This window comes from Paractinoplanes abujensis (genome assembly GCF_014204895.1).
Lineage (GTDB): Bacteria > Actinomycetota > Actinomycetes > Mycobacteriales > Micromonosporaceae > Actinoplanes > Actinoplanes abujensis.
This window is the reverse complement of sequence record NZ_JACHMF010000001.1, coordinates 1-56,937: the sequence shown is the minus strand read 5'-3', so window position 1 is coordinate 56,937 and position 56,937 is coordinate 1. Positions and strand designations below refer to the sequence as shown.

At 70.6% G+C, this 56,937-nt stretch carries 52 protein-coding genes, 1 tRNA gene and 1 pseudogene (1 of these 54 only partly in view); 17 read left to right on the top strand and 37 right to left on the bottom strand.

The features are described 5' to 3' along the window. Positions 1-1,392 carry the 5' portion of an N-6 DNA methylase gene (locus tag BKA14_RS00270; RefSeq protein ID WP_184948946.1) on the bottom strand. Its footprint begins 510 nt before the window's first position, so 1,392 of the gene's 1,902 nt are visible here — the first part of the coding sequence; it begins with the start codon at positions 1,390-1,392; its stop codon lies off the left edge, out of view. A gap of 388 nt (positions 1,393-1,780) precedes the next feature. Between BKA14_RS00270 and BKA14_RS43405 the strand changes: the two genes are divergently transcribed. The 7 genes from BKA14_RS43405 to BKA14_RS00235 all read left to right on the top strand — a co-directional run bounded on the left by BKA14_RS43405 (position 1,781) and on the right by BKA14_RS00235 (position 11,899). Continuing rightward, positions 1,781-2,131: a DUF4352 domain-containing protein gene (locus tag BKA14_RS43405; protein WP_239093686.1), complete on the top strand. Its 351-nt coding sequence runs from the start codon at positions 1,781-1,783 to the stop codon at positions 2,129-2,131. Next, positions 2,128-2,562, top strand: a complete 435-nt coding sequence (locus tag BKA14_RS00260) for a hypothetical protein (protein ID WP_184948944.1) — start codon at positions 2,128-2,130, stop codon at positions 2,560-2,562. The genes BKA14_RS43405 and BKA14_RS00260 overlap by 4 nt, the downstream gene beginning before the upstream one ends. 65 nt (positions 2,563-2,627) lie before the next feature. After that, positions 2,628-3,059, top strand: coding sequence for a hypothetical protein (locus BKA14_RS00255; RefSeq protein WP_184948943.1), 432 nt, complete (start codon positions 2,628-2,630; stop codon positions 3,057-3,059). A gap of 49 nt (positions 3,060-3,108) precedes the next feature. After that, complete coding sequence (locus BKA14_RS00250) at positions 3,109-4,185, top strand: EcsC family protein (protein WP_184948942.1); 1,077 nt, start codon at positions 3,109-3,111, stop codon at positions 4,183-4,185. 842 nt (positions 4,186-5,027) lie between these two features. Then, positions 5,028-9,515 carry a PDDEXK-like endonuclease domain-containing protein gene (locus BKA14_RS00245; RefSeq protein WP_184948941.1) on the top strand — a complete coding sequence of 1,496 codons (4,488 nt, stop codon included), beginning with the start codon at positions 5,028-5,030 and terminating at the stop codon, positions 9,513-9,515. Next, the gene (locus BKA14_RS00240) at positions 9,512-10,399 is read left to right on the top strand and encodes a hypothetical protein (RefSeq protein ID WP_184948940.1); all 888 of its coding nucleotides are present in this window, start codon (positions 9,512-9,514) and stop codon (positions 10,397-10,399) included. The genes BKA14_RS00245 and BKA14_RS00240 overlap by 4 nt, the downstream gene beginning before the upstream one ends. Before the next feature lie 276 nt (positions 10,400-10,675). Continuing rightward, positions 10,676-11,899, top strand: a complete 1,224-nt coding sequence (locus BKA14_RS00235; protein ID WP_438861865.1) for a competence protein CoiA family protein — start codon at positions 10,676-10,678, stop codon at positions 11,897-11,899. A gap of 352 nt (positions 11,900-12,251) precedes the next feature. On the opposite strand, the gene BKA14_RS00230 is transcribed toward BKA14_RS00235, so the two are convergent. From BKA14_RS00230 to cmk, 3 genes are all read right to left on the bottom strand, one after another. Continuing rightward, positions 12,252-12,328: transfer RNA gene (locus BKA14_RS00230), tRNA-Pro, on the bottom strand. Positions 12,329-12,378: 50 nt separating this feature from the next. Further along, positions 12,379-13,764: a ribosome biogenesis GTPase Der gene (der, locus tag BKA14_RS00225; protein ID WP_239093688.1), complete on the bottom strand. Its 1,386-nt coding sequence runs from the start codon at positions 13,762-13,764 to the stop codon at positions 12,379-12,381. Next, complete coding sequence (gene cmk / locus BKA14_RS00220; RefSeq protein WP_239093690.1) at positions 13,761-14,441, bottom strand: (d)CMP kinase; 681 nt, start codon at positions 14,439-14,441, stop codon at positions 13,761-13,763. Before cmk ends, der begins: the two co-directional genes overlap by 4 nt. 107 nt (positions 14,442-14,548) lie before the next feature. On the opposite strand from cmk, the gene BKA14_RS00215 reads away from it, so the two are divergent. Next, on the top strand, positions 14,549-15,208 hold the full coding sequence (locus BKA14_RS00215) for an enoyl-CoA hydratase/isomerase family protein (protein ID WP_184948937.1): 660 nt from the start codon (positions 14,549-14,551) through the stop codon (positions 15,206-15,208). Positions 15,209-15,346: 138 nt separating this feature from the next. Here BKA14_RS00215 and BKA14_RS00210 read toward each other — a convergent pair whose 3' ends face one another. Beyond that, positions 15,347-15,949 carry a TetR/AcrR family transcriptional regulator gene (locus BKA14_RS00210; RefSeq protein WP_184948936.1) on the bottom strand — a complete coding sequence of 201 codons (603 nt, stop codon included), beginning with the start codon at positions 15,947-15,949 and terminating at the stop codon, positions 15,347-15,349. Between the two features lie 176 nt (positions 15,950-16,125). On the opposite strand from BKA14_RS00210, the gene BKA14_RS00205 reads away from it, so the two are divergent. Continuing rightward, positions 16,126-17,064: an NADP-dependent oxidoreductase gene (locus tag BKA14_RS00205; protein WP_184948935.1), complete on the top strand. Its 939-nt coding sequence runs from the start codon at positions 16,126-16,128 to the stop codon at positions 17,062-17,064. Here the strand turns inward: BKA14_RS00205 and BKA14_RS00200 are convergent. Further along, positions 17,054-17,335, bottom strand: a complete 282-nt coding sequence (locus BKA14_RS00200; protein WP_184948934.1) for a hypothetical protein — start codon at positions 17,333-17,335, stop codon at positions 17,054-17,056. The genes BKA14_RS00205 and BKA14_RS00200 overlap by 11 nt on opposite strands. Before the next feature lie 71 nt (positions 17,336-17,406). Here BKA14_RS00200 and BKA14_RS00195 point away from each other — a divergent pair, with 71 nt between their 5' ends. After that, complete coding sequence (locus BKA14_RS00195; protein WP_184948933.1) at positions 17,407-17,610, top strand: hypothetical protein; 204 nt, start codon at positions 17,407-17,409, stop codon at positions 17,608-17,610. 43 nt (positions 17,611-17,653) lie between these two features. Here BKA14_RS00195 and BKA14_RS00190 read toward each other — a convergent pair whose 3' ends face one another. The 5 genes from BKA14_RS00190 to BKA14_RS00170 all read right to left on the bottom strand — a co-directional run bounded on the left by BKA14_RS00190 (position 17,654) and on the right by BKA14_RS00170 (position 22,184). After that, positions 17,654-18,115, bottom strand: a complete 462-nt coding sequence (locus tag BKA14_RS00190; RefSeq protein WP_184948932.1) for a DUF4383 domain-containing protein — start codon at positions 18,113-18,115, stop codon at positions 17,654-17,656. Positions 18,116-18,173: 58 nt separating this feature from the next. Continuing rightward, positions 18,174-18,911: a pseudouridine synthase gene (locus BKA14_RS00185; protein WP_184948931.1), complete on the bottom strand. Its 738-nt coding sequence runs from the start codon at positions 18,909-18,911 to the stop codon at positions 18,174-18,176. Further along, the gene (scpB, locus tag BKA14_RS43040) at positions 18,898-19,866 is read right to left on the bottom strand and encodes an SMC-Scp complex subunit ScpB (RefSeq protein WP_239093725.1); all 969 of its coding nucleotides are present in this window, start codon (positions 19,864-19,866) and stop codon (positions 18,898-18,900) included. Before scpB ends, BKA14_RS00185 begins: the two co-directional genes overlap by 14 nt. Positions 19,867-20,438: 572 nt before the next feature. After that, positions 20,439-21,566, bottom strand: coding sequence for a segregation and condensation protein A (locus BKA14_RS00175; protein ID WP_184956460.1), 1,128 nt, complete (start codon positions 21,564-21,566; stop codon positions 20,439-20,441). 210 nt (positions 21,567-21,776) lie between these two features. Further along, positions 21,777-22,184: a hypothetical protein gene (locus BKA14_RS00170; protein WP_184948929.1), complete on the bottom strand. Its 408-nt coding sequence runs from the start codon at positions 22,182-22,184 to the stop codon at positions 21,777-21,779. Positions 22,185-22,334: 150 nt separating this feature from the next. Here BKA14_RS00170 and BKA14_RS00165 point away from each other — a divergent pair, with 150 nt between their 5' ends. Next, on the top strand, positions 22,335-22,790 hold the full coding sequence (locus tag BKA14_RS00165; RefSeq protein ID WP_239093693.1) for a MarR family winged helix-turn-helix transcriptional regulator: 456 nt from the start codon (positions 22,335-22,337) through the stop codon (positions 22,788-22,790). Beyond that, positions 22,787-23,317 (top strand): GNAT family N-acetyltransferase, encoded by a 531-nt coding sequence (locus tag BKA14_RS00160; protein ID WP_184948928.1) that lies wholly within the window; start codon positions 22,787-22,789, stop codon positions 23,315-23,317. Before BKA14_RS00165 ends, BKA14_RS00160 begins: the two co-directional genes overlap by 4 nt. Positions 23,318-23,428: 111 nt before the next feature. Here BKA14_RS00160 and BKA14_RS00155 read toward each other — a convergent pair whose 3' ends face one another. The 7 genes from BKA14_RS00155 to BKA14_RS00125 form a co-directional block, all read right to left on the bottom strand. After that, complete coding sequence (locus BKA14_RS00155; protein WP_184948927.1) at positions 23,429-23,689, bottom strand: hypothetical protein; 261 nt, start codon at positions 23,687-23,689, stop codon at positions 23,429-23,431. 110 nt (positions 23,690-23,799) lie between these two features. Continuing rightward, a complete protein-coding gene (locus BKA14_RS00150; protein ID WP_184948926.1) occupies positions 23,800-24,468 on the bottom strand; it encodes a zinc metalloprotease in 669 nt (222 codons plus the stop codon). 3 nt (positions 24,469-24,471) lie between these two features. Then, positions 24,472-25,404: a ParA family protein gene (locus BKA14_RS00145; RefSeq protein ID WP_184948925.1), complete on the bottom strand. Its 933-nt coding sequence runs from the start codon at positions 25,402-25,404 to the stop codon at positions 24,472-24,474. Between the two features lie 114 nt (positions 25,405-25,518). Beyond that, complete coding sequence (locus BKA14_RS00140; protein ID WP_184956458.1) at positions 25,519-26,430, bottom strand: site-specific tyrosine recombinase XerD; 912 nt, start codon at positions 26,428-26,430, stop codon at positions 25,519-25,521. Next, positions 26,427-27,542 carry an alanine dehydrogenase gene (gene ald / locus BKA14_RS00135; RefSeq protein WP_184948924.1) on the bottom strand — a complete coding sequence of 372 codons (1,116 nt, stop codon included), beginning with the start codon at positions 27,540-27,542 and terminating at the stop codon, positions 26,427-26,429. Before ald ends, BKA14_RS00140 begins: the two co-directional genes overlap by 4 nt. Positions 27,543-27,800: 258 nt before the next feature. After that, positions 27,801-28,214 carry an EVE domain-containing protein gene (locus tag BKA14_RS00130; protein WP_184948923.1) on the bottom strand — a complete coding sequence of 138 codons (414 nt, stop codon included), beginning with the start codon at positions 28,212-28,214 and terminating at the stop codon, positions 27,801-27,803. Beyond that, positions 28,201-28,554, bottom strand: a complete 354-nt coding sequence (locus BKA14_RS00125; protein ID WP_184948922.1) for a VOC family protein — start codon at positions 28,552-28,554, stop codon at positions 28,201-28,203. The genes BKA14_RS00130 and BKA14_RS00125 overlap by 14 nt, the downstream gene beginning before the upstream one ends. 64 nt (positions 28,555-28,618) lie before the next feature. Between BKA14_RS00125 and BKA14_RS00120 the strand changes: the two genes are divergently transcribed. Both BKA14_RS00120 and BKA14_RS00115 read left to right on the top strand, forming a co-directional pair. Further along, entirely contained in the window at positions 28,619-29,065 is a 447-nt protein-coding gene (locus tag BKA14_RS00120) for a MarR family winged helix-turn-helix transcriptional regulator (RefSeq protein ID WP_184948921.1), read from the top strand. Between the two features lie 164 nt (positions 29,066-29,229). Next, positions 29,230-29,541 (top strand): ribosomal protein L7/L12, encoded by a 312-nt coding sequence (locus tag BKA14_RS00115; RefSeq protein WP_184948920.1) that lies wholly within the window; start codon positions 29,230-29,232, stop codon positions 29,539-29,541. 254 nt (positions 29,542-29,795) lie between these two features. Here BKA14_RS00115 and BKA14_RS00110 read toward each other — a convergent pair whose 3' ends face one another. Then, positions 29,796-30,533, bottom strand: coding sequence for a DeoR/GlpR family DNA-binding transcription regulator (locus BKA14_RS00110; RefSeq protein ID WP_184948919.1), 738 nt, complete (start codon positions 30,531-30,533; stop codon positions 29,796-29,798). 59 nt (positions 30,534-30,592) lie between these two features. Here BKA14_RS00110 and BKA14_RS00105 point away from each other — a divergent pair, with 59 nt between their 5' ends. Continuing rightward, the gene (locus BKA14_RS00105) at positions 30,593-31,267 is read left to right on the top strand and encodes an NUDIX domain-containing protein (protein ID WP_184948918.1); all 675 of its coding nucleotides are present in this window, start codon (positions 30,593-30,595) and stop codon (positions 31,265-31,267) included. 83 nt (positions 31,268-31,350) lie between these two features. Next, the gene (locus tag BKA14_RS00100; RefSeq protein WP_184948917.1) at positions 31,351-32,862 is read left to right on the top strand and encodes a M28 family metallopeptidase; all 1,512 of its coding nucleotides are present in this window, start codon (positions 31,351-31,353) and stop codon (positions 32,860-32,862) included. A gap of 231 nt (positions 32,863-33,093) precedes the next feature. On the opposite strand, the gene BKA14_RS00095 is transcribed toward BKA14_RS00100, so the two are convergent. From BKA14_RS00095 to BKA14_RS00025, 15 genes and pseudogenes are all read right to left on the bottom strand, one after another. Beyond that, the gene (locus BKA14_RS00095; protein ID WP_239093697.1) at positions 33,094-33,894 is read right to left on the bottom strand and encodes a cutinase family protein; all 801 of its coding nucleotides are present in this window, start codon (positions 33,892-33,894) and stop codon (positions 33,094-33,096) included. A gap of 1,031 nt (positions 33,895-34,925) precedes the next feature. Beyond that, entirely contained in the window at positions 34,926-35,834 is a 909-nt protein-coding gene (locus BKA14_RS00090; protein WP_184948916.1) for a hypothetical protein, read from the bottom strand. Between the two features lie 844 nt (positions 35,835-36,678). After that, entirely contained in the window at positions 36,679-37,254 is a 576-nt protein-coding gene (locus BKA14_RS00085) for an NUDIX domain-containing protein (RefSeq protein WP_239093699.1), read from the bottom strand. Beyond that, positions 37,251-38,930 carry a CTP synthase gene (pyrG, locus tag BKA14_RS00080; protein WP_184948915.1) on the bottom strand — a complete coding sequence of 560 codons (1,680 nt, stop codon included), beginning with the start codon at positions 38,928-38,930 and terminating at the stop codon, positions 37,251-37,253. Before pyrG ends, BKA14_RS00085 begins: the two co-directional genes overlap by 4 nt. A 140-nt stretch (positions 38,931-39,070) precedes the next feature. Further along, complete coding sequence (locus BKA14_RS00075) at positions 39,071-41,251, bottom strand: hypothetical protein (RefSeq protein WP_239093719.1); 2,181 nt, start codon at positions 41,249-41,251, stop codon at positions 39,071-39,073. Then, the gene (locus tag BKA14_RS00070; protein ID WP_184948914.1) at positions 41,248-42,351 is read right to left on the bottom strand and encodes a glycosyltransferase family 4 protein; all 1,104 of its coding nucleotides are present in this window, start codon (positions 42,349-42,351) and stop codon (positions 41,248-41,250) included. The genes BKA14_RS00075 and BKA14_RS00070 overlap by 4 nt, the downstream gene beginning before the upstream one ends. An 11-nt stretch (positions 42,352-42,362) precedes the next feature. Next, positions 42,363-43,937 (bottom strand): murein biosynthesis integral membrane protein MurJ, encoded by a 1,575-nt coding sequence (gene murJ / locus BKA14_RS00065; RefSeq protein WP_184948913.1) that lies wholly within the window; start codon positions 43,935-43,937, stop codon positions 42,363-42,365. Positions 43,938-43,983: 46 nt separating this feature from the next. Then, positions 43,984-44,814 carry a hypothetical protein gene (locus BKA14_RS00060; protein ID WP_184948912.1) on the bottom strand — a complete coding sequence of 277 codons (831 nt, stop codon included), beginning with the start codon at positions 44,812-44,814 and terminating at the stop codon, positions 43,984-43,986. Positions 44,815-44,839: 25 nt separating this feature from the next. Continuing rightward, positions 44,840-45,793: a copper transporter gene (locus tag BKA14_RS00055; protein ID WP_184948911.1), complete on the bottom strand. Its 954-nt coding sequence runs from the start codon at positions 45,791-45,793 to the stop codon at positions 44,840-44,842. 16 nt (positions 45,794-45,809) lie between these two features. After that, complete coding sequence (gene steA / locus BKA14_RS00050; RefSeq protein ID WP_184948910.1) at positions 45,810-46,988, bottom strand: putative cytokinetic ring protein SteA; 1,179 nt, start codon at positions 46,986-46,988, stop codon at positions 45,810-45,812. Between the two features lie 121 nt (positions 46,989-47,109). Further along, complete coding sequence (recN, locus tag BKA14_RS00045) at positions 47,110-48,840, bottom strand: DNA repair protein RecN (RefSeq protein WP_184948909.1); 1,731 nt, start codon at positions 48,838-48,840, stop codon at positions 47,110-47,112. 53 nt (positions 48,841-48,893) lie between these two features. Continuing rightward, positions 48,894-49,787 (bottom strand): NAD kinase, encoded by an 894-nt coding sequence (locus BKA14_RS00040; RefSeq protein ID WP_184948908.1) that lies wholly within the window; start codon positions 49,785-49,787, stop codon positions 48,894-48,896. Further along, positions 49,784-50,644 carry a TlyA family RNA methyltransferase gene (locus BKA14_RS00035; protein ID WP_184948907.1) on the bottom strand — a complete coding sequence of 287 codons (861 nt, stop codon included), beginning with the start codon at positions 50,642-50,644 and terminating at the stop codon, positions 49,784-49,786. The genes BKA14_RS00040 and BKA14_RS00035 overlap by 4 nt, the downstream gene beginning before the upstream one ends. Before the next feature lie 7 nt (positions 50,645-50,651). Then, the gene (locus tag BKA14_RS00030; protein ID WP_184948906.1) at positions 50,652-50,954 is read right to left on the bottom strand and encodes a hypothetical protein; all 303 of its coding nucleotides are present in this window, start codon (positions 50,952-50,954) and stop codon (positions 50,652-50,654) included. A 139-nt stretch (positions 50,955-51,093) separates the two neighbouring features. After that, a pseudogene (locus BKA14_RS00025) lies at positions 51,094-51,876 on the bottom strand (phasin family protein); the annotation flags it as partial. 107 nt (positions 51,877-51,983) lie between these two features. Between BKA14_RS00025 and BKA14_RS00020 the strand changes: the two are divergent. Beyond that, positions 51,984-52,319 carry an alkyl sulfatase C-terminal domain-containing protein gene (locus BKA14_RS00020; RefSeq protein WP_184948905.1) on the top strand — a complete coding sequence of 112 codons (336 nt, stop codon included), beginning with the start codon at positions 51,984-51,986 and terminating at the stop codon, positions 52,317-52,319. On the opposite strand, the gene BKA14_RS00015 is transcribed toward BKA14_RS00020, so the two are convergent. From BKA14_RS00015 to BKA14_RS00005, 3 genes are all read right to left on the bottom strand, one after another. Beyond that, positions 52,273-52,929 (bottom strand): flavin reductase family protein, encoded by a 657-nt coding sequence (locus tag BKA14_RS00015; RefSeq protein WP_184948904.1) that lies wholly within the window; start codon positions 52,927-52,929, stop codon positions 52,273-52,275. The genes BKA14_RS00020 and BKA14_RS00015 overlap by 47 nt on opposite strands. A gap of 184 nt (positions 52,930-53,113) precedes the next feature. Further along, entirely contained in the window at positions 53,114-54,121 is a 1,008-nt protein-coding gene (locus BKA14_RS00010; protein ID WP_184948903.1) for an HAD-IIA family hydrolase, read from the bottom strand. Continuing rightward, positions 54,118-55,110: a Replicase polyprotein 1ab gene (locus BKA14_RS00005; protein WP_221477446.1), complete on the bottom strand. Its 993-nt coding sequence runs from the start codon at positions 55,108-55,110 to the stop codon at positions 54,118-54,120. The genes BKA14_RS00010 and BKA14_RS00005 overlap by 4 nt, the downstream gene beginning before the upstream one ends. Positions 55,111-56,937 lie beyond the last annotated feature (1,827 nt).

The following is a 56,937-nucleotide window of genomic DNA, read 5'->3' as shown; positions in this document are numbered from 1 at the left end:
GCCGAGGATCTCGAGGGCTCCGCTGCGTGCCAGGTCGGCGATGGCGATTGTGGGCAGTGGGAACGAGTCTTCTTCCGTAGCTTTCAAAGCGGCCGGCACACGCCGGCCCAGCTCCTGCGCCAGGCCCTTGAGGAGGTGCTGGTTGGCTTCCAGTTCCCGTACGAGATGGGCGTGTTCCAGGCCTGCCGGGGCGTGCCGGGCCGGGGTGAGGTCGACCTCGGCGTCCAGCAGGTCGATGACCGGGATCTCGTGGGCGAATGTTGCCTGCGTGAGGTCGCCACCACCGAGGAAGGTCTCCACCGCTTCCGCGATCCCGTCGAAGGTCTCGGGCAGGTCCATCGGGTCGGGCGTGGCGAGGGCGCGGCCGTCGGCGAGCAGCACTGTGGGGGCGGGAGCGCCGGCGGCGCGCTGGAGAATCCATACGTGCAGGGCGCCCGCGATCGCGGTGGTGGCGCCCGGAGGAAGGGCGATGACGGCCCGCAACGCGCCCTTGCGGAGCAGCTCGGCCCGGATCCGCCGGCCGGCCCGGCGCGCCGCGGCCGACGGCGGCATGAGCAGCACGGCCGTACCGCCCGGTTTGAGATGCGCGTGCGCATGCTGCACCCAAGCCAGTTCGGGCTCGGTGCGTGGCGGCACGCCGAATTCCCACCGGAGGTCGTAGCCGAGGTCCTCCTGCCCCCAGTTGGTCTGGCCGAACGGCAGGTGGCCGAGCACGGCGTCGACGGCGAGCCCCGGGAAGGCGTCGGCGCGTAGGGAGTCGCCGATCCTGATTTCGCCGGTCACCTCGTCGACGGCGAGCCAGGCCGCGGCGAGCCGTGCGGTCGGCTCGTCGATGTCCTGGCCGAAGACCTCGGCCGCCCCGGCCTCGGCCGCCGTCCGCAGCAGCTGGCCGTTTCCGCAGGCCGGGTCGAGCACGGTGCCGGCGCTGATCCCGGCCAGGCGGACCATCAGGGCAGCCAGGTGGTCGGGCGTGCTGGCGGCTCGCCGGGCGGGTGTGTCGGCGAACTGCGCCCACAACTGGTGCAGCGTCTCCCTGGCCCCTCCTCCTTTCGGCCGGGCGACCAGCGCATCGAGCTCGGCCCGCAGTGAGGCGTCGGTCAAGGGCCGGGTACCGCTGAGCTGCTCGGCGGCTCGGGCTATCGCCTCAGCCGGATCCGTCTGGGCTTCGACCATGTCGCGCCAGAACCGGTGTTCGTCCGGGATGGCGAGCGCCTTGCCGTTGTCGGTGAGCCAGCGATCGACCTCCGCGAGGTCGAACTGAGGGCTCGCCACCGTGCCGCCGACCGGTGCCGGAAAGGTCTCGTAGCGCTTCCGCCAGTTGCTGACCGCCGCTCGGCCAACCCCTGCGAAGCGCGCGATGTCGGCTGCGGTGACTCTCGCTCGTCGTTCCACGCCACTAGTGTACACAGCCGCTTCGCCTAGTATCTGTTGACTCCATTAACGGATTATGCTTCCATAGATATCGTCGCCGCAATGAGTTGCTGTGTACGCCACATCCCTCGAATACCGGGAGCTCCCATGTCCTCTTCCCAGCTGCAACAGCTCGTCTCCGCCAAGCCGACCCAGCGCCGCACCTGGGCCTGGATCGCCGGCGGAGCCGCGGCCTTCATGCTTCTGGCCTGCGGTGTCAGCTCCGGAGACGACACCAGCGAAGACGCCGGCGCCGAGACCGCGGCCGCCGCGCCGGCCAAGCAGTCCACAAAGAAGCCGGAAGCCACCAAGCAGGAGAAGAGGGCGCCCGGCCTGCGACCCGGTCCGCGACGGCAAGTTCGAGTTCACGGTGACCGGCGTGAAGTGCGGCGTCGCCAAGGTCGGCAACCAGTACCTCAACGAGAAGGCGCAGGGCCAATTCTGCCTTGTCAGCATTCAGATCAAGAACATCGGCAAGGAGGCGCAGACGATGTCTGACTCCGTGCAGAAGGCATACGACGCCAAGGGCACCGAGTTCTCCGTGGACTCCGGGGCGGCGATCCACGCCAACGAGGACCAGCAAGTCTTCTTCGAGGAGATCAACCCAGGCAACACGGTGAAGGGCAAGCTCGTCTTCGACATCCCGAAGGACACCAAGCTGACCAGCCTTGAGCTGCACGACTCGCTGTTCTCTGGCGGCGTCAAGGTGGCCCTTAAGTGACCCGGCCTCTCAAGGCGCTGCTCTTCGGGCTGCTCGGGGCGACGCTCCTGTCCGCGGCGACGATTACCGGAGCAGTGGCGTTCGCGTCCAAGGGAGTGGCGACCACGCCGGCGGCCGCACCGTCGTTCGATCCGATCACGCCGGCTGCCACGACGACTGCGCCCACCGTCAGCCCGACGCTGTCGCTCGCCGATCTAGACCTCACTCCCAAGGTCGTGAAGAACCAATGCTTCGGCTCGGCCGGTTGCAGCGTGTTGGTCAAGGTCGAGATGGGGTACGGCGGCACCCCGCTCATTCTTGACGAGACGTGGGAGGTCACGTACGAGCTCACCGGCGACGAGACCGGTCCGATCATCGGCACTTTCGAGCTGGCCGGTAGCAGGTACGACCAGGACGAGATTCACCTAAGCACTCGCAGCAGCAAACCATAAGCGCCGTGAAGGCGACCGACGTCATCCTCGTCGGCTGAGGACCACGACAGACCTGGGAACTGGTGATGAGACTCGAACGCCGAGACCTCGACCTCTACATCGTCGCCGAATGGGAGCGTGACGAGGGGCAGGCCGATCAGACGGGCCCACGGCGGCTCGCCGTTGAAGTGGCCGCTGACAGCCCACACGGCATCACCGCGGGCGTGATGCGGCGCGCCGCTCGCCACCTCGGCGAGATGACCGACGAATTCAACGCCGCTCCGGTGGTCGGCGCCTACGAGACCATGGTGCGCCGCTATGTCGAAGACCGCGTCGCCGCGCTGCCCGACGACGGCGACGACTACCACCGCGGTCTGCTCGGCATCCACGCCGACCTCGTCGAGCGCGGTTACGAGGCGCCGGAGAAGGCACTCGCGCGTGCCATGCGCGTACCGCAGAAGACCGTGCATGCCTGCCTCCTGGTCGCGCGGCAGCGGCTCGGGCGCGAAAGTGCCTGAGCGGACGGTTCGAGGCCATTCAGCCGCCCGTTCAGCGACTCTGATTAGCTTGGCGATCTTCGACGACTCGATAGGAACTCAGATGCAGGAAAAGATGCAGGAAAACATGTCCGAGTACGAACGCCGGGCGTGGTCCAGCGTGCTCGACAATGAGCGCCGGCGCCGCAACGGCCTGGGCTCACGCGTGGCCAACCAGGTCGCCCGGGTCACCAAGCTGGCCGGCGCGCAGGTCAGGAAGATCCCCGGAGCCGGCAAGGCCCTGGAGATCGGTGACGAGACGATCCTCAAAGGGCTGGAGGGCGGCTTCAAGGCCATCTTCCTGCCCGCCGTGCGTTCGGCGTCGTTGGAGCAGCGCGTCGAGAAGCTCCGCCGCAAGCATCCGGACCTGGATGAGAAGTCGCCGTTCGCGTCGCTGGATCTCAAAGACCTCGACAAGGGCCGGCCCACCTTGACGATCCCGTTCCTCGGCGTCCTGGAGTCCGGCCTCGCTTCCGTCGCGGTCACCGGAGCGACGGTCAGTACGACGGTCAGCGGTGGCACGACGGCGGGTGTCGCCGTCCTGGCGGTGGCGTCCGACACGGTGGCCTCGTTGGCGCTGCTCGGCCGTGCGGTGGCCGAGGTGGCCGTCCATTACGGCTACGACCCGCGTGAGCCCGAGGAGGAGCTGTTCCTCATGGGTGTCCTGAACTACAGCATGGCGTCGTCGTCGACGAGCAAGACGGCTGCCCTGGCGAGCCTGTCGCGCCTCACCCAGCAGATGATGCGCCGCACGACCTGGGAAAAGCTGGGCAAAGAGCCGCTCGTCAAGGTCCTCCTGCAGATCTTCAAGCTGCTCGGAGTGAGGCTCACCAAGGCGCGGCTCGCCCAGGTGGTGCCGATCGCCGGCGGCATTGTCGCGGCCGGCCTCAGCTTCACCATGCTCCATTCGGCCATCGACGACGCGACGCGCCTCTACCGCGCCCGCTACCTGGCCGAGAAGCACGGTCTCTCGTGGGAAGAATGGATCAACGAGTCGGCGGCGACGGTCGACGTGGAGGCGGACTCGGTCGTCGATGCGACCGCCGTCGAAATCGATGGCCTGCTCGATGGTGTGAGCGCCGGCAAGGACGGATCTGACGTCGCGTGACCAGGTCAACCGTATAGGACTTGCGCACCGAACGCGGGCAGTACCGTTTGGCGCAGGCATCTATAGCGGTCGACGGTCTGCGTGACGATGCGCCCTTCGAGGCTAATCTCCTCGAGCCACAAGTCCGCCAGGCTGCTCACCCGCGTGGCGGCGGTCAGTTCATGCCGGGCGCGGTCCCCCCAGCTTCGCGATCAGCCTGATTTTCGCCCGCTGCCGGCTGCTCTCGTATGCCCGGACGACACGGGCGACATCGTCGGTGTCTCGGAACGTTGCCCATGCCTGCCACTTACCTGGTCTCCGCTCGGCATAGCGGATGGGGCCCTGCTGCCGAGGGGAATGCGTAATCTCGACATCTTCAGCTCTGCGGTCTCGCGCCCGCCGATGACGCTGCACCGCGCTTCAGCCGGAATGTCCTGCCCCTCGTGGGGGGGTCGGCATTTGCGGTCGTTCGTCGACGGTCTGTAGGCCGAGCCCGCCAGTCGTCGGGTTGGCACGGGCATCAAGGGGCAACGCTCCGCCGCACTGGTCGCGCTTGATCAGCATTGCGTCAGTGTGCAGCGCCGCCAGGTCGGCGACGAATTCCCAGGCGCCCGACCCGCTGTGACGCTTCAAGGTCCTGACGTTCCATGTCAGTGCCGCCAGCTGGCTTGATCCCATGGTCCGGCACCCGATCGCCAGACGACATGAGACCTTCTCAATATTCACTCATCCCGCATGATGCGAACACTTCTTGCAACTGTCCATGGCGGATCGGCATTCTGGTCTGCTGCCTTCCGGACGACATGGAGGTGGGTGCAGCAGTGGGAGTAGACCAAGAGGCGTTGCGCAGGAGTACTTCGCTGATGGAGTTCCTTGCCGACGTCACCGCCGCATCGGAGCGAGATCCGATTCGCGACATTCTGGCCGGGGGCGCCAAGTCTCCGGATCCGATCATCTGGCTGGACCGGCTGCCGGCTGGCATTCGGCTGACGACCAGTGCCGCCGACGGTGTGATCCTGCGGGTCAAACCCCGGCAGCTGGCGCCGGAGCCGCCTGCACCGCCGGTCCTGGCCGACTGGGTTGAGCCCGAAGGAGTTCGTACGCACGAGGGCCCAGCACCACGCTTGGCCGAGATTGGGCCGCTGAGCCTTCCGTCGTGGGAACGCACCAAGCCGCCGCCGACGGTGACGTCCGCGTTCGCCCGTTGGCTGGCGACGTGGACGCAGTGGGCGCAGCAGCAGCGTTTGGCGCAGCAGCACCGGAGTTTGTACGAGATGCTCGAGCATTCCGCGAAGCTGCTCGAGCAGCAGGACGACGAGTTCGAGATGGTGCTGGGAACGGGGCTGCTGCGCTGGCAGAGCCCTGAGGGTGACGCTCTGCGCCGGCATCTGCTCGTCGAGACCGTGGTGCCGCGTCTGAATCGGGCCACAGCGGAGATCACTGTTGCGGTCGTGTCTGGCCGTAGGCGCTTGGAGGACCGCCAGGTACTCGGTGATCAGGACGGCTTCTATCCAGATCGAGGACGCGCCCAGCGTGAGCAGGTCGTTGATCCGGACTTGGCCGTGTTTGATGCGCAGCTGGTGGACCGGTTGACGGGCTGGCTAGGTGTCACGCTGGACACGGTCGTGGGCACCGACGGCCCGGAGGCGGGGCTGGGCGGTCCGTTGCCGGTCAGGCCGGTGCTCACGGCGTCGCCGGCGCTGCTGGTGCGGCCCCGGAGCCGGGCGTTGCTCGCCGAGACGTACAAGAAGATTGCGGTCGCGTTGCGGCAGCCCGGCGCCGACGTGCCGGTAGCGCTGGCGCAGTTGGTGACCGAGACCGAACCGGAGCAGCGCCGGGCGTGGCTGGACCGGCAGGGGGCGGTCGCCGGTGACGTTCTGGGTGATGATCCGCTGTTCCCGTTGCCGACCAATGACGAGCAGCGGCGCGTCATGGATCTGCTGCGCACCGAGACAGGTGTGGTGGTGCAGGGGCCGCCGGGGACCGGCAAGACGCACACCATCGCGAACCTGGTGTCCGCGCTGATGGCCCGCGGGCAGCGGGTGCTGGTGACCAGTCAGAAAGATCAGGCGCTGAAGGTGCTGCGGAAGAAGATTCCGCCGGAGCTGCGCCGGTTGTGTGTACTGCTGGCCGGTGGCAGCAAGGACACCGCGACTGAGCTGCGTCAGGGGTTGGACGCGTTGTCGGCGGCGATTTCGGATCCTGGTTCCGCCCAGCTGCCGGAGCGAATTACAGCGTTGACCGCTCAGCGGCTGGCGCTGCGGGGAAGGCGCGCTGAGCTCAACTCGCAGATTCAGGCGCTGCGGCAGGTGGAGTACACCGACTTCGGCCCGTTAGTGCCGGGTTTCTCGACCAGTTTCTATGTCGGCTCCCCTGGGCAGTTGGTCCGCCAGATCGCTCAAGGACGGCCTCGGTACGGGTGGATGCCGCCGGTACGCGTCGAGGACCCTGACGAGCCGCCGTTGCCGACGGCCGAGGCGCTCGAGTTGTTGAGGCTGCTGGCCGGTGACACTTCCGCCCGTCGGCAGCGGCTGCAACAGCGCATCCCGGCCACGGCGGAACTGCCGTCTCCGGCCGCGCTGCTGGAGGGCGTACGCGCCGAGCAGCAGGCGCAGGCGACCGCGGACACCGCTAGCGACCCTGCTACCCAGCGTCTCGCGGGCATCGGCGCGCAGGCATTGACCGAAATCGAGGCGTTGGCCGGCACCGTTCACGACGCTCTGGGTCGGCTACGGTTCGACAAGCAGGCGCAGCCACCGGGCAACCGGCGATGGCTTGGCCCGGCTGTTGCGGATCATCTGGCCGGCCGGCACACCGGATTGTGGGGTCACCTGGTCGAGGTTCGCGGCACCGCCGGCCGGTTGCAGCAGGCGTTGCAGGCCCGCGGCGTCGGCGCGGTAGTCGAATTACGCCGGCCTCTGTCCGAGCTCGGCGCCGGCACGGTGCGGGGTCTGCTTGCCGACGGAGCAGCTTTGCGCGCCTATTTCGACGGCGGCGGCAAGCTGCGCAAGATGTGGCCGTCAGCTTCGCAGAAACGAGCTCAGACGCTACTTGATCTGGTCACCGTCAACGGCCAGGTCCCGACCACCGTCGACGATCTAGACACCGCCCTGGAGTATCTGCAGGCCGAGGCGGACGTCGCCCAACTGGTCGGCAAGTGGGCTGACGTGCAGGTCGAGATACCGAACGGGTCCCTCACCCGGCGGCTGTCGGAACTGCACGACGCAGACGAACTCCTCGGGGACGTACTCGCTGTTCGTAGCTCCCAGCAGGCGATCGCCGCCTTGCTCGCTCGGCACGGGCTGCGATGGGATCTGTCGACGCTGGCCAACCTGCTGCAGGTGATCCGGGCCGTGCCTGCGGCCCGCTACCACGTCGCCCTGCGCCAGGCCCGGCACCAGGTCAACGAGCTGTACGCACGCGTCCGGCAGTGGGCCACCGCCGAGGAGGCCTGCCCGGAACTGACCGCCCTGCTGGAGGCGATCGGAGCCCGCAACGTCGACGCCTACCGCGACGGGTTGGACGCCCTCGCAAACGCTCGCAGCGAGAAGGCGGACGCTGTCCGCTGCCGCAACCTGTTCGGGGTGCTGCGAGCAGGGCATCCCGGCCTGGCTGACATGCTCGCCCGGAGCTGGCACGAGCCGCAGTGGCCGGACCTGCTCGCCGACCTGCCCGCGGCGTGGGCGTGGGCGAAAGCCCGCCAGTTCCTGACCGAGCTGCGCAACACCGACCAGGAACGCCAACTGGTCGCCGAATACGACCAGATCGACGACACCATCGACCGCGTCACCGCCCAGCTTGCCGGCGCGCAAGCCCTTCACGCGTGCCTGGACCGGATGACCGACACCCACGCCCGCGCACTGCGCAGCTACCGCGAACACCACACCAACGCCGGCGCTGGCGGAGGCAGCAAGGCCCGCGACTTCCAGCGAGCCGGTAGGGCCGCCATGGAGAAGGCCAAAGGCGCCGTGCCCGTATGGGTCGTTCCCTTGCCGAACCTGCTGGACAACATCGCTGCCCAACCGGACGCGTTCGACGTCATCATCGTCGACGAAGCCAGTCAGGTAGGCGTGGAACACCTTTTCCTGCTGTGGATGGCACCGCGGGTCATCGTCGTCGGCGACGACCAGCAATGCACACCCGGCACCGTCCGCATGGGCCGCAGCCTCGACCAGATCTTCGACAGCATGCGCGAATACCTCAGCCAACTGGATGCCGAGATCCGGCTCAACTTCACCCCCAAAACCAACCTGTACGGGCTGCTGACCAGCCGCTCCGGCAAAGACGCCGTGGTCCGGCTGCGGGAACACTTCCGCTGCGTACCGGAGATCATCAACTGGTCGTCGCAGCAGTTCTACGACGACGGCGCCGGCAGCAGCGGCCTGGTGCCGCTACGCGAACGCCGCGCCGGCGCCCTGAAGCCGTTGCGGGTCGAACACGTCACCGACGGGTTCACCGAACGGCGCGACGCCGCGATCCGCAACCCGATCGAAGCCAAGCGCCTGGTCGCTCACCTGCTGGAGTGCCTGGCCGATCCTGCCTACGACGGGAAGACCTTCGGGATCGTCGTCATGCAGGGCACCGGACAGATCAAACTCTTGGAACACGAGATCAACGAAGCTATACCCGCGCAGGTCCGCGTCGAACGACAGATCCGGGTCGGGTCGCCGCCAAACTTTCAGGGCGACGAACGCGACGTCGTGTTCCTCAGCCTCGTCAGCACCGAAACGCGGGTCACCCGCAACACCACCCTGTTCAAGCAGTTCTGCAACGTCGCCGCCAGCCGGGCCCGCGACCAGATGTGGCTGTTCACCTCGGTGGCGCCGGGCACCTTCAAACCCGGCGATCTACGAGGCTCACTGATCGACTACATGCTCCGAACCCCACCGGTGTACGGCAGTTCCCCCGACCTGGATGCGGTCAGCGACGCCAAACCGACCGACCCGTTCGAGTCACTGTTCGAGCAACGCGTCTTCCGCAAGATCCGCGAACGAGGCTTCTTTGTCGTGCCGCAGTTCCCCGTCGGAACCCGATTCCTGGACCTTGTCGTGGTCGGTGACGGCAGCCGCCTCGCCGTCGAATGCGACGGCCACCAATGGCACACCTCCCCCGCTGACACCGCGGCCGACGCTCGCCGTGACCGGGAACTGCGCCGCATGGGCTGGAACGTCGTCCGGATCCGCGAAAGCGAATTCGAGTTCGACCCCGACCGTGAACTCGCCACACTGTGGCGGCGCCTCGACGAACACGGCATCCGTCCTCACTCCCCAGCGGAAGCCGATCCTGGCGACGCTTCCTGGAAGCCCGTCGTCCTGCCGGCCGACGATGACGATCAAGGAACTGAGCTGTGACCACCGCTGACACCGTCACCATCAAACTCGACGACAATATCCTCGACCGGCTCGCCGGGATCATTTGCGGAGGCGACGACAGCCCCGTCTACCGCACCGGCTGGCAGATCACCACCCTGTTCGAAGCCGCCGGATGGCGCCGCGTTGGCGAGGTCGACGGCGGCCGCCGCGCCTGGGTCGCCGACCTGCTGCGCCAGCGCCGCAATGAACCCGACGCCCTGCGCCGGCTGCTGCTGCGCCTAGCCGACCCCCGCGAGTACCTCGACAACGACGACGCCCGCGTCGCCGTCGTTGAGGAACTGAACACGCTGCTCGCCCTCGACGGTTACCAGATCATCTACACCGGCAGCCGCCCGGAACTGATCACCCAGGCCCCGACGATGAACCGGGCTGCCATGCGCACACCGGTCCAGCTCACTGCCGACCTCACCACCATTGTCAGCGACCGTCGATTCGGCCAGCAGCTGCGCCACCGGCTGGAAGAAGCTCACGCCTGCTGGCAGTCCGGCGCCTGTCTCGCCGCGGTCATCATGCTCGGCAGCACTCTCGAAGGCGTCCTCTACGACGTCGCTCTCGCCCGGCACACCGGCGGACCGCAGCCCAGCGACTACCTCGAAGAATTGATCAAACTCGCCGAACGGCAGAAATGGATCGGCCAAGACCTCATCGACTACCTGAAAGTACTGCGCAACCACCGCAACCTGATCCACCCAAAGAAGCAATGGACCCAGCAATACACGCTCGAGGACGACACCGTCCGGATCGCCTGGAACGTCGTCGTCGCCGCCATCAACGACCTCCAGGCGCTGCCCCGCCCAACGCCCCGGCCGGGCGGGCGGCCCGTGCCGACGCCACCATCGAACAGGCCTCGCCCGCGCACTTGATCGTTCGGCAACGCCAACACAACGAGTCCTGCACGCGATCGTAAGCCGCCGCCGAGCATCACCATGATCGCCCGGCGGCGGTCTGGCCAACTCCATTATCGGCCTGACGCGACGGCCGTCCGGTACCGCGGCAAGGCCTCGTCCCAGGCAAGCGCCGACCGCCGACACGCCTTCGCTCAAAGAGACGTGGGCGGCCAGTAGCCGACGTTCTTGCAGTCGGGAACTCACGCCCTCCGCAAAGCCATAGCGAATGGCCTGTCGCACAGGTCACTATCGATGCATGCCTTTGGTGGCCCGCGGTTTGGGCGGCCGCGTCGATGCGACTCACGCCGACCTGGGCGTCGGGGTGGCATGGGAAAGCATCCACCGGGTACGTCCTCGGGTGGCGCTGCGCTGCGACGTTTGCGGCGAGTCGATGCATGCCAAGGTGTCGAAGCTCGGGTTGCGGTTTTCGCCCACGACGCCGCGCACCCTGACTGTCCACTCACTGGGGAAACCGCGAATCACAGGCTGCTGAAGTCCGCGATCGCCGCCGCCGTCCGCCAGGCCGGGTGGACCGCTGCACTGGAGGCCACCGGACCGCAGGGCCGGTGGCGTGCTGATGTGCTGGCGACCTCACCTGACGGCGCACGGCGGGTGGCCTGGGAGGCACAGCTGGCTAAGCAGCACGACGATGACACGCTTTCACGAACGGAACGCTACGCCGTTGATGGCGTGGAAGTTGTGTGGGTGTTCGACCGGCCGACAACGTCGGCTGCACCGGCGGTTACGGTCAAGGTCGAGCAGACCAGCATCCATGTAGATGGACCGCTGGCGCGGCTGCAGGTCGAACGGTGTAATCCGCGTTCGTGTTCCCGCTACTTGGACCTTCTGGTCCCGCCGCCGTGCCCCGGCCATGAGCGGTGGGAGACCGTGACATTCGGGCTGGACGCATTCGTCGGGCTCGTCTGCCAGGCGGCGGCTGTCTGGGTACGCCTTCCGGCTGGCGCAACCATCAGGCAAAGCCCTCGAATAGGATCGGCGGCCCGATGGTGGTGGACCAGCCCGGCCTACTTGCAATGGGCCGAGGCCGTCCGTGACGCGCAGCGCGCCACGGACGCTGAGGTAGTCGGTGAGCGATCGGCGCTTGAGCAGGCCAGGCAGGTGGCGCAACGGCGCCGCGCGCAAGAGGCCGAGCGGCACGCGCAGCGCATCGCCGCCCTGATGAGCCGCCAAGATCGACTTACTCCGCTGGTGATCCAACGCGTGGCCGCCGAGGCGGGCATGCGGCCATGGCATCTCCCCGCCGACTTCGAGTACGCGATGGGTGTCTCAGTCATCGCCAACCACCGCGTAGTAGCCGTAATTTGCCCTATCGCCTCCCGTATCACTGGCGACGTCGCGCACCGACTTCTCAGTGTCACGGTGTACGTAGCCAGCGAACGGGAGCGGCGGGCCGTCGCGGCCGGTTGCCACTCTGAACAGCGCATCGTCGTGCTTACCACCGGTGACTCACCCTAAGAGCGGCCACTCCAAACAGGACTTGCCCAATCGGTGCTCGTCGGCTCCGTTAGCGTCGACTCGCGCCCTATATGACGGATGAATTATCCGGCACTCATCGGCAGGCGGCGGCACCTCCCGCGCCTGCGAAAGCCATCAAGTGCGGTGAGTGCAAAAGTAAGATAAAGGTCATAAGGAACCCGACGGAGACTCGCTATGTCCGATTAATGGCTTCCCATGTGACCACGCCGAAGCACGTCTGTGACCACGCCCGTGACCACAAGATCCACTAGAGCGATCTTGGTCGAGCGATGTGCAGCCATGAAAAAGCCGCTGACCAGGACTTTCGTCCTTGCCAACGGCCTCAAAAAGCTGGTCGGGCTGACAGGATTTGAACCTGCGACCCCTTGACCCCCAGTCAAGTGCGCTACCAAGCTGCGCTACAGCCCGCCGCCGCCCGGCACGAACACCGCGCGGCAACTCCGAAAGCTTAGCAAGTCCTACCCGTGGGCCTTGCCCCGACCCCCCGGGCCCGTCTTCTTGCGCGGCTTCACCGACACCTCGATGGGCGAACCCTCGAACCCGAACTCCTCGCGGAGCTTACGTTCGACGAAGCGTTGGTAGCCGGCATCCAGTGGGCCCGTCGTGAAGAGCACGAAACGCGGCGGGGCCACGCCGGCCTGGGTGGCGAACAGGATGCGGGGGGCGCGGCCACCTCGTACGGGGTGGGGGGTGGCCTGGGTCAGGGCGGTGAGCCACTGGTTGAGCGCACCGGTCGGCACCCGCTGCTCCCAGGACGCCAGGGCGCGGCGCAGAGCGGGCGCGAGCTTGTCGACGGCCCGGCCGGTCTTGGCCGAGATGTTGACCCGGATGGCCCAGGGGATCCGCTTGAGTTCGCGTTCGATCTCCTTGTCCAGGTAGATCCGGCGGTCGGCGTCGACCAGGTCCCACTTGTTGAAGGCGATCACCAGGGCCTTGCCTGCCTCGACCACCTGGGTCAGCACCCGCTGGTCCTGCTCCGAGATGGTCTCGGCCGAGTCGAGCAGCACGACCGCGACCTCGGCCGCTTCCACCGCCCCGGCTGTGCGCAGCGACGCGTAGTACTCCGTGCCCGAGGCCTGGTTCACCCTTTTGCGCAGCCCGGCGGTGTCGACGAACTGCCAGGTCTCGCCGTCCATCTCGACGAGGCTGTCGACCGGGTCGACAGTGGTGCCGGCGACCGAGTCGACGACCGCCCGCTCCTCCTTGGACACGCGGTTGAGCAGCGACGACTTGCCGACGTTGGGCCGCCCGACCAGAGCCACGCGACGGGGGCCGCGGGGGCCGCCCTCCACGATCGGGGGCGGCGTGGGCAAGGCGTTCAGAATGTCGTCGAGCAGGTCGCCCGAGCCACGCCCGTGCAGGGCCGAGATGGGGTGCGGCTCGCCCAGCCCGAGCGACCACAGCGATACGGCTTCGAGCTCGAGCGAGTTGTTGTCCGCCTTGTTCGCGACCAGGATGACCGGTTTGTGCGAGCGGCGCAGCATCTTGACGGCGGCCTCGTCGACATCCGTGGCGCCGACGGACACGTCGACCACGAACACGACCACGTCGGCGGTCTGCACGGCGATCTCGGCCTGGGCAGCGATGGCCGCGGCCCGGTCGCGCGCGTCCGGCTCCCAGCCGCCGGTGTCGACCACGGTGAAGCGGCGGCCGTTCCACTGCGCGTCGTACGGCACGCGGTCACGGGTGACGCCGGGGACGTCCTCGACCACAGCTTGGCGGCGGCCGATGATGCGGTTGACCAGGGTGGATTTGCCCACGTTGGGGCGGCCGACCACGGCCACGACGGGGGCCGGGCCGGTGTCGGAGTCCTCGGACAGAACGCCCAAAGGGACTTCACTCACGATTTCACCTTGCTGTTTAGAAGGTTCAAGACGTACGCGACGACCTCGTCGATGCCGATGCCTGTCGTGTCGACCTCGATCGCGTCGTCGGCCAGCTTGAGCGGGTCGGTCTTGCGGGTCGAGTCGAGCTTGTCGCGGCGGGCCAGGTCGGCTTCGGTCGCCTTCACGTCGGCGCTGTCCTCGGCGCTGCGGCGCGCGGCCCGGGCGGCCGAGGAGGCGGTCAGATAGACCTTGAGGTCGGCGTCGGGCGCGACGACGGAGGCGATGTCGCGACCCTCGACGATGATGCGCGGGTGGCCGGCGATGATCGCCTGCTGCAGCGCGACGAGGTGCTTACGGACGGCGGGCACGGCGGCGACGGCCGAGACGGCCTGGGTGACCTCGACGCCGCGGATGGGCTCGTCGACGTTGGTGCCGTTGGCCGCGAAGTGCGGCGCCGCCGGGTCGGTGCCGATCGACAGCTCGGTCTCGAGCGCGATCTTCGCGATGGCGTCGGGGTCGCTCAGGTCGACCCCGGCCTGCAGAACAGCCCAGGTCACGGCCCTGTACATGGCGCCGGTGTCGAGGTAGACGCCGTCGACCCGCTTGGCCAGCCGCCGGGACACGGTGGACTTGCCGGAACCGGAGGGGCCGTCGACCGCGACCACGCACTTTTCCGGCCGTGCTTCTTCCGCCACCGTTCCTCCAAGGTTTGCCCGCCCGACCAACCCTCCCATTGTGCCCGGCGCACCGATGAGCGACGAACTAGGGTATGTTACCGGGCAGTAACCTCAGAGGAGCTGCCATGCCTGCGCTCGAACGCCACGAAGCGGTCTACGTCCTCGACCTCGGCGACGGCGAGAACCGCTTCCACCCCGACTGGCTGACCGAGGTCGAGTCCCTTCTTGACGAGGTCGAGAAAAACGACGAACCCCGCGCTCTCGTCACGAAAGCCACCGGCAAGATCTGGTCGAACGGCCTTGACCTCGAGTGGCTGATGGCCCATCCCGAGCAGTACACCGCTTACGGCGTACGCGTGCAGGCCCTGCTCACCCGCGTGCTGACCTTGCCTTTCGTCACCGTCGCGGCGCTGCAGGGCCACACATTCGCCGCCGGCGCCATGCTCTCGCTCGCCCACGACGTACGCATCATGCGCGCCGACCGCGGCTTCTGGTGCCTGCCCGAGGCCGACATCAACATCCCGTTCACGCCAGGAATGTCCGCCCTCATCCAATCGCGCCTCAACCCGCAAACCGCCCATGAGGCCATGGTTCTGGCCCGTCGTTTCGGCGGCACCGAGGCCGCGGGCCGCCACATCGTCGACCAGGCGGTCAGCGAGGACGCCGTGCTTCCCACCGCCATCGAGATCGCCGCCGCGCACATCGCCAAGGCCGGCCCCACGCTCGAAACGATCAAAACCCGCCTTTACGCCCCAGTGATCAAGGCGCTCGCGGCGCTCGATTAAGACCTTTTTCCCGTACGGCATCTCGGGCTGGACAAGAGCACTGGCGCGAACGCGAGGCTCACCGCGAGCTGAGCGAAACGCAAGGCCGTAGCGCGGCTGCGGGATGTTCCCGGTGGTCGCGCTATCCAGTGCACGCAGCTAGCTCGCCGCCCCGGGCGCCGGATGCGGCAACGGCCGTGCCCCCTCCGGACGCAGCCCGTCGAAGATGATCCCCAGATAGCGCCGCCACAGCTCCGGCGGCGCGTCGGGCACGAAGCTGACCACGTGATTCGGCGCGCACATCAGCAGGATCACGTCCATCCCCGAGATGTCCGCCCGCACCGCCCCGGCCGTTTTGGCCCGCTCGACCAGCTCGATGATCGCCGCGAACATCGCCGCCCGGGCCCCGTCCAGGCGCGCGTTCACGCCGCCGGCCTCGCGCAGGAACGACAGGTCGAGCTGCCGCTGCCGCCCCGCCGCCGCGTCCATGAACTCCAGCAGCGCCGCCCCCGCGTCCGGCGCGTCGCTCAGCTGCTGAGCCAGCGCCGCCAGCCCGTCGATGCGGTCGAGCACCACGGCCGCCAGCAGATCGTCTTTGGTCGGGAAGTGCCGGAACACGGTCCCCTTGCCGATGCCGGCTCGCCGCGCGATGTCGGCCACCGACGCGTCCAGTCCCCGCTCGGCGAACTCGGCGGTGGCCGCGGCGAGCAGCGACGCCCGGTTACGGGCCGCATCCGCCCGCAGCGGCCGTTCGTCGATCACCAGCCCACCCTAACAAGTTGACCGCCCGGTCCGTTTAGCTCTAACGTGACCACGCGGTCCGCTTACACGAGGTCATCGACGTCGGCGTCGCTATGAGCGTCGCGTCGCGTCGATGCGGGGCGTCACGTCCATCCGCCCGCGACCTAAGCACCGCCCAACCGAGGAGAACGGTTCAGATGAGGGCAGTAGTAGCCACCCAGTACGGACCCCCGGAAAGCTTCGAGCTCGCCGCCCTACCGGTGCCCGAGCCCGGTCCCGGCCAGATCCAGGTGCGCATAGCCGCCGTCTCGATCAATCCGGGCGACATCGTGATCCCCAGCGGCGCCTACAAGGAGCAGGCCCCGCTCACGTTCCCGCACGTACCGGGAAACGACTTCGCGGGCACGGTGACGAAAATCGGCGCCGGCGTCACCACGTACGGGGAAGGGAACTTGATCTTCGGTCATGCGGTGCCCCGCGCGCTGAAGGCCATGGCCGGCGCCCACCCCTCGATGACTACGGGTGCGCTGGCCGAGTATGCCGTGTTCGAGGCGGACACGCCGTTCATCGCGCACCGCCCGCCCACACTGAGCCCGACCGACGCCGCCGCTCTGCCCACGGTCGGCCTGACCACCCGCGCGCTGATGGCCACGGCGCAACCTGTCGCCGGCGAGTCGGTTCTGGTCATCGGGGCCACCGGCGGCGTCGGCACCACCCTGCTGCCGCAGCTCCGGCACACGAGAGTGATCGCCACCGGCCGCCCCGGCGACGAGGCCCTGTTGCACAAGGTGGGCGCCGGGACAGTCATCGGCTACGACGACCCTTACCCGACCGGCGTGGACCTTGTGCTCAACCTGGTTCTGCCCACTGACCGCCTGCAACGAGCCGCCTCCGCCCTGCGCCCGCAGGGACGGCTGTTCACGATCACGTTCCCGCCGCCGCGCCCCGAGATGATCGACCGTGACGACATCCGTTTCGAGCTGGTCCTCGACCTGGACGGCCGGTTCGGGGGCATGGCCGAGGTGGCCGCGCTGACGCCGACGATCGCCCGGGTCTACCCGTTCGAGCAGGCTGTGCAGGCGCTGACCGACTTCGCCCACCACCACACCGTCGGCAAACTGGTGATCACGGTCTAGGCGACACCCGGGTCCAGCCTTTCCGGTCGCCGCGCCGCGACGTCGCCGCTACACAGCGCGGGCAGATGTGACGCACCTGATCCTCCGGCGTCACGACATCGGTCGCGCGGAAGTCGAACGGAACGTGCGGGAACCGGCGCAACCGTGTACGGCTCAACGGCAGCCCGCACACTGTCTGATTCTGGCCCTGCTGCCAGGCGTGCACTTCCCCACCCGGCTGGCGCACGCCGTCCGGCGCGATCCATTCACTCGATGCGGCGACGGCATTCATGCCCGACGCATTCCCGGCGAGCGGCCGAGCATGCCTGTTTGTCTGGCGGACCTGCGGGAACCCGCTTCGGCATGACTGACGAACCCACTGATTACGAGGCTTCCCTGCGCCCGCCCGGCCACTCCGTGGAGATCCCCGTGGACGACCAGGGCGACTTGGCCCCGGAGGACAAGCGCGGCAACCGGGACGAGAGCCCACAGCCCTCGGAGGTTGACCGGGCCGGCTACAACACGCGCGACGTGGCGGGTGACTCGCCGAACTACCGGCCGGACTGAGCCGGCGTCAGGCCCGGGGCGAATCCCCGGGCCTGACCACTTCCTACCGGCGATCAACCGCGCGGACGTTGCGGGACAGCAGCAGCCCGAGTGCGATCATGCCCAGGCCCAGGCCGAGGTGCAGCCAGTCGTCGGCGTTGTTCACCGGCACGAAGTTGGCGCTCGAGTCCTGCCCGACGACCAGGCCGTAGAGCCAGAGCACCAGGTAGATCGCGCCGCCGCCGATCAGGAAGTTGCGCGCGCCCGAGGCTGTGCGGGCCAGGGCCAGGCCCGCCACGCCGAACAGCAGGTGCACGATGTTGTGCAGCACCGACACCTGGAACACGCCGAGCAGGTGCGCGTCGGAGTGGTGCCCGGCAAAGGTCATGTCGCTGTAGTTCGTCGTCACGCCGGGGATGAAACCAGCCAGTCCGACCAGCACGAATACCACGCTGACCACGAGCGCGGCGGTGCGAACGGGACTGCGTACAGCGGCAGAGTTACCGGCTGCGGAATGGGTCACCATGCGATCCGTCCTCTCCTATGGGGACGGATCGCATGCCCGGCGTACACCGGGGCAAACGTCAGTCGCCGGCCGCCTTGAACAGCGCCGCGATCTCGGCCGGGGACAGGTGCCGGAAGCCGCCCGGACGCAGATCGCCGAGGCGCACGGGCCCGACGGCGGTGCGGATCAGGCGGGTCACCGGGTGGCCGACCTCTTCCATCATGCGGCGCACGATGTGCTTGCGGCCCTCGTGCAGCACGATCTCGACCTGCGCGGTCTTGCCGAGCGCACCCAGCAGCTTGAACGAGTCGGCCTTGGCCGGGCCGTCCTCCAGCTCGACGCCGGACAGCAGCTGGCGGCCGACGTTGCGGGGCAGCGGGCCGTTGACGACCTCGGCCACGTACGTCTTCTGGATCTCGTAACGCGGGTGCGTGAGCTTGTTGGTCAGCTCGCCGTCATTGGTGATCAGCAGGAGACCCTCTGAGTCGGCGTCGAGCCGGCCCACGTGGTGCAGCCGCACGTCGAACTGGCCGACGAAATCCGCCAGTTCGGTGCGGCCCTTCTCGTCGTCGAGCGAGGACACGACGCCGCGCGGCTTGTTCAGCGCGAGGTAGACGAGCTTCGTGTTGGCGATCACCCGCTGCCCGTCGACGAGGATCTCGGCAGTGGTGGGGTCGACCTTGTCGCCGAGCTTGGCGACCTTGCCGTTGACCGTGACGCGCCGCCGGAAGATCAGGTCTTCGCAGGCGCGCCGGGATCCAACACCGGCCGCCGCCAGGACTTTCTGGAGGCGTTCGGCGGTGTCAGCCTGTGGCATCGAGCACTTCTTCCACGTCGTCGGGCAGGAACGGGGCGAGCGGCGGCAGCTGGTCGACCGAGTTGAGGCCGAGCTTCTCGAGGAACAGGCCCGTCGTGCGATACAGGTGTGCCCCGGTTTCGCCCTCGGTGCCGCATTCCTCGATCAGGCCACGAGTAGCAAGCGTACGCATGACCCCGTCGCAGTTCACACCGCGGATGGCGCTGATGCGCGAACGGGTCACGGGCTGCTTGTAGGCGACCACGGCCAGTGTCTCCAGCGCCGCCTGGGTCAGCCGCACGGACTGCCCGTCGAGAACGAACCGTTCCACGTAGGCCGCGTATTCCGGCCGCGTGTAGAGCCGCCAGCCGCCCGCCACCCGCCGCAGGTCGAAACCGTGGCCCGCCGCCGTGTACCGCGCCGACAAGTTGTCGAGCATCGCCGCGATCCGCTCGGTCGGCTGCTCCAGGATCTGCGCCAGCTGCAACTCGGCCACCGGCTCGTCGACGACCAGCATGATCGCCTCCAACGCGCCCGCCAGCTCCGCGTCCTCGGTCAACCCCGGCAGGTCAAATTCTTCCCCCGTACGGGGTGACGCCTCATCGCCGATCCCGCCGAGCTCACCGGCCCGGCGTTTCTGTCCCGGCACCTTGCCGGCGTCTCCGCCCGGGGCTTTGGACCCTCTGCCCCTGCCGCCGGCCTTCCGACCCGAGGCTTTGCCCTCATCGGCGACGGATTCGCCGGCCTCGCCGCCGTCACCCGCGACGGAGTGCCCGCCGCCGGCCGCCGTCCCGCCCGCATCGACCGCTGATTCCCGTACTCCGGTCGCCGGTTCGTCGACGCCGCCCTCGTCGCTCTCGGCCTCGTCGTCGCCGGCCGCAGCCACCGCCGCTGCCGTAGCCTCATCGCTCAGGTCGTCATCGTCGTCGTAGTCGCTGCCCGACGGCGGCACCTCTTCCGAGAACGGCAGGTCCATCTCGCCGTCGTCGGTCACATCGTCATCGGCAGCCGCGTCGAAGACGTCGCCCGCGTCATCCCCGTCGGGCGGCAACGGCGCGTCCACCGGAGTTCCCGGCTCGTCGGCGTCCGCGGCCTCGACCGCGTCCTCGACGGCCCCGGGCAACGGCAGCTCCGGGCCCGGCGCCACCTCGACGGACTCCTGCTCGCCGGCGTCAACTGCCGCGTCGACCCCCGTAGCCTCGTCTCCCGGCTCACTGAGCGCCGGTTCCTCCACAGCCGGACCCTCGCCGGCTTCGGAGGCCTGCGCCTTGACCGCCTCAACCGTGCCGCCCCCGCCGGCCGGCCCGTGCGCGTCAGCCGCCTCGGCGGACGCCTCCGCCCACTCGGGGGACGCGTCGGCCCGCTCGAACGCGGGGTCGAAGTCGTCGTCGGAGAGCCCCGACTCGTCGTCGAGCTCCCCCGCCCGGGCCCGCGCGTCAGCCTCGGCTTGTTGCTGGTATTCCCGGTCCGGAGGCCGCGGGGCCCGTTCCCACGGCGGCACCCAGGCCGCCGCCTGCGCCGCAAGTGAGTCCGGCCGCTCGTCGTTGCTCACGATCGTTCCTCCGCGTCGTCGTCTTCCCCGCCAAGATCATCGCGTCCGTCGCGCCGGCCCTCCGGCTCAGCTTCTCGACTGTCCGCCTCCGGACGTCCGCCCCCGGCAACCGCAGCGTCAGCCACGTCGAGGGCGGCCGGGATCTCGATCGGCCCGACGTCGAACGCGTCGAGATCCGAGTCGCTGTCGTCCTCGTCGTCGTCCGCGAAATCCGGAAGATCGACGACGAGCGCCTCGGTGTCGGGCATCTCCTCGCCCGGTTCGGCCGCCGCCGTGTCGATCTCCGGTTTGCTGCCCTCGTAGTCGTCGATGTCCAGCTCGGCGTCCGCCGCGTCCCCGCCGATCCACCGAACCGTCAGCTCGTCCAGCGACACCGGCTGCTCGAAGTCGATCAGGCCCTCGCGATACAGCTCCAGCAACGCCAGGAACCGGGCCACCACTTCGAGCGTGTTGTCACAGTCGGCGACCAGCAGCCCGAACGTGGCCTGCCCGGCACGCCGCAACCGGTCCCGCAGCAACGCCGCATGTTCACGCACGCTGACCCGCACCTGGTGGATGTGCGCGATCGACACCTGCGGCGGCCCGGGCTTCGGCGCGAACTGCTTCAACGCCAGCTTGAACAGCCGCTCCGGCCCGACCCCGAGCACCAGGTCGGGCAGCGCCTCGGCGTATCGGGGCTCCATCGACACCATGCGCGGCCACCGGCGCGCGCCGACGCCTTCGAGCTCCATGATGTGGGCCGCGGCCTCCTTGAAGGCCTTGTATTGCAGCAGCCGCGCGAAGAGCAGGTCGCGCGCCTCGAGCAGGGCCAGGTCTTCCTCGTCCTCGACTTCGGCCGCGGGCAGCAGCCGGGCCGCCTTGAGGTCGAGCAGGGTGGCCGCCACCAGCAGGAACTCGCTTGCCTCGCCGAGATCCCAGTCGTCGCCCATGGCCCTGATGTAGGCGATGAAGTCGTCGGTGACCTGATGCAGCGCGACCTCGGTGACGTCGAGCTTGTGCTTGCCGATCAGCTGCAGCAGCAGATCGAACGGACCCGTGAAGTTGTCCAGCCGTACGAGGAATTTGCTCTCATCGACCGGATTGCCCTCCGAGTCGACCGGCACGCCGCCACCGTCGACCGTCATGCCACCGGCGTCTTCGGGCGCACCGGTGTCACCCGCGAGGGGTGGCGGCTCCGGTGCGGGCGCGGACGGCTGGGTCGACTCTTCAGGCACGAACTGACCGTAGACCACGGCTCCGACAACCTGCTCCCGCCTCACAGGTCACTCCCATCGCTCTGAAGATCAACGCCTGATTCCCCGTCAAGTGACTCACCCTAAATGGGTACATAGAGATCAACGGCATTCCCGTACGAGGTCGACTGCCCACCCCACGAACTCGGCGATGTCCTCGTCGGGCGTGTCCGGCTCACACACCCACTCCTCGAGCGCCCGGCGCAGCGAGAGCGGAACATCCGACGTCGTGATGTCGGACTCGGCGTACAGGCTGTCGGCGTGGCACAGCCCGAGCAGGGCCACCCGCAACCCGCCGGGGCCGTCGCTCCCCCGCCCGACCAGCTCATCGGTGAGCCAGTCACGCAACTCCCACTGCGCCCCGCAGGTCATCCCGCCCGTCACGACACGGCCACCGGCACGGACGATCTGCCGCGCCCGCCGCCGACGCGCTTCGTCGGCCCGGAACGGCGCACGCAGGTAGGCGCGGACGTAGGCGGCGGCGCCGCACCGGTCAGGCGAAGGGCTCACGCCGCGCCCTGGATCAGCACGAGGCCGGGACCGCTGCCGCCCCGGGAGGTCACCTCACCCATACCGCTCGACCCCTTATTGTCCAAGTAACTTTGGCGCAAAGATACTTTGCACGTCTGCTAAATTGCAAGGGACCGGAGGGGCGGGACATTGAACCAGCAGCGGCAACGGGTCCTCGACGGTCTGCGGGAACTGGCCGCCATCCAGAGCGAGCTGGGCCGCCGGTACGCCCGCAGCCGGCAGATGCACCCCACCGACGCGGCCGCGATCGTCGAGATCATTACGGCGGAGGAGCACGGCCGCCCGCTCACCCCGGCCCGGCTGGCCGAACGGATCGGCCTCACGACGGGCGCGACCTCGATCCTGCTGAACCGGTTGGAGGACGCCGGCCACATCGTCCGGACCAGGGAGAACAGTGATCGGCGCATCGTCACCCTGCACTCCACGCCGGACATTCGCGCGGACGCCGACGACTACTACGAACCGCTCGCCCACCGGCTCGACGCCGCGCTCCACGACCATTCGCCCGCCGAGCTCGCCCTGATCGAGGCCACTGTCGACCGGCTGCGGTCGACGATCAACGCCTACTTGGAGGATCCGCGATGATCCGCCGTACGGAACGCCTGCTTCTGCGCGACTGGCGTGACGACGACCTCGACGCCCTGGCCGCAATGAACGCCGACCCCGAGGTCATGCGCTTCATCCTCGACGGCGCGGTGCGCGACCGTGAGCAGACCGCCGAGGGCCTGCAGCGGATGATGCGTTCCTGGCAGCAGAACAGGTTCGGCCTGTTCGCGGTGGAGAAGGACGGCACGCTCATCGGCTGGGCCGGCCTGGCGATCCCCGATTTCCTGCCCGAGATCCTGCCGGCCGTGGAGATCGGCTGGCGCCTGGACCGCCCCTACTGGGGTCACGGCTACGCCACCGAAGCCGCCCGCGAGGCGCTGCGGTTCGGCTTCGACGAGGCCGGGCTGGATCGCATCGTCAGCATCCGGCACGTCGAGAACGAGCGGTCGCGCCGGGTCATGGAGAAGCTGGGCCTCCGTCATGAGTTCGACACCGTGGTGCCGGGCCCCGAGCAGCCCGTCGCCGTGCACGCGATCACCAAGGCGACCGCCGGGATGCAGGCGTGACGTCGGGTCGCACGGGCAGCGGGCCGGTGGCGGATCACGTAGTGGAGGTCACGCACGAACGGGCTGCCTGAGGATCGTACGGATCCGCCATGCCGCGATCCGGTCCGGCGATCAAGCGGCCAATGCCATGTGGGGCGAGGATTCGTAAACACCCTGGACCACACTGCGCGCCCAGCGCATGCGGGCCACGGCGGTCTCCGGGTAGTCGCCGTACGCGGCGGCCAGGGCGGCCACGCACCCGCGGGTGCCGCCGCACGTGCGGACGGACTCGGCGATAGTGGCTTCGACAAGAGCAGGGCTGGGCCGGGAACCGGCCGGCAGGTCGCTGGCGAACAGGGCGGCGGCGCGGGCGGCAAGCAATTGACTACGCATCTCGATCATCTCCGGTGAGGGAAAAGAACTGATGCGTTCAGAGTGCGCCTCCGCCGCCACATTGCGCCTCAGTGCTTCTTCCTTAGGGCACGATTCCGGGGTTATAGGGGTCACCCCCAGACGCGGACGAAGACCAATCCGAGCAGGTTCAAGATCTGCAGAAGGAACGGCGTTCCGAAGGGGAAGATGCACAGGATCAGCAGCACCAGGATGCCGATGTTCTTCTCCTCGAACCACAGCCGCATCCATTGAAGGCCCTGGCCGGGACGGCTGACGGCGTTGTAGAGAATACCGAAGCCGTCGAGCGGCGGGATCGGGATCAACGCGAGGATGCCGAAGCAGAGCAACCCGACGGCCAGGGACAGCAGCACCTGATGCGGGATGGGCAGTCCGATCCCCAGCAGCACGTCGGCCGGTCCGATGATCGACAGCACATTGTCGGGGTAGGCCAGGGCGTACGCGAGCATGAGCAGCTGGGAGACGATGATGCAGACGACCGGGCCGGCCGCGAAGACGGCGATGGCCTTGCCGCGGCCCCGATAGCGGGGCACTTCGTCCACCGAGAGCATCTTGCCCCAGCCCATGCCGCCGATCGCGGCCGCGACGCCGCCGAACGGGTCGACGTCCTCACGCAGGCGCGGGGCGATCGAGTCGCGGCGTTCGGCCAGGCCGAGGCTGCGGGCGGTCAGCCGGATGGCCACGGCGCGCAGCAGGATCGCGAGCAGGAAGGAGACGACCAGCGCGACGAACGCGACCGGCTCACCGAGAGCGTAGAGCAAGGGTCAGCCGCGCTCGGCCTTGGCGGCGATGACCTCGCGGGCGAGCTGCCGGTAGTTGCGCGCGCCGGACGAGGCCGGGTCGAGCGTCAGGATCGGCGCGCCGGCCACGGTGGACTCGGGGAACTTGACGGTCTTGGTGATGACGGTCTGGTAGACCTTGTCGCCGAACGCCTCGACCACGCGCTGCAGCACCTGGCGGCAGTGGGTCGTGCGGGAGTCGTACATGGTGGCGAGGATGCCTTCGAGCTCCAGGTCGAAGTTGAGCCGCTCACGCACCTTGTCGATCGTGTCGAGCAGCAGGGCGACACCGCGCAGCGAGAAGAACTCGCACTCCAGGGGGATGAGCACGCCGTGCGCGATCGTCAGCGCATTGATCGCCAGCAGACCCAGCGAGGGCTGGCAGTCGATCAGGATGAAGTCGTATTCCTTACGGACCGAGCGCAGCACCCGGGCCAGCGCCATCTCGCGGGCGACCTCGTTGACCAGCTGGATCTCAGCCGCCGAGAGGTCGATGTTGGCGGGCAGCAGGTGCAGGCCGGCCACATCGGTCTTGATGATGACGTCCTCGGCGGTGACGTCGTCCTGCATGAGCAGGTTGTAGATGCTCAGGTCGAGGTTGTGCGGGTTGACCCCCAGGCCGACCGAGCAGGCACCCTGCGGGTCGAAGTCGACCAGGAGCACCTTGCGCCCGTACTCGGCGAGCGCGGCGCCCAAGTTGATCGTCGTGGTGGTCTTGCCCACGCCGCCCTTCTGGTTGGCCAGGGCGATGATGCGGGCCGGGCCGTGCCGGTCGGTCGGCATCGGTTCGGGAATGGGACGGCGCATCGTGTACGCCGTCGGGTCGGCCGGGCCCAGATCAGCCCCCAGGTCCATGGATCCCTGCTGCTCCCGGAGCGCAGAGGTCCAGGCCTCCGCCCGATCGCCGTTGCCCGCCATGACCCTCGCCCCCTTCCGACTCAGACAGCCGGAGCCGATGCCCGACTCTACGCCACGACCGCCGTCGTTCCCCCGCGAGCTGTCGGCGTGTCGCTATCTATGGGTGCGCACTCTCTAACGAGCGCGCGGGTGTGCGGTCGCGTACACCTCGCGCAGCCGGTCCACGGTGACCAGCGTGTAGACCTGCGTGGTGGTCACCGAGGCGTGCCCGAGCAGTTCCTGGACGACCCGCACGTCGGCGCCGCCGTCGAGCAGATGGGTCGCGTACGAGTGGCGCAACGTGTGCGGGCTCACGGCGTGCGCGCCCTCGACCGGCAACCCGGCGGCCTCGGCGGCGCGGCGCAGAATGGTCCACGCGCTCTGCCGCGACAACCGGCCACCGCGCGCGTTGAGGAAGACGGCCGGAGTCCCCGTCCCGTTCGCGGCCAGACCGGGCCTTCCCCGTACGAGGTAAGCCTCCAGCGCGGCCCGGGCGAACCCGCCCACCGGCACCAACCGGGTGCGGCCGCCCTTGCCGTGCAGGATCGCGGCCGGCTCGCCGTCGAGGTCGAGGTCGTCGATCGCCGCGCCGACGGCCTCGGAGATGCGCGCCCCGGTGCCGTACAGGAACTCCAGAAGGGCCTTGTCGCGCAGCCCGAGCGGGGTGTCGTCGGGCACCGCCAGCAGACGGTTCACCTGGTCGACGTCGAGGGCCTTGGGCAGGCGTTTGGCCGGCGAGGGCGGGCGCACCTCGGCGGCCACGTCGGTGCCGACCAGCCCCTCGCGCGCGGCGAACTTGTGCAGACCCCGAACGGCGCTCATGGCGCGGGCGGCGGACGCGGCGGCCAGCCCGTCGGCGCGCAAAGCGGCCAGATGCGCGGTGACCCGGGCGGTGCCCACCGCGGCGAGATCGTCGACCCCGTCCGCGGCGAGCGCCTGCGCATACCGTTCCAGGTCGCGCCGGTACGACGCGAGGGTGTTGCGCGACAGCCCACGCTCGACTGTCAGATGGTCGAGATAGGCCTGTACGACGCGCTGCACCGTCAGTTGAGCACCTCTGCCAGGTCGAGTGTCGTCATGCCGTGGGCCTCCGCGACCGGCCCGTACGTGACGTGCCCGTCGTGAGTGTTCAGACCCAGGCCCAGCGCGGGGTCCGCCTTGAGCGCGTCGCGCCAGCCCAGGTTGGCCAGTTCCAGAGCGTACGGCAGGGTGACGTTGGTCAGTGCGTAGGTGCTGGTGTGCGGCACCGCGCCCGGCATGTTGGCGACGCAGTAGAACAGCGACTCGTGCACCTTGTAGACCGGGTCGGCGTGCGTGGTCGGCCGCGAATCCTCGAAGCAGCCGCCCTGGTCGATCGAAATGTCGACGAGCACACTGCCCGGTTTCATGCGGGCCACGAGCTCGTTGGAGACCAGGTTGGGGGCCTTCGCGCCGGGGACCAGCACCGCGCCGATGACCATGTCGGCATCGAGCACTGCCTTCTCGATCTCGTATGCGTTGGAAGCGACGGTCTGCAGATGCCCCCGGTAGTCGGCGTCGGCGGCGCGCAGCCGGGCGATGTTGCGGTCGAGCACCAGTATTTCGGCCTGCATGCCGAGCGCGATGGCGGCGGCGTTCATGCCGGAGACACCGGCCCCGATGACGACGACCTTGGCCGCGTACACACCGGGGACGCCGCCCATGAGCACGCCGCGGCCGCCGCCCGAGCGCATCATGTGATAGGCCCCGACCTGCGGCGCGAGCCGCCCGGCGACCTCGCTCATGGGCGCGAGCAACGGCAGCGAGCGGTCGGGCAGCTCGACCGTCTCGTACGCGATGCCGGTGACCTTACGATCCAGCAGCGCGTCGGTGCACTCCTTGGACGCCGCGAGGTGCAGATAGGTGAAGAGCACCTGGCCGGGCCGCATCCGCGGATACTCCTCGGCGATGGGCTCCTTGACCTTGAGGATCAGGTCGGCCGCGCCCCACACGTCGTCCGCCGTGTCGAGGATCGTGGCACCGGCGGCCACGTAATCACCGTCGGTGATCGACGAGCCGCGGCCCGCACCGGACTGCACGAACACCTCGTGCCCGGCGCGACGGAATTCGTACACACCGGCGGGGGTGATGGCCACCCGGAATTCGTTGTTCTTGACCTCGCTGGGAATGCCGACCTTCATCGAGCCGACACCGTCCTTTCTCAACGCTGAGTGACGTCCCAGGCCGACCCTTCTTCGCCGGGCCCGCCCCCGACGAAGAGTACCCGGTTCGATGTCTGGTATGTCCGCTTCACGCGTCAGAACCATTTCTCCTGCGCTCAGCCGCCGCTTCTCATCCGCTCGGCGATCACGTTCTCGTTCGCTCGGCGATCACGTCCTCATGCGCTCGGCGATCACGTCCTCATGCGCTCGGCGATCACGCTCTCATGCGCTCGGCGATCACGCTCTCATGCGCTCGGCGATCACGGCGAAATCGTCAGCCGGGATCGTGAACAGCCCGCGGCGGAACGGCAGCCCCCAATGCGCCGGGTCGGAGATGAACGACAATGCGCCGGCCAGGGGTTTGACCTCGATCGGCGTCACCGGCTCGAAGGTGCAGGCCAGGCGCCAGTGCTCGCTCGGCGCCTGGTAGGGCTCGGCCCCGGTGACGACGGCGAGAGCGGTGAATCGCCGCACGGGATCGCCGCCGATCATCGTCGTTCGCGGTGAATAGAAGACGATGTGATCGCCGGGCCGCAGCCGCCGCAGCCGGGTATTCGCACCATGATCGGCCTGCGTGAACCCGCCCGCGGCGGCCACCTCGACATGATCGAGGCTGACCGTGCTGACCCAGCACCGTTCAGGCGCGGTCATGCAGGGTCACCTCGTAACCGTCCGGATCGGCGAACGTGAACGTGCGGCCGAAGGGGCCGTCGACAGGCGCGGAAACGATCGTCACGCCCGCCCCGGCCAGCTCGTCGTGGATCTCCTGAGTGTCATGGGCGTGCAGCCACAGGGCCACGCCGCGGCCCGGCTCGGCGATCGGGCCGGCGACGAGCGACCGCACGGCGAAGGCGATCGGCGCGGTGTCGAAGACGACGGCGTGCGGCGGGCCGGGGCGGCGGCGCAGGCCCAGGTATTTCTCGTAGAAGGCGGCGGACCGCTCGATGTCGCTGACCTGCAGAGAGACGAAGTCGGGACCGGTGACTGCCATGATCACTCCTAGTTTGTTGAATGTCAGTTGACTGACATGCACCACGGTATGTCAGGATGCTGACATGAGTCAAGTCGAGCTGGACACCTCGGTGGGATACCTGCTGAAAATGGCGTCGAGCAGCCTGCACAGCGCGATGGAGGCCGTGCTGCGGCCGCTCGGCATGACGATCACGCACTACTCGTGCCTGGAACTGCTCTCCCAACGGCCCGGCCTGTCCAACTCCGAACTGGCCCGCGGCACGTTCGTCACCAGGCAGTCGATGAACGTGCTGCTGCAGGCCCTGGAACGCGACGGCCTGGTCGCCCGGCCCGAACGCGCGCCGTCCGGCCGGGTGCTGCCGACCACGCTGACCCCGAAGGGCCGCCGCCAGCTGGCCACCGCGAGCGGCGCCGTACGGGCCGTCGAGGACGCCATGCTGACCGGGATGACGCCCGCCGAACAGGACCAGATGCGCCGGCTGCTGCGCTCCTGCGTAACCGCGCTGAAGACACCGCCCGACGCCCCCTGACGCTCCAGCAGCGGCCGCACCTGATCACAGCCGACGCCCTGGCACTCGCGCCCATCCCGTGACCACTCCGGCAGCGGCCGCGCCGAGCCGCTGCCGACGCCGCTGCCGCTCCGGCCGCGTCCGCCGGCAGGCGCTCGGTGGCCGGCAGCTGATTCGATGGCCGTATGGACTTCGCCTACGTCGTCGCGATCATCATCGCCGTGGTCGGTTTCAGCCTGGTCGTGGCCTCCGACCGCACCCGGCGCAACACCCGGGAATCGGCACGACTGGCCGCGATCGAACGAAAACTGGACACGATCATGACTCACCTCGGCATCGAGGAGCCCGCGGCGACCCAGGACTCGGAGGTGCTGGCCCACCTGATGCAGGGCCAGAAAATCCAGGCGATCAAGGTCTACCGCGAGCGAACGGGCACGGGACTGGCGGAGGCCAAGGACGCCGTGGAGCGCATGGCCCGGGAACGCGGCCTAAGTTAGTCCCCGCCCGAAGATCATGTGAGTTGTCCACAATTCCGGGTTGTCCACAACCGCCGGCTTGCGACCCTCCCAAGATCGCCCCACCCCGATAAAATGGTCGAGGGTGGGGGCCCCCGGTAGGGCGGGCCCTGTTCTGAGGCGGCCCGTTCTGGAGGCGCCCTGTTCTGGGGGCGGCACACCCGAGCGCGGGACGCTGAGCCGGCACGCAAGACGACCTCGTGACACCACAAGCAACGACGCCGACCCGGCGACCCCTACGGCGCCGCGACGATCGGAACGCCGAGGTCCCCCGTGTCCGGGAAGTCCGTGATCACGCCGCTCACCTCGTTCAGCGGCAGCACCACGTACGGGGAAGCGGCGTTGATCTTCTCCGCACTGGCCATCACATAGGTCTCGGCGGCCCGGCCGGCCAGCGTGCGTTTCATCGCCGCCTCGTCGGGGTCGCCCGTGGTCAGACCCGCTTTCGGATGTACGCCGGTGACGCCGAGCAGGAACAGGTCGGCGTGGACGGTTCGGGCGGCCTCGGCCGTGATCGCGCCGGAGGCGACCGCCGAGTGCTTGAACAGCCGGCCGCCGAGCACGAGCACGTCGACGGTCGGATGCGGGACCAGCGCGGCGGCGACCGTGACACTGTGCGTGACGATCGTGGCCTCCAGGTCGGCGGGCAGGGCGTTGACCACGGCCAGGGCGGTCGTGCCACCGTCGAGCAGCACCGTCTGGCCGGGCCGGATCAGGGCGGCGGCCGCAGCGGCCACCCGGCGTTTGCTGTCCGGCGAGACCGTGGTGCGTGTCGCGTAGTCGGCAGCGGCCGGCGCCGGGGGCAGCGCTCCCCCGTAGACCCGTTGCAGCAGCCCGGCGGCGGCGAGGTCGCGCAGGTCGCGGCGGATGTTGTCCTCGGCGATGCCGAGCTCGAAGGCGATGTCGGTGACCACGAGCTTGCCTTCGGCGTGCAGCCGCTCCAGCAGGAAGTCGCGGCGCTCGGCCGGCAGCATTACGTGTTTCTCCTCATTGTTGTCGACTGTTGCGTGTTTCCTGGGCTAGCGTACCGGCCATGACTGACCTCGGCATCCCTGGCCTCGACCTGCCCGACCACCGCGGCCGCACCGGCCTCGACCAGGTGGGCCGCGACCTCACCGGCAACCCCGGCGTGGTGATCCGCGACGTCGAGCTGCTGGCGACGGCGTGGCACGTCCTGCGCCGCACGACGTACGACTACCGCCACCGCGACGGCAGCTGGACGACGGAGCAGCGCGAGACGTACGACCGCGGCGACGGCGCGACGATCCTGCTGTACGACGTGGCCCGGCGCACGGTGCTGCTCACCAGGCAGTTCCGCTACCCCGCCTACGTCAACGGCCACCCCGACGGCATGCTCGTCGAGGCTGCCGCGGGCCTGCTCGACGACGACGACCCGGCCAGTGCGATCCGGCGCGAGACGGCGGAGGAGCTGGGTGTCACGGTCGGCGAGCTGGAGCACGTGTTCGGCGTGTGGATGAGCCCGGGTTCGGTCACCGAGCGCCTGCACTTCTACGCCGCGCCCTATACGGCCGCCGACCGTACGGGACCTGGTGGCGGGGTGGCCGACGAGGGCGAGGACATCGAGGCCGTCGAGCTCGACTTCGACGACGCCCTGGCCGCGATCGCCGACGGCCGCATCGCCGACGCAAAGACGATCATGCTGCTGCAGTGGGCGGCATTGAGCGGCCCCTTCCGGCATCGCCCTTGATATGTATTGATTGGGATGATTGCATGGGTCGGCTCCGCTGACATGCTCGCGGGCACACACCCCCGAGCCCACGGAGGACCTTCGTGCGAGCATCCATCGTCCTCGGCGTCGCCGCGCTGACGTTAGGACTGGCCACCGCCCCGGCCCAGGCCCAGTCGGCGCTCCTGGCCGCGCCCGACATCCCGGTCGCCAACGTCAAGGCGCATCTGACGCAGCTGCAGAACATCGCCACGGCCAACGGCGGCAACCGCGCGCACGGCCGGCCCGGCTACCTGGCCTCGGTCACGTACGTCAAGAATCTGCTCGACGCGGCCGGCTACACCACGCGCCAGCAGTCGTTCACGTACAACGGCGCCACCGGCTACAACCTCATCGCGGACTGGCCCGGCGGCGACACCGCGGACACCCTGATGGTCGGCGCGCACCTCGACAGCGTCACCGCGGGCCCGGGCATCAACGACAACGGCTCGGGTTCGGCCGCCAACCTCGAGGTCGCCCTGGCCGTCGCGCGCAGCGGTTTCCAGCCCGACCGGCATCTGCGCTTCGGCTGGTGGGGTGCCGAGGAGCTCGGGCTGCGCGGCTCGACCGCGTACGTCAATTCGCTCACGACCGCGCAAAAACGTGAGATCACCGGTTACCTCAACTTCGACATGGTCGGCTCACCCAACCCCGGCTATTTCCTGTACGACGGTGACAACTCCGACGGCACGGGTTCGGGTCCCGGCCCGGCCGGCTCCGCGCAGATCGAACAGACGCTGGCCGACTACTTCACGTCGATCGGCGTGCCCACCCGCGGCACCGACTTCGACGGGCGCAGTGACTACGGCCCGTTCATCGCGAACGGCATCCCGGCCGGCGGCATCTTCACCGGCGCCGAAGGCCGCAAGACGGCCGCGCAGGTGCAGCTGTGGGGCGGCACGGCCACGACGTTCGACCCCTGCTACCACGCCTCGTGCGACACGATCACGAACATCAACGACACCGCGCTCGACCGTAATGCGGACGCCATCGCGTACGCGGTCTGGACGCTGGCCGACGGCGGCACCACTCCCCCGCCGACCGGCACGACCGTCTACTCCGACGACTTCGAGACGGCGACCGGCTGGACGGCGGGCACGGCCGACACCGCCACGTCGGGCCGGTTCGAGCGCGGCGACCCGGCCGCCACCAGTTCGGGCGTCGCGACCCAGCTCGGCAACGCCGCCGGCGGCACGTACGACCTGGTCACCGGGGCCACCGCCGGGGCCAGCGCAGGCGCCAACGACGTCGACGGCGGCACCACCACGATCGTCTCGCCCGCGATCACGCTGCCCACGGGCACGCTGACGCTCAGCTTCAACTGGTACCTGTCGCACCTGAACAACGCGAGCAGCGCCGACTACTTCCGCGTCCGGGTGATCTCCGGCAGCACCACGAGCACGGTGTTCACCCAGGCCGGGGCGGCATCCGACCGGGCCGCGGCGTGGGCCACCGGCTCGGTCAACCTGTCCTCGTTCGCGGGCCAGACGATCCGCCTGAGCGTGGAGGCCGCCGACCTGTCGACCGCCTCGCTCGTGGAGGCGGCCGTCGACAACGTCAAAATCACCAAGGCCTGACCCCGTACGCGGGTGACAGCACGCGCTGTCACCCGCGTTCACAAACGAGCATCATCGCTCCATCACGAGCACCGGACGCGCGTCACCGCTCACTCGATGAGCACTAAGCGAGCGCCGTGAGGGAGCCGACGCCGCCAACGTGAAGCATGTGTTCCATCGCCACCCGCGAGAGGCCGGCGGACGGCGGACGTTCGAGGCCCGCGTGGCGGCGCGGACCCACCCGTACGATCGTCAGCCGCCGATCCTCCCGGCCGCGAACTCGGCGCCCCGCCCCACCGTGCCGTTGCGGTTGTAGGCCAGGTGCGCCGCGAAGTTGTTGCCGCCGCCGCACACCGGGTCACCGTTGTTGCAGAACTCGACCGTCCTGTCCGCGAACTCCGGAGCGGCCTGGGCGATCGTCTGCCGGCGCAGCCCCAGCGGGTTGCCGTAGACGACCACGGCCGCCACCTGACCCCGCAGGTTGGCCGGGATGGCCTTGCCCGCAGTGCCTGCGCCCCGAATACCGATGGCGATGTCGGTCACCGACGCGCCCTGCGAGTAGCCGCCGATCACGAACTGCGTCTCCGGGCAGTTCTGCGCGACCTGCTCGATGTGCTCGGTCATGTTGGTCGCACCGGGCCCAGCACTGCGCTGATTGGACGCGGCCGCATAAACCACGGCGAAAGAGCCCACCGTACGGCCCGGCAGCTCGGCCGCCAGGGCCTGCGCGAGCGGCCGGCCCACGATGCCCAGCCCCTGCGGCTCCCCGGTGCCCCGCGCGAACACCAGCTCGACATCCGAACACCCGGCCGCGTTTCCACCCCCGGCCTGCCCGCCGGTCTGCCCGCCGTTCTGCCCGCCGTTCTGCGCGAACCGCTCCCGCAGCCGCTGCAAGAACGAGCCGTTACCGCTGGCTGCTGCGCTGCTCCCCGCAGTCCCCGCAAAAGCCTGCGGCGCCACCATCGCCCCCGCGATCACCACCACGGCACTGACCCCGACCAACACAAGCCGCCGCCCCCGGCGCCCCGTCGCCCCCACGCGTCGCTTAGTCATTCCCACCATCCCCTTACCTAACGGAACGTGCTTCCTGAGCCCAGGTACGGCTCCGGATGCACGCGGGGTTGTAGCACCACCGGTGCGAATTCCCCACGCCCGCCCGCGAGAGCCGTTCCTCCAGCTCAGAGCCTTGAGACGGCCATCTCAGGATCCCGCCCCACCCGGACCGAGCGGTGCAAGCAGCCCAAAACCGACGAGACGAGGAACGCCGCAGAGAAGCCAGCCAAAGCGGCGACACGAAGGCAGAACCGGGACAGCGCAAGACAAGCGCCCCCGAACAAGCGGCGCGGCAAAGCAGCGCGGGCAGGCATACCGGGCACGCATCGCGGAACAAGCGGCGCGGAGAAAGCAACGCAGAGAGACAGCTCGAGGGCGACGCGCAAAAGCACCGCGAAGACGACACGATGGCAGCGCCGGAAAGTCACGCAGAAAAGCAGCACGGAGCCGTCGCGCGCAGGCAGCGTGCGGAGTCGACGCGCAGGCAGCGCGGAAAGCGACGCGGAGGGGTATCGCGCGGAAGCGACGCGCGAAAGACGATACGAAGGCGACGCATAGAGACGGCGCCCATGGCAGCGCCGAAAGCGACGCAGAAAAGCAGCACGGAGTCGTCGCGCGCAGGCAGCGTGGGGAGTCGACGCGCAGGCAGCGCGGGAAAGCGACGCGGAGAGGTGTCGCGCGGAAGCGACGCGAGGGAGGCAGCGCTGAAGCGACGCACGCCGGCAACACGAGGGCAGGCATCGCAGACGCAGCTCGGAAGCGACGCGAGGGAGGTAGCTCAGGAGGCGGCGTCGAGACGGGATGGAGGGCTGCGGAGAAAGGGCGGTGCGGGGGAAGTAACGCGAAAGACGGCATGGAGAGACAGCGTGGGATGGAGGTGTGGAGAGGAGCTGGAGGAGAGGGGCTTCAAGAGGAACGGCCTAGCAGGACGGAAGACGGCGTGGGCGGCGCTGGTCGTGGCTGCGAGACGGCATACAAAAAGCGGCGGTGTGGGCCGGGATCGTCCCCACACCGCCGCCGTTCGTGATGGGTTACTTCTTGGAGGCCGGGGCATTCTCGCCGGCACCGGCATTGTCGCCCTCGCCCGCGCCGGCGTCCTCGCCGCCCTGGCCGGCTTCATCGCCGGCGCCCGCTTCCTCGCCCTGGCCGGCTTCCTCGCCCTGACCGGCTTGCTCGCCCTGACCGGCGTCGCCGCCGGCGCCGGCCACCACTGCCTTGGCGTCGGCCAGCGTCAGGCAGGCCTGGAGCAGGCTCTGCTGGGCGGACGCGACGGCCTTGGCCGCCGCCGCAGCGTCGGCGGCGCCGGTGTCCTCACCCTGGCCGGCTTCTTCGCCGGCACCGGCGTTGTCACCCGCGCCCGCTTCCTCACCGGCGCCGGCTTCCTCGCCCGCACCAGCCTCTTCGCCCTGCCCGGCCTCCTTGCCCTTGCCCTTGCCCGCCGCGCCGGCACCGGCGGCGCCCGCCTTGCCGGCTTTCTCGGCTGCGGCGGCCTTGCGCAGGGTCTTGACCCACTTCTTGGCCAGCGCCTTGTTCTTGGCCTTGGCCGCCGGTGAACCGGCCGCCGCTTCCTCGCCCGCGCCGGCCTCTTCGCCTGCGCCGCCCTCGGCCGCCGCCAGGTCGGCCGCGAACGTGTCGCACGCCGCTTCCAGCGCCACCGCCGAGGCGGCCGCCGCGTCGCCGGGGGCCTGCTGCTCGACGGGGGCCAGCTCTTCGCCGTCGCAGACCACGGCGCCTGCGTTGACCTGGACGTCGGCGCAGTTGGCGACGTCGAACTGCTGTCCGTCCACCGTCACCAGGTCCACTGCTTTGGTCTCGGTGCTCGCGTTGGCGAGCTGGACCCCGGTCACGCCCAAGGCGACGACCACGCCGGCCACTGCGATCGCGCCGATCGTCTTTCGCCGGTTTCCCTCGCTGGGACGTCGGTACTTGCGGGACCTCATGACCACTCCTCGTCGTTGGACGTCGATGTCACCGGTGCTGCGGGCCAGTACGGGTCGCGACCGCCGCCCGGTTCAACCGGTCTTTCGCCGAAGCCCCGGAAACGACGCCGCCGCAGCGGCAAAAACGCAGGTCAGAGGCCTGCTAGAAAATCTTGAAAATGAGCCGATCCGAACGAGTCCGGCGCGCCGGGGGCAACGGATACAGCGACGGCGGCGGACCGGCAGCAAGTACCGGAGGCCGGAGGCGGGAGGCCGGAGGCGGGAGGCCGGAGGCGGGAGGCGGCGGCAAGGACCGGCGGCGGCGCGGCAGCGTAGAGCGACAGCGACAGCGACAGGACGGGCGGCGGGGCGGCACCGTAGAGCGGCGGCGGGGCGGCGGCGGGCGCAGCAGCGGAGCACGGCAGTGGGGCGGCGGCGGGCGCAGCAGCGGAGCACGGCAGTGGAGCGGCGGCAGGCGCGGCAGCGGAGCACGGCAGTGGAGCGGCGGCAGGCGCGGCAGCGAAGAGCGGCGGGGCGGGACGGACCGAGCGGCCACCACCCGGGAAACGCGCGACCGAAGGCGCGAAACGCGCACCCCGGCCTCCCCCGAACGGCTAAATTCGGCGGCCCGCACAACGACCCGGGCATCACCGAAAAGCGCAATTGCCGGAATCAGGAACGCGCGGGACCATGATTCCCGCAAGTCCACAGTGGTCCGGCCCGGAAGCGTTGCCCGGCAACGGAAACAGGCCCGCCGAAAAGGGAAACACCACTGGCGGAAATGGCTTTATCGGCGCCACTGGGGGGTGCGCCGATAAATGGCGGTAAACGCGGGCCGGTGGCGGCCGGCCCGCGTTTACCCGGATCAGGTCGCGGGTCGCAGCGTGGCCCAGCCCTCGTCGCGGGCGCGGGCGGCGGCCAGCAGGCCACCCACGGCGGCGGCGTTGGTGATCTCGCCACGGAAGACCATCGCGACGGCCTCGTCGAGGTCGATCCAGGCCACCTCGATGTCGGCTTCCTCGTCCGTGCGCTCGAACCGGGAGGGCACCGGTGTCAGGTCGCGGGCCAGGAAGATCCGGATTGTCTCGTCGGCGAATCCGGGCGACGTGAACAGGTCGATGAGCAGGTGGTACTGCCCGGCTTCGAGGTCGGCCTCCTCGGCCAGTTCGCGCGCCGCCGTACGGGAAAGGTCTTCGCCTTCGACGTCACGCAGCCCGGCCGGCAGTTCCCACAGGCGTTGCCCGACGGCGTGCCGGTACTGCTTGATCAGCACGACCCGGCCGACCTCGTCCAGCGCGACCACTCCGACGGCGCCTTTGTTCTGCACGACGTCGCGTTTCGCCGTGCCGCCCGACGACATCGTCACCTCGTCGGTGAAGACCGAGAAGATCGGGCCCTCGTAGCGGGTGACGCGGGACTGCACCGCGTGTGTGAAGCTCACGAGGCGTCCACGGGCAGCTCGTCGGCCGCCGCGTACTCGATGGCGGCCTTGGCCAGGCCGTCGAAGAGCGGGTGGGGGCGGGTGGGCCGGCTCTTGAGCTCGGGGTGGGCCTGGGTGGCCACGAAGTAGGGGTGCACCGCGCGGTCGAGTTCGATGAATTCGACCAGCCGCCCGTCCGGCGACGTGCCCGAGAAGACCAGGCCGGCGTCGGTGAGCTTGGCCCGGTAGTCGTTGTTGACCTCGTACCGGTGGCGGTGGCGTTCGGAGATGTCGGTCGAGCCGTACACCTCGGCCACGATCGAGCCTTCGGTCAGCGCGGCCGGGTAGGCGCCCAGCCGCATCGTGCCGCCCAGGTCGCCCTTGCCGGCCACGATGTCCTCCTGGTCGGCCATCGTCGAGATCACCGGGTAGGGCGCCTGCTCGTCGAACTCGAGCGAGTTGGCCCCGGCCAGCCCGGCCAGGTGCCGCGCGGCGTCGATGGTCATGCACTGCAGGCCCAGGCAGATGCCGAGGATGGGGATCTGGTTCTCCCGCGCGTACCGGGAGGTGTTGATTTTGCCTTCGATGCCGCGGACGCCGAAGCCGCCGGGGATCACGATGCCGTCGACGCCCTTGAGCGCCGCCGCGGCGCCCGCCGTGGTCTCGCAGTCGTCGCTGGGCACCCAGCGCAGCTGCACCTTGACGTTGTTGGCGAAGCCGGCGGCCCGGATGGCCTCGCTGACCGACAGGTACGCGTCGGGCAGGTCGACGTATTTGCCGACGAGCGCGATCGTGATGGTGCGCTTGGGGTGGTGCACCCGGTGCAGCAGGTCGTCCCATTGCGTCCAGTTGACGTCGCGGAAGGACAGACCCAGACGCCGTACGACGTACGCGTCGAGGCCTTCGTCGTGCAGCACCTTGGGGATGTCGTAGATGCTGGGCGCGTCGGGCGCGGCCACCACGGCCTCGCGGTCGACGTCGCAGTAGAGCGCCAGTTTGTGTTTGAGCTTCTCGGGGATCTCGCGGTCGCTGCGGCAGACCAGCGCGTCGGGCTGGATGCCGATGTTGCGCAGCGCGGCCACCGAGTGCTGGGTCGGCTTGGTCTTGAGCTCGCCCGACGGCGCCAGGTAGGGCACCAGTGAGACGTGCAGGTAGAACACGTGGTCGCGGCCGACTTCGTGCCGCACCTGGCGGATCGCCTCGAGGAAGGGCAGCGATTCCATGTCACCGACCGTGCCGCCGACCTCGGTGATCACGACGTCGGGCCGGCGGCCGGACTCGTCGGGGTCGGCCATCGCGAAGATCCGCGATTTGATCTCGTTGGTGATGTGCGGGATGACCTGCACGGTGTCGCCGAGGTATTCGCCGCGCCGCTCACGCGCGATGACGGCCGAGTAGACCTGGCCGGTCGTCACGTTGGCTTTGCCGGACAGTGACCGGTCGAGGAACCGCTCGTAGTGGCCGACGTCGAGGTCGGTCTCGGCGCCGTCCTCGGTGACGAAGACCTCGCCGTGCTGGAAGGGGTTCATCGTGCCCGGGTCGACGTTCAGGTAGGGGTCGAGCTTCTGCATGACGACCCGGAGCCCGCGCGCGGTCAGAAGGTTGCCGAGGCTGGAGGCGGTGAGGCCCTTGCCCAGCGAGGAGGCGACGCCCCCGGTGACGAAGATGTGCCGCGTTTCGCGCACTGTAGAGGCCAACGCCTTGCTCCCGTGGTCGTCTGAAAACCGAGCCGTCTGTTTAACCGACGTGCGAACCGGGTCCATAAGAGCCCCATCCACGGGAGTCCACCGTAACACCTGCCGCCACCGGAGCACGGAGGGGCTGGTGGCGACGCGCGTCAGCGGGAAGCCAAAGAGGGATCTTCACGCATCAAAGGCCCACCGGGGCCGTCCGTCTCGCCCTCGGGCCGGGTGCGGTCGGCCGCGTGCAGCAGCACCCGCAGCGCGGTCAGCACGGCGGTCGGCACGGCGGTGGCGGCGGCCGCCCCGGCCACGGTCAGGGCCGACCCGTTGAGCACGCCCGCGAGCAACGTCACCACGGTCACCCCGGCCCCCGCCGCCCGCAGCGCCGGGTGCAGGCCGAACAGCCGGTTGAGCCCGCCCCACGGCGAGAACTGGCAGAACGCCAGCATCAGCACCCCGGCCACGGCCAGGATCGTCAGCGGGCTGTCCAGCAGGGCCTGCCCGTTGGCGGCCGCGTTGCGCGACATGGCGGGGCCGGCGGTGCCGTTGAGCAGCTCGGTCAGCACCCGGCCCAGGATGCTCTGGTCGGAGGCCGGGCGGCGCACGTCGACCAGCGCGAAGGCGATGGTGACGCCCAGCCCGGAGAGCGCGGCCCAGGCGAAGCGGGGGAAGGTCAACCAGCCGCCGGTGGTGATGGCCGCGGCCACGCAGACCCCTGCGGTCAGGGCGATCGCGCCGACCGGGTCGGCCCCCAGGTAAGGGCTGCCCACCATCACCACGCCGAGGCCGCCGAGCAGCACCACCAGGACGGGACGCCAGCGCTTGTCGATCCACTTGACCGACGCGCCGGCCAGCACGAGCAGCCCGGCCACGAAGACCCCGAGACCGACCCCGCCCACCCCGGCGTAGCGCCCGCCGTGCACCGCCGAATAGCCGGCCACTCCGTTGAGCTGCAGCTGGGCGCCGGTGAGGAGGTCGAAGCCGACCACGACGGTGGCGATCAGCGCGGTTGCGCCCAGCGGCCAGAGCCGGTGCGGCCAGCGCGGGGAGAACCGGATGACCGCGGTGCCGATGGCGATGAACAGCGCCGTGACGGTGCCGAAGACCCAGGCCGGGTGGGTGTTGCGCCACCACGGGGTGGCGTCGGCGATCAGCGCGGCCGGGATGGCCAGCGCGGCGGCGATCAGTGCGAGTTCGAGCACGGCCACCACGCGTTTGGGCGGCAGGGCCGGTCCGCGCGGGCCGGCGTGCCTGCGCGCGCGCACCAGCACCGGGATGGCCAGCAGGAACAGCAAGATCTGGAGGCCGGCCAGGACCCGGAAGAAGATTTCCGCCACCGCGTTCTGGGCGATCGAGCGCTGGTCGGCGTTGTGCCCGCCCAGCATCGCGTCGGTGACGTCGGTCGGGCGGCCCTCGGCCACGGTGATGCTGCGACCGGCGAACAGCTTCTCCGGCGAGGGCTTGCCCAGCGCGGTCAGCACGGTCGGGGCGAGGTCGATCAGCTGCAGGTAGCCTTCGCGGCCGGTGCCGGCCGAGGTCAGCCAGCCGCCGTTCCAGCCTTCGCCCTCGGCGATCGCCACGTGCAGCCGGTTGGAGCGTTCGGTGTCGGAGACGCCGGCCACGATCAGCAGCGAGCGCAGCGGCCGGGCGGCCAGCACCCGGGCCAGCGTGGCGTCGGCCGTCCGCACCTGCTGGCGGCGCTGCTCGCCGGTGCCCGTGATCGTGCCCAGGTCGACCACGCTCAGGTTGCACTCCGACAGCAGCCCGCGGCCGTCGGCCGGGAACTCGGGCTGGTATTTGTCGACGCGGCCGAACGGGCGGGCGGCCGCCATCGCCGCGCCCTGCCCGAAGGCGTACGTGCAGCGCACCGATTCGGCCAGGGCGCCGGGCACCGCCCCGTACGGGAGCCGGTCCTGGTTGTTCTGCACGACCGAGCGCTGCTCGGTGAGGCTGGCCCCGATGTCGTCGGGCCGGGTGAGGGCCGGTTGGACGGGCTCGCAGACGCTGCCCGTGGTGTGCCGGGGCCAGGCCGCGTAGTTGCCCGCGCCGAGCGTCAGCCAGCCGTCGGAGGGGCAGGTCACCCGCATCGCCGAGCGCACCGACAGCCAGCCGATCGAGCCTTTCGTCGCTTCCTGCCACAGGGTGGGGGTGCGTTGCGGGTCGAGGTCGTCCCAGCGCAGCCCGGCCGACCCGGCCAGGATCACGTAGTCGGCGCTGCCCGGGTTGGTTTCGGCGTCGGGCCGGATCGCCAGCCCGGCCAGCCCGGCCGCTGCGATCAGGGCCACCGCCAGATAGGGCAGCCACCGCGCGGGCCGGCGCAACCGATCGAGGATCAAGAGCTTGTCACTTCCCCGTACGCCGCCAGCACGTCGGCCACCGTGTCGGCCTCACCGGGCCAGGTCGCGGCCTGTTCGGGCCCGCGGGCGGCGTAGTCGGCGCGCAGGCCGGGGTCGGTGAGCATCGCCCGTACGGCATTGTCGAGCGCGTCCACGTCGCCGGGCGGGATCAGCATGGCCGCGTCGCCGACCAGGCCGGGCAGCCCGCCCACGGCCGTGCTGATCAGCGGCGTGCCCGACTCCAGGGCCTCCTGGGCGAACAGCTGCCGGGCCTCCCAGTCGCTGGTGATCACGGCCAGGTCGGCCCCGAGCAGCAGGTCGGACACGTCGGTGCGGTGGCCCAGCAGGTGGAACGGCGCGCGTTTCTGCGAGGCCAGCTGGGCCAGGGACATGTAGCTGGGGCCGGAGCCGGCCACCACGACCACCGGCGCCGGGTCGAGGTCACGCCACCGGGCGGACGCCTCGACGAGCAGGTCGTAGCGCTTCTGCGGGTGCAGCCGGCCGACGGAGAGGATCAGCGGGGTGCGCGGCGGCAGGCGGAACTCGGCCCGTACGGCCGTCCGGGTGCGCTTGGGCACCGGCAGGGTGGGCGCGGCGACCGCCCCGAGCCGGGCGTGGCGGGCGCCCAGCTCGGTGGCCCGGTCCACGAGGTCCTGCGAGGCGCCCAGGGTGAGGGTGGCGCTGCGGGCCACGACCCGCTCGACCAGCCCGGCGAGCTGCCCGCGCAGGCCGTTGCGGGACAGCACGGCGTTGTGCCAGGTGACCACCAGCGGCGCCCCGGAGCGGGCGAGCTGGGCCACGAAACCGGCCCGGAAGCCGTGGGCGTGCACCACGTCGGGGCGGCGGGCGCCCAGGGCGCCGCGCAGCTGCCGGACGGCCCCGGCGTCCTGCGCGCCGGGCGTGGCGGGAATCTCGACGGCGACGAAGGTGGCGCCGGCCGCGGTGAAGCCGAACAGCTCGCCGGTGGCCGCCGGGCCGCACACCATGACGTCGCAGCCCGCCGCGACCAGCCCCCGGGCCAGGGACGCGACGTGCTGGCCGACCCCACCGGTGCTGGAGGCCAGCACCAGAGCCACCGAACCACGCCAGTCGTCGCCCACGAAATCTCCTTCTAGGCCGGGCGGCGCCGCAGCCGGCGGGCCAGCGGCGCCAGGTCGTGCCGGGCCAGTGGGTAGACGACACCCACGAAGACCACCAGCACGGCGAGCCCACCCAATATGCCTTGCACGATGCTGCCGAGAACCTGGGGGGTCGGGCCGAACAGGGGGCCCAGCCCGGCCACCACACCCCACCCGGCCAGCGCGGCCAGACCCGCCGCGACCACCGTGACCAGCGTGATCCGGCCCAGACCGGCCAGCGCCGCCGGTCCGGCGTGCCGGCGCACGGCGAGCACCAGCAAGAGTCCGATGACCGACATGCCGATGCTGTTGGCCAGGCCGAGCCCGAACACCAGGCGCTCCTGACCCCACCCGGCCAGCATCAACGCGGAACCGGCGGCGACGATCCAGCCGACCGCCGTTGAGAAGGCAGCCGCGGCCGTCGCCCCGCGGGCGTAGAGCGCGCGGGACAGCAGGGCGAAAAGCGCGTACCCCAGCAGACCCGGTGCGAATCCGGCGATGCCGGACGAGGCGGGGAACGCATCGATCAGGTAGGCGGCCGGACCGGCCACGGCGATCAGCGCGGCCGCCCCGAGACCCGACAGCAGCATCACCGACCGGGCGGAAGCCGACAGAGCCTGCCCGTAGACCTGCTCGTCACCTGCGGAGGCCGCGGCCGACAACGTCGGGTACACCGCGGTGGCCAGCGGGACAGCCAGCACCGCCCATGGGAGCAAGAAGACCGTCTGGGCCGCGTTGTAGCGGGTCAGATCGCCGTCGGCCCCGGCCGCCAGCGCGATAGCGGTGACCGTCATCAGCTGCTGGGAGCCGACGGTGACCGCGCCGGCCCAGCCCAGCCGCACGGCGCGGCGCCCCTCGTCGCCGGGGAACCGCAGGGCCGGGCGCAGCCGCAGGCGCAGTCTGCGCAGCGGGACGACCAGGCAGAGGGCGAGAACCACGACCCCGCAGGTGGTGCCGACCGACAGGAACAGCTCGCCGGTGCGGGTCAGGCCCGCGACCCCGGTCCCGGCCCCGTCGGCCGCGGCGTAGGACAGGTACGCGCCCATCACGGTCACGCTGGACAACAGGGGGGCGATGACCGGCCAAGCGAAGCGGTGGTGGGCCTGCAGCACACCGGTGAGCACGATGCCCACGCCGTACAGGGGAAGCTGGGGGGCGAAGACGCGCAGCATGCTCGCCGCGGTCTCCTGCTGCTCGACCGGCACCCGGGGCAGCAGACCGGCAATCGGGCCGGCCAGCAGCGCGACCAGCGCGGCCATCGGCACCAGCAGCACCAGCACCCAGGTGAGCAGGGCCGAGGAGACAGCGCTGACCCGCTCCCGGTCGCCGGCCGCCACCGCTCCAGCCAGCAGCGGCACCACGAGGCTGGCCAGAGCGCCCCCGGCGACCAGCTCGAAGACGATGTTGGGAATGGTGTTGGCGGCGTTGTAGATGTCGCCCAGGCCGTTGTCGCCGACCGTGTGCAGGAAGACGAAGGTGCGCCCGAACCCGGCGATGCGCGCCACCACCGTCAGGACGGTGATCAGCGCCGCGGCCCCGGCGATCTTGGCCGCGGGGGCCTTGGTCAAGCTGTGCTCCGGGTGACGGGCCCGGCCGATTCGGTGACCGCGGTGCTCACGCCGGGCCTCGGCGGCCCAGCTCGTCGACGCGGCGCAGCCACGGCGTGTCCTGGATGACCTTGGTGAAGCTGACCTTCTCGCTGGCCGCGGTGAGCGCGCCCAGCACGGTCAGCGCGGCCAGCCGCCCGGCCGGGCCGCTGCGGGCCACCAGCGCCACGCCGAGCAGCGCGCCGAGCGCGTTGGCCCCCGAGTCGCCCAGCATGATCTCTTCGCCCAGGTCGTCGGGGAGCAGGGCCGCCGCGGCGCCCAGCGTGCCCGCCGCGACCCCGCCGCGCCGGCCCAGGGCCAGCGGCGCGCCGACGATCGCGCCCGCCTTGAGGGCCCGCCCGGGGCGCAGGTCGAGCAGGTTGACCACGTTGGCCAGGCCGGCGATGACGCCCGCGCCGACCAGCACGTCGGCGGCCCGCCCGGCCCGGCCCGGCCGGTTGCTGCCGATCAGGGCGCCGGCGACCAGGCCGGCCGCACCCACCCCGGCGATCTTGACAAGACCGCTGGTGACGCGGCCCTCGCGCAGCGCTCCCAGATGCCCGGCGAAGCCCTTGGCCGCTTTCTGCTCGGGCCGGTTGCCGGCGATGTCGTCGTAGAGCCCGACCGCGCCCGCCACCGCCCCGGCGGTGACCGCGGCGGCGGCCAGCCGCCCGCTGCCCGCACCGAGCGCGGCGGCCGTGGACGCGCCCAGGGCCAGTGCCGGGCCACCGGCCAGGGTGACCGTGCGGCCGTGGAAGTTGGTGCGCTCGAGCGCGGCGGCGTGCTGGTCGCGACGGATCCAGCCCAGCGCGGCCCGGGCCACAGCCGCGCCGGCGGCCAGCGAGCGGAGGGTTGCCATGGGCGAGAAGTCTAGAGAACGACCGCTACGAGGCGGCCTTGGGCACCAGCGCCGAGGCCCCCGCGGCCAGGCCGTAGTGGCCGGTCTTGTCGTCGACCACCCGCTCGACGGTCGCCATGGCCGAGGCGACCTGGCCGTCGGTGGTGCTGGCGTTGTCCACGGTGGAGATCTTCTTGTTCAGCGTCGGGTCGCCGCGCACGGCCGAGATGAGGTTGCCCTCGCCCACGCCGACGCCGGCCACCACCAGCCGCCGCTCGTCGCTGAACTGCTCCGCCATGTTGACCAGCGACTGCGCCTTCTTGGCGGCGTCCTTGTCGACGGCCGGCGCGCCCGTGATGATCAGGGTGGCCTCGGCCCCGCCGACGGCGTTGTCCTCCACCGCGATGTAGCTCGCCTTGCTGTAGGCCGTGAGCACCGCCGTCACGTCCGCCGCCGAGGGCTGGGTGGCCGGGGCCGCGCCGGGGGCCGAGGGCCGTTGCAGCAGCGCCAGGGCGAGCTGCGCGCTGGCCGTCTCGACGCCGTTGCTGTTGACCGGCAGATCGGTCGTGCTGATCGTCGGCTGCGACGACTCGCTGGCCAGGTCGAGCAGTTCGAGCTCGACCGCCGGGTCGAAGAACTTGTCCTGCACGGTGACCTTGGCCGTGACCGTGACACCGGTGATCGACAGCATCTGGATCACCTTGTCGGCGTATTGATCCGTGCCGGGCAGCGCCAGCACGGCCAGCTTGCGCCCGGTCAGCTTGCCGTCGAGCACGAACGGGGCGATCTGGGTGGCGAACTCCTGGCTGCGGTTGATCTCCTCGCGATACTGGTTGATCTCGTCGCGCTTGTTCGACAGGTCCTTGTTGAGCGCGGTGATCTGGCTCTTGAGGTTGTCGGCCACCGGACCGTTGAGCGCGGCGGTGCCCACGACCAGGCCGATGGCCAGGGCCAGGAAGACCGCGGTGAGCGACACCACGTGGTACCGGAAGTTGATCACGACGAAAGCCCCGTAGTCAGAAAAGATGGCCGAGCTGGAAGACCAGATTGTCCCACCACTCGGAAACCACGGTCAGGTATGCCTTGCCGACCGTCGACACGGCCACCGCGGACGCCATCGCGGCCGTCGCCGAGAGCACCAGCAGCAGCAGGGCCGAACCGGAGATGTTCTGCTTGTAGAGCCGGCTCACCCCCTTGGCGTCGACCAGTTTGCCGCCCACTTTGAGCCGGGTCAGGAACGTCGACGCCATGCCGCCGCGGCCCTTGTCGAGGAACTCGACCAGGTTGGCGTGCGTGCCCACGGCCACGATCAGGGTGGCGCCCTTGTCGTCGGCCAGCAGCATCGCCAGGTCTTCGCTGGTGGCCGCGGCCGGGAAGGTCAGCGCGGCCACGTCGAGCTTGTGCACCCGCTCGAGCCCGGGGGCGCGGCCGTCCGGATAGGCGTGCACGACGACCTCGGCCCCGCAGCGCAGCACGTCATCGGTGACCGAGTCCATGTCGCCGATGATCATGTCGGGGGTGTAGCCCGACTCGACCAGCGCGTCGGCACCGCCGTCCACACCGATCAGCACCGGCTTGTATTCGTGGATGTAGGGCCGCAGGACGTCGAGGTCGTCCTTGTAGTCGTAGCCGCGCACCACGATCAGCACGTGCCGGCCGGCGATCTGGGTGCGCACGTCGGGCACGCCGACCCCGTCGAGCAGCAGCTCCCGCTCCTGCTTGAGGTAGTCCATGGTGTTCGCGGCGAACGCCTCGAGCTGCACCGACAGGCCCTCGCGGGCGTCGGCCATCGACCGGGCCACGGTCTCGGAGTCCTGCCGGACGCCGGTGGCCACGGGTTCGCCGTCGAGCAGCACGGTGTCTCCCTCGAGGACCACCTGGTCACCCTCGCTGAGCCGCGCGAAGACCTCCTCGCCGAGGTCGTCGATCAGCACGATGCCGTTCTTGATCAGCACCTCGGGGCCGAGGTTGGGATAGCGGCCCGAGATCGACGGCTTCGCGTTGAGCACCGCGGCCACGCCCACGGCGACCAGCGCGTCGGCGGCCACCCGGTCGATGTCGACGTGGTCGATCACGGCGATCTCGCCGGGGCGCAGCCGGCCGGTCAGACGCTTGGTCCGGCGGTCGAGGCGCGCGGTGCCGGCGAGGGCATCGGGATCGGTGCTCCGCGTGCGGCGCAAGGTGGGAAGTCGCATCACGGCCATCCTGACATGCCGAATCACGCGCCTGGCACGCGACATGCGCGATCTCACCCACTAAAGGGGCATTTGCCCCGCTCGTCCCTGTCAGTCATGGTGCCATGACCGAACTCCCTGTTCAGGCCCTTTTCTCGCGCCCCGCGACGGCCAGCAACTCCTCGGCGTGCGCGATGCCCAGATCGGAATCGGGCAATCCGGCGAGCATGCGCGACAGCTCCCGCGCCCGCTCGGTCTCCTCCACGACGCGCACCCCGCTGGTGGTGATCGCGCCGCCGGTGTCCTTGGCCACCACCAGGTGCCGGTCGGCGAACGCGGCCACCTGCGGCAAGTGGGTCACCACCAGCACCTGATGGGTGCGGGCGAGCCGGGCCAGCCGCTTGCCGATCTCGACCGCCGCCGTGCCGCCGACACCCGAGTCGACCTCGTCGAAGACCAGCGTCTCGGGGCCACCGGCGCCGGCGAAGACCACCTCGATGGCCAGCATCACCCGGGACAGCTCACCGCCGGACGCGCCCTTCTGCAGCGGCAGCGACGGCGCGCCGGGGTGGGCCACGAGCCGCAGCTCGACCTCGTCGGCGCCGTCGGGGCCCATCGCCGGCTCGTCCTTGCCGGCCGCGCGCGGCACCACGGCCACCTCGACGCGGGCGTGCGGCATGGCCAGACCGGCCAGCTCGACGCTGACGGCCTCGCTGAACCGGACCGCGGCCTCGCTGCGCGCCGCGGTGAGCCGGCCCGCCATCTCGGTCACCTGAGCCTCGAGCCGCTGCCGTTCCTTGTCGAGCTCGTCCAGCAGCTCGTCGGAGGAGTCGAGCGCGGCCAGCTTGGTGCGCGCCTCCTCGGCCCAGGCGATGACGCCCTCGACGTCGTCGGCGTACTTCCGGGTGAGCGCGCGCAGCTCGGCGCGGCGCTCGTAGATCTGCTCCAGGCGGGCCGGGTCGGCGTCGAGGCTGCCCAGATAGGCCGACAGCTCGGACGAGACGTCGCCGACCAGGGTGGCCGCCTCCTCGATGCGGGCTGCCAGCTCGCCCAGCGCCGGGTCGACCTGGGCCTGGGCCTCCAGGGTGCGCCGGGCCGTGCCCAGCAGCTGGGTGGCGTCGGGCGTCTCCTCGGTGACCTCGACCCCGCCCGCCAGCGCCTGGGCGGCCAGCGCGGCGGCGACCCGCAGCCCCTCGGCGTGCTCGAGACGCTGCACCTCGGCCCGCAGGTCGTCGTCCTCCCCCGGCTGGGGGTCGACCCGGCTGATCTCGTCGAGGCCGAGTTTGAGCAGATCGGCCTCCTGCGAGCGGGCCCGCGCGTTGCGGCGACGGTCGGCCAGGTCGTCGGCCACGGCCCGCCAGCGCGTGAACGCCTCGCGATAGGTCTCCAGCAGCTTTTCGTGCTCGGGACCGGCGAACCGGTCGAGCGCGGCCCGCTGCTCGGACGGGCGCAGCAGGCGCAGCTGGTCGGACTGGCCGTGCACCGCCAGCACCCGCTCGCCGAGGTCGGTCAGCATCGCGACCGGCATGCTGCGGCCGCCCACGTGCGCCCGGGAGCGGCCCTCGATCGTGACCGTGCGGCTCAGCAGCACCGTGCCGTCGTCGTCGACCTCGCCGCCGGCCTCGGAGACACGCGTCGCCACCTCGCCGGCCAGCTTGCCGCCGAGCCGCAGCCGGCCCTCGACCACCGCGCGGCCCGGGTCGGCGCGCACCCGCCCGGCGTCGGCCCGGCCGCCGAACAGCAGGCCCAGACCGGTCACCACCATGGTCTTTCCGGCACCGGTCTCACCGGTGATGACGTTCATGCCCGCCGTCAGCCGCAGCGTCGTGTCGTCGATGACGCCGAGCCCGGTGATGCGCAGTTCCTCCAGCACAGGGCAGACAGTATCGGTGCCCCCCGACATTTGCCCACCGCGGGTTCCACCGGCTAACGCTTGCTGCCGCGCCATCCTTCGACCGGGAGGGCGAACTTGGCCACGAGCACGTCGGTGAATGGCCGCGGTTGCAGGCGAACCAGCCGCACCGGGAGCTGGCCGCGCTCGACGGTGACCTTCGCGCCCGGCGGCAGATCCCAGGTGCGGCGTCCGTCACAGCAGAGCACCGCGAAAGAGGTGTAGGGGTCGACGGTCAGCGCGAACGTCGACGTCGGCGCGGTCACCAGCGGCTTGCTGAACAGCGCGTGCGCGCTGATCGGCACCAGCAGCAGAGCCTCGACCTCGGGCCACACCACCGGGCCGCCACCCGAGAACGCGTACGCCGTGGAACCGGTCGGGGTCGCGCACACGACACCGTCGCAGCCGTAGCGGGCGAGCGGGCGCCCGTCCACGTCGACCAGCAGCTCGAGCATCTGGGTGCGCTGGCCCTTCTCGACGCTGACCTCGTTGAGCGCCCACGACTCGGCGATCACCCGGCCGCCGTACTCGGCCCGCACGTCGAGCGTCAGCCGCTCGTCCACCTTGTACGCCCCGTCGACCACGTCCTTGACGGCCTCGGCGAGGTGGTCGATCTCGGCCTCGGCCAGGAAGCCGACCTTGCCCAGGTTGATGCCCAGCAGCGGCGCCTTGACCGGGCGGGCCAGCTCGGCGGCGCGCAGGAACGTGCCGTCACCGCCCATCGCCAGCACGATCTCGACACCCTCGGCCGCCGCCGGCGACGGGCCCTCCACCGTGGTCACCTCGGGCGGCAGATCGAGATCGGCCACCTCCTCGGCGATGACCCGCACCTCGAACCCGGCCGCCAGCAGGTCCTGCGCCACCGAGCGGGCGTGCTGGGTGCTCTGCCGCCGGCCGGTGTGCGTGACCAGCAGGGCCGAGCGCGTCATGTGTCCTCCAAGGGGGCTGCCGTCTGCTCCGGCCCGGCCGAAGCTACCTTGACCGCGGGCCCGGCGGCGACAACTTCTTCGATCTCCGCACGATCAGCGGCGGGCGCGTCCCGGCGGAACCAGACGAAGAACTCGACGTTGCCGCTCGGTCCGGGTAGTGGGCTGGCGGCCACCCCGGCCACGCCCAGTCCCAGCTCGGAGGCTGCGGCGGCGACGTCGAGCACGGCTTCGGCCCGCAACTGCCAATCCCGTACGACCCCGCCCGCGCCCACCCGCTCCTTGCCCACCTCGAACTGCGGCTTGACCATCAGCGCGAGGTCACCGGTGGCATCGGTGCAGGCCGCGAGCGCGGGCAGCACGAGCCGCAACGAGATGAACGAGAGATCCGCCACAGTCAGGTCGACGAGGCCGCCGATCGACTCCGGCGTGATCGCCCGGACGTTGGTGCGCTCGAACACGACGACCCGCTCGTTCGTGCGGATCGGCCAGGCCAGCTGCCCGTAGCCGACGTCGACCGCGACCACCTGCCGGGCCCCGGCGCGCAGCAGCACGTCGGTGAAGCCCCCGGTGGAGGCGCCGGCGTCGAGGCAGCGGCGACCGGTCACGGCCAGGCCCCGCGGCCCGAACGCGGCCAGCGCGCCGGCCAGCTTGTGGCCGCCGCGCGAGACGTACTCGGTTGCCGGGTCCTCGCCGGTGACCACGACCGGGTCGGCCGGGTCGATCATCGCGGCCACCTTGCGGGCCACCGTGCCGCGCACCTGCACACGACCGGCCTCGACCAGCGTGGCGGCCTGCTCGCGGGAGCGGGCCAGCTTGCGGCGCACCAGCTCGGCGTCGAGACGGGCACGACGGGCCATCAGCGCCTCACCGGTCGATGCCGGCCAGGGTCTCCTGGAGAACCTGGTGCGCCGCCTCGTACTCGGCGATCTGCTCGGCCGGGGCCAGACGGGCGGCGTTCGCGAGTGAGCGCAACACCTCGTCGACCGCCGGATGGCCGGTCTGTTCGACGAACCGGCCGGTGGCCTCGTCGACCGCTGGGGGCAGGCTGACCGGGCCCGCGCCGGGTGCGCCCTGCGGGTGCGCCGGCGGATGCGTCGGCGGGCGCGGCACCGGCGGCGGCCCCGGACGGAAACCACCCGGCTGCGGTCCGGGTTTGGGGAAGGTCATCGGCTCAGGCCTCCCCGGTCGGCGGCAGTTCGGTGGCCGCCGCGGCCTCGCGCACACCGGCCGTGGGTGCGTCGGCGGTGCCCGCCGGCGCGGGCGGCGTCGTCTTGGCCACGGCCTTCTTCGCCGCCGCCTTCTTCCGGGCCGGGCGGGCGCCCAGCGCCTCGGCCCGCTGCGTGGCCGGGGCCGGCTTCGCGGTGGCCTTCACGTCGGCCGGGATCACCTCGTCGGGCGGCGGCACGGCCTTGGCCGGCGCCTTCTTGGCCACGGCCTTCTTCGCCACAGCCTTCTTCGCCGGCGCAGGCGTGACAGCCCCGGTCGTCTTCGCAGGCGGCGGCGTGACGGCCGCGGCCTTCTTCGCCGGTGAGGGCGTGACGGCCGCGGCCTTCTTCGCCGGTGAGGGCGTGACAGCCGCAGCCTTCTTCGCCGGCGAGGGCTCCGAGGCGGGCGCCGTGTTGGCCGGCGGCGTGGCCGGGGTGGTGCCCGCCGACGGCATCTTGTTGGGCGCGGCCTTCTTGGCCACCTTCTTCACCGCCTTGCGCGGCAGCGGAGCCGGCTCGTCGATCCGCGTGCCGCCGACACCCTCGCTGAGCGTCCCGGTCGCCGGGCCGCCCTGCGCGCGCGACTCGGCCTCCCGCAGCTGCCGTTCCAGATCCCGTACGCGGGTGGTCAGCTCGGTGACCTCCTCGGCCGTGGCCAGGCCGACCACACCGAGCGCCTTGTCCACCTCGTAGCGCACGATGTTCGTGAGCGCCTCGCGGTTGGCCATGCCGGCCGACAGCAGATCGTCGACCAGTCCCTGCAGCTGCGCGGCCGTGGCCCCGCCCCGGTTCACCAGTTCGCCCGCCACTTTCTGGGCGCGCTTACGCGGTGCTTCGGTCAGTCCGAGCGCCATCTCCAGATACGCCCGCCATGCGTCCGGCATGTTCCGCTCCTCTCGCGGCTCGTCGGGTGCCACGCTACCGGGCGGTTGACAGGAGTTCGTGAGGTACGGTGCGGTACGCCGACCGCATGTCGCGAAGAAGGAGTCCGATGGCCACCGTGGACGAGTGCCGGCAGGCGCTGCACGACCTTGCCGCACGCCTCGAGAGGAATGCCGAGACGCGCGGCAAGCTCGACTTCGACCGCACGCTGGCGTGCCGCGTGCCTGACCTCGAGACGGCCTTCCACGGCCGGCTGGCCGACGGTCTGCTGACCGGCATCGCCGACGGCGACGACCCCAAAGCCAAGATCGCCCTGATCGCGAACAGTGACGACCTGATCGCCCTGGTCGCGGGCCGGCTCGACGTCACCCGCGCGGTGACCGCGGGTCAGGTGAAGATCAAGGCGAACCCGTTCGACCTGTTGAAACTGCGCAAGCTGCTCTGAGGGCAGGCATCTGCCAACCCTCCGCGAGCCGCGACGGGTGCAGGTTGATCCCGCCGCCGAAGAACTCGCAGAACTTCATCACGAGCGGATCCCAGCGCAGCGGGTCGATGTGGGCTGTGCCCGGCACGAGCAGGTCCTCCTCCACGTGCGTCCGCAAGATCTCGATCTCGTACGTGGTGGCGCCGCCCGCGGCCAGCCGGTGCGTGCCCGCGACCCGGCCCTCGAGCTGGATCGGGCACTCGGCCACCCGCGGCGGCGCGACCAGGTCGGACGCCTGCTCGGTGAGCCCGCCCAGCACGAACTTGTCGGCCACGAAACGGTAGCCCTGCGCCGCCTTGCCCGCCGGCACGTCCGGCCGCCCGGTGGTCATGGCGATCCGGTCGACCGCCCCCGCCAGCGCCGACGACGGCAGGTTGAGCACCACCTCGCGCTCGCGCAGCAGGTTGGCCGCCGTGCGGCTGCGGTCGCCCATGCCGAGGATCGCGGTCTGCCCGAGCCACCACGCGGACGACATCGGCGCCAGGTTGGCCGTCCCGTCCTCGTTGACGGTGCTGAGCAGCACCACGGGCGTGCCGAAGTAGAGAACTTTCAGACCGGGTACGACGTGCATCGTGCGCCTCTCGTCGGTGAGGCTTCATGCTCGCCCGCCCGCCGGGGCCGGTGCTGGCGTCTTTCGGACGTCGCGTTCAGGGCAGCTCGGCCCGCAGCTTGCCGCCTCGGGCAGGCTCAGCCCGGTGCGGATCTCGGCCGCCCGCTCCGCGACGGCCAGGGCGTGCACGGACTCGTACGGTCGCTTACAGTCCCCAGCCCGCGAGCACTTCACGGGCCGCGTCCGACGCCCCCGTGACACCGCTCGGCGGGACACCGTCCCAGGTGACCGCGCACAGCAGACGCAGCGCCACCACCGGGTCGCCCGAACCGTCCAGGGTGGCCGCGTCACCGTCGCGCGACACCCGCCAGCCCCCGCCCTCGCCCCCGGTCAGCGGCACGGCGGCGGTAGCGGCCGGGCCGAACAGCCCCGACAAGTCGGCCGCCACGAACGTGGGCCGCCGGGCCGGCTCGGCCGCCAGCAGGTCGGCCGGGGTGCTGACGCCAGTCAGCACCAGCAGGCTGTCCAGACCCGCGGTGACCGCGCCCTGGATGTCGGTGTCGAGCCGGTCGCCGACCACCAGCGGCCGCTCCGCCCCCGACAGCGCGGCCGCCGTGGTGAACAGGGCCGGCTCCGGCTTGCCGACCACCAGGTCGGGCTCCCGGTCGAGGGCGGTGCGCAGCACGGCGACCAGCGAACCGTTGCCGGGCAGCGGACCACGCGGGCTGGGCAGCGTGCGGTCGGTGTTGGTGGCCACCCACAAGGCACCGTCCCGTACGGCCAGCGATGCCTCGGCCAGGATGCGCCAGCCCACCTCGGGGCCGTAGCCCTGCACGACCGCCGCCGGGTTGTCGCCGGCCGACTCGACCAGCGTGAGGCCGGCCTCGGTGAGCTCGGCCCGCAGCGCGTCCGCGCCCACCACCAGCACCGGCGCGCCGGCCGGCAGCCGCTCGGCGAGCACGGTGGCAGTGGCGCCGGCCGAGGTGAGCACCTCGGCCGGCCGGGCCGGCACACCCATGCCGGTGAGCAGGCCCGCGACGTCCGCGGAACGCCGCGACGCATTGTTGGTCGCGTACGCCACCGCGGTGCCGCGGCCGTGCAGCTGCTCGATCGCCTCGGGCGCGCCCCCGATCGGCTTGTCGATCAGGTAGACGACCCCGTCGAGGTCGAAGACGACCAGGTCGTAGCCGCCCGCCAGATCGCCGGCGCTCACGCCTCGGTGTTCTTCCGGTCGTCCTTGGGCTCGCTGACGAACTCGTCGCCCGCGGCCTTCTCGTCCGCGTCCGGCGTGGCCTTCTCCTCCGGGCCCGACTGGGACAGCTCGGCCGTGTCGGCCCGGGCCGGCTCGTCCGCCTCGGCCCGCGCGGCCCGCTCGTCCTCGAGTTCCTCGGCGTCGGCCTCGAGTTCCTCCGCCACGTCCTCGACCGCCACCGGGTCGGTGTCGGCGTCGGTGTCCGCCGCGGCTACCGGCTCGTCGTCCTCGTCCTCGTCCTCGTAGGCCGCCCGCGGCTCGTCGTCGCCGTCGAACTCGCGCTCCTCCTCGTCCGAGGTCGTGCCGGTGCGCGCATCGCCGCCGGAGGGCTCCTCGTCCTCGTCGGCGATGGTCACGCCGTCCAGCTCGAGCAGGCGCTCGGCCGCGTCGGTGAGACCGTCCTCGTCGGCCGCGGCGGCCCGGGTGAACCACTCCCGCGCCTCGTCGCGCCGGCCCGCGGCGAGCAAGGCATCCGCGTACGCGTACCGCAGCCGTGCCGCCCACTCGGCGTCCTCGTCGGCCGTCAGCTCACGGACCTGCAGCATCGCCACGGCCGCGTCGTGCTGGCCGAGGTCACCGCGGGCGCCGGCCGCCACGATCAACAGCTCGATCGCGCCGCTCTTGTCCATCTTGTCGACGTCGGCCCCGCGGAACAGGTCGATGGCCCGCTCCGGACGGCCCAGCGCGCGCTCGCAGTCGGCCAGCTCGGCCAGGTGCGTCTGCCGCCCGGTCATCCGGTGGTAGGTGCGCAGCTCGGCGATCGCGGTCGTCCAGTCCCCCGCGGCGTACGCCGCCAGACCCACGGCTTCCCGTACGACGGCGATGCGCGACGCGAGCCGCCGGGCCGCGATGGCGTGCTGCAACGCGAGCTCGGAATCCTCGTCGATCACCTGACCGGCCGCCACGAGGTGCCGGGCGACCTTGTCGGCGACGTCCCGGGCCAGCGTCAGCAGCTCGGAACGCACCTCCTTGTCGAGGTCGGCCGCCTCGATCTCCTCGGGGATCTCGGGTGCGTGGAAGGTCTGCGCGTCGGCGTCCCGGTCGTCGCGGGCGGGGTGCCGGTCGTCCCGGTCGTCCCGTACGCGCGGGCGGTCGTCGCGGTCACGGAAGCCGCCGTCGCGTGGGCCCCGGTCGTCCCGGTTGCGGAAGCCGCCCTCGGCGGGACCTCGGTCGTCACGGTCACGGAAGCCGCCCTGACGGGGGCCGCGATCCTGGTAGCCGCCGCGGTCGCGGTCGCCGCGGAAGCCGCCCCGGTCGCCCTGCGGACGGTCACCCTGCGGACGGTCACGGAACGGACGGTCGCCCTGCGGACGGTCGCGGAAGCCGCTGCCACCCCGGTTACCCGGACGGTCGCCGCCCTGGGGACGGTCACCGCCACGGAAGCCGCCCCGGTCGCCGCCGCGATCCTGGTAGCCACCACGATCCTGGTAGCCGCCGCGGTCACGGTCACCGCCACGGAAGCCGCCCCGGTCGCCCTGGTAGCTGCCGCGCGCGCCGCCGGCCTCACGGTCCCGGTCGCCCCGGTAGCCGCCCTGCGGACGGTCGCCGCGGAAGCCGCCACGGTCGTCCCGGTTCTGGCCCCGGTCCTGATAGCCACCACGGTCCTGATAACCACCACGGTCCGGGTAGCCGCCGCGCTCCCGGAAACCGCCCTGCTGACGGTCGCCACGGTCCTGGAAGCCGCCGCGGTCACGGTCGCCACCCCGGAAGCCACCCCGGTCGTCGCGGCCCTGATAACCGCCACGGTCACGGTCGCCACCACGGAAGCCGCCCTGCGGGCGGTCGCCACGGCTCTGGAACCCACCACGGTCACGGTCCCCACCACGGAAACCGCCCCGGTCACCACCGCCCGAGTAGCCGCCTCGGTCACGGTCGCCGCCCCGGAAACCACCCCGGTCACCACCGCCGGAATAGCCACCACGGTCACGGTCGCTGGAGTAGCCACCCCGGTCGCGGTCACCGCCCCGGAAGCCGCCGCCCTGCGGACGGTCGCCACCACTGCGGAAGCCACCACCCTGCGGACGGTCGCCACCACTGCGGAAGCCACCACCCTGCGGACGGTCGCCGCCACGGTAGCCGCCTCGGTCGCGGTCACCGCCGCGGAACCCACCACGGTCGCCCCCACCGGAGTAGCCGCCACGGTCACGGTCGCCGCCGGTCACGCCACGGCGGTCGCCGCTCTGATATCCGCCCTGGTAACCACCACGGTCGCGGTCGCGGTCGCCGCCGCGGAACCCGCCCCGGTCGCCGCCCTGGGGCCGGTCGCTGCCGCCCCGGAAGCCGCCGCCCTGAGGACGGTCGCCACCGCGGTAGCCACCACGGTCGCCCCCGCGATCACGGTCGCCGCCCCGGAAACCACCCCGGTCGCCACCGCCGGAATAGCCACCGCGGTCACGGTCGCCACCGCGGAAACCACCACGGTCACCACCGGAGTAGCCGCCACGGTCACGGTCGCCCCCGCGGAAACCACCACGGTCACCGCCCGAGGAGCCGCCACGGTCGCGGTCACCGCCGCGGAAGCCGCCCCGGTCACCGCGGTCCCGGTCACCCCGGAAACCGCCACGGTCACCGTCGCGACCGCGGCCGCCTTGCCGCTCGTTGTCGCGGGGGCCGGAGCCGCCGTCGTCCTGGGGTCCAGTAGTCACGGATCAATCCTTCCGGTACGGCCGGCCCTCGGGTTGGCGGGCTTGCCTCAACGTTCAAAAGTACTCGGGGGCAGACATAGAAAAGCAGCCGAGGGCCGACCCCGTTGGGGGTGGCCCTCGGCTGTGACGTTA

Bases quoted from the DNA above. Each gene is read 5' to 3' on its own strand.
- BKA14_RS00130 (WP_184948923.1), bottom strand. From the start codon at position 28,214: ATGACCGCGCCTGAACGGTGCTGGGTCAGCACGGTCAGCCTCGATCAT.
- BKA14_RS00120 (WP_184948921.1), top strand. From the start codon at position 28,619: ATGAGTCAAGTCGAGCTGGACACCTCGGTGGGATACCTGCTGAAAATG.
- BKA14_RS00185 (WP_184948931.1), bottom strand. From the start codon at position 18,911: ATGCCACAGGCTGACACCGCCGAACGCCTCCAGAAAGTCCTGGCGGCG.
- BKA14_RS00195 (WP_184948933.1), top strand. From the start codon at position 17,407: ATGACTGACGAACCCACTGATTACGAGGCTTCCCTGCGCCCGCCCGGC.
- BKA14_RS00110 (WP_184948919.1), bottom strand. From the start codon at position 30,533: ATGCTGCCGGCCGAGCGCCGCGACTTCCTGCTGGAGCGGCTGCACGCC.
- BKA14_RS00030 (WP_184948906.1), bottom strand. From the start codon at position 50,954: ATGACCTTCCCCAAACCCGGACCGCAGCCGGGTGGTTTCCGTCCGGGG.
- BKA14_RS00245 (WP_184948941.1), top strand. From the start codon at position 5,028: ATGGAGTTCCTTGCCGACGTCACCGCCGCATCGGAGCGAGATCCGATT.
- BKA14_RS00175 (WP_184956460.1), bottom strand. From the start codon at position 21,566: ATGACGGTCGACGGTGGCGGCGTGCCGGTCGACTCGGAGGGCAATCCG.
- BKA14_RS00155 (WP_184948927.1), bottom strand. From the start codon at position 23,689: ATGCGTAGTCAATTGCTTGCCGCCCGCGCCGCCGCCCTGTTCGCCAGC.
- BKA14_RS00035 (WP_184948907.1), bottom strand. From the start codon at position 50,644: ATGGCCCGTCGTGCCCGTCTCGACGCCGAGCTGGTGCGCCGCAAGCTG.
- BKA14_RS00040 (WP_184948908.1), bottom strand. From the start codon at position 49,787: ATGACGCGCTCGGCCCTGCTGGTCACGCACACCGGCCGGCGGCAGAGC.
- BKA14_RS00255 (WP_184948943.1), top strand. From the start codon at position 2,628: ATGAGACTCGAACGCCGAGACCTCGACCTCTACATCGTCGCCGAATGG.
- BKA14_RS00205 (WP_184948935.1), top strand. From the start codon at position 16,126: ATGAGGGCAGTAGTAGCCACCCAGTACGGACCCCCGGAAAGCTTCGAG.
- ald (WP_184948924.1), bottom strand. From the start codon at position 27,542: ATGAAGGTCGGCATTCCCAGCGAGGTCAAGAACAACGAATTCCGGGTG.
- steA (WP_184948910.1), bottom strand. From the start codon at position 46,988: ATGCGACTTCCCACCTTGCGCCGCACGCGGAGCACCGATCCCGATGCC.
- BKA14_RS00190 (WP_184948932.1), bottom strand. From the start codon at position 18,115: ATGGTGACCCATTCCGCAGCCGGTAACTCTGCCGCTGTACGCAGTCCC.
- BKA14_RS00200 (WP_184948934.1), bottom strand. From the start codon at position 17,335: ATGAATGCCGTCGCCGCATCGAGTGAATGGATCGCGCCGGACGGCGTG.
- BKA14_RS00015 (WP_184948904.1), bottom strand. From the start codon at position 52,929: ATGCACGTCGTACCCGGTCTGAAAGTTCTCTACTTCGGCACGCCCGTG.
- BKA14_RS00235 (WP_438861865.1), top strand. From the start codon at position 10,676: ATGCATGCCTTTGGTGGCCCGCGGTTTGGGCGGCCGCGTCGATGCGAC.
- BKA14_RS00145 (WP_184948925.1), bottom strand. From the start codon at position 25,404: ATGGCGGGCAACGGCGATCGGGCGGAGGCCTGGACCTCTGCGCTCCGG.
- BKA14_RS00020 (WP_184948905.1), top strand. From the start codon at position 51,984: ATGGCCACCGTGGACGAGTGCCGGCAGGCGCTGCACGACCTTGCCGCA.
- scpB (WP_239093725.1), bottom strand. From the start codon at position 19,866: ATGGACCTGCCGTTCTCGGAAGAGGTGCCGCCGTCGGGCAGCGACTAC.
- BKA14_RS00095 (WP_239093697.1), bottom strand. From the start codon at position 33,894: ATGACTAAGCGACGCGTGGGGGCGACGGGGCGCCGGGGGCGGCGGCTT.
- BKA14_RS00160 (WP_184948928.1), top strand. From the start codon at position 22,787: ATGATCCGCCGTACGGAACGCCTGCTTCTGCGCGACTGGCGTGACGAC.
- BKA14_RS00060 (WP_184948912.1), bottom strand. From the start codon at position 44,814: ATGGCAACCCTCCGCTCGCTGGCCGCCGGCGCGGCTGTGGCCCGGGCC.
- BKA14_RS00105 (WP_184948918.1), top strand. From the start codon at position 30,593: ATGACTGACCTCGGCATCCCTGGCCTCGACCTGCCCGACCACCGCGGC.
- BKA14_RS00115 (WP_184948920.1), top strand. From the start codon at position 29,230: ATGGACTTCGCCTACGTCGTCGCGATCATCATCGCCGTGGTCGGTTTC.
- BKA14_RS00215 (WP_184948937.1), top strand. From the start codon at position 14,549: ATGCCTGCGCTCGAACGCCACGAAGCGGTCTACGTCCTCGACCTCGGC.
- BKA14_RS00090 (WP_184948916.1), bottom strand. From the start codon at position 35,834: ATGAGGTCCCGCAAGTACCGACGTCCCAGCGAGGGAAACCGGCGAAAG.
- BKA14_RS00125 (WP_184948922.1), bottom strand. From the start codon at position 28,554: ATGGCAGTCACCGGTCCCGACTTCGTCTCTCTGCAGGTCAGCGACATC.